Below are 56,710 nucleotides of genomic sequence, written 5' to 3' on the forward strand. Positions count from 1 at the left end.
CTCGGCCCCTCGGTCGCGCTCCGCGGTCCCGTCGGCGGGGGTGGGGCACGCGGCCGGAGGAGCCCGGCGGCGGTTTCCGGTCAGGTGGCCGGGGAAAGGCCTCGTCGGGGTGGGGGCGGGGGCGGCAGAATCGGCCGCCGGTACGGTTTCGAGGGGGCGGTCATGGCAGTGGGAACAGGGCACGGAACGGACGCGGGTACGGAGGTCCCCGCCCTGGAGGGCGTCCCGTTGCTCGGGTCGCTCCTCGACCTGAAGGCGGACTCCCTGGGCACCTATCTGCGCGCCCGCCGGCACCACGGGGACGTCGTGCGGATCTCGGCAGGTCCGCCCGGGCTGCGCGCCGAGCTGTACTGCGTCTTCTCCGCGGAGGGCGCCCAGCGGGTGCTGGCCACCGAGTCCGCCAACTTCCGCAAGGACAACCCCTTCTACCAGGAGATCCGGGAGTCCTTCGGCAACGGTCTGCTGACCAGCCAGGACGAGGACTACCTGCGCCAGCGCCGGCTCGTGCAGCCGCTGTTCACCCGCAAGCGGGTGGACGGCTACGCCGACGCCGTCGCCGCCGAGACCGCGAGCACCCTCGCCGGCTGGGAGGACGGCGGGGACGGGGTCGTCGACGTCGGCGAGGAGATGACGCACCTGGCCCTGCGCGCCGTGGCCCGGATCCTCTTCGGCACCGACGTGGACGCCACGGTGGACGTCGTGGACCGGTGCTTCCCCGTCATCACGGAGTACGTGCTGCGCCGCGGCTACTCCCCCGCCAACGTGCCGCGCGGCTGGCCGACCCCGGGCAACCGGCGGGCGGCGGCGGCGATGCGGGAGCTGTACGCCGTCTGCGACGGGATCGTGGCGGCGCGCCGGGACGCCCCGGAGGGGCGGGGGGCGGGCGGCGAGGACCTGCTGACCCTGCTCGCCGCCGCGCAGAGCACGGGAGACGACGGCTTCGACGCGGCCGAACTGCGCGACCAGGTACTGGTCTTCCTGCTGGCCGGCCACGAGACGACCGCCACCTCGCTGTCCTTCGCCCTGCACCTGCTCGGCCGCCACCCCGAGGAGCAGGCGCGGGCCCGCGAGGAGGTCCTCCGCGTGCTGGGCGACCGTACGCCGCAGGCCGCCGACCTGGACCGGCTCCCGTACCTCACCCAGGTACTCAAGGAGGCGATGAGGCTCTACCCGGCCGCCCCCGTCATCGGCCGCGAGGCCGTGGCCGCCACCGTGATCGACGGCCACACGGTCCCGGCGGGCGCGACCGTGATCCTGGCGCCCTGGGTGACGCACCGCCACCCCCGGTACTGGAGCGACCCGGACCGTTTCGACCCCGGCCGCTTCGCCCCGGAGGCGGAAGCGGCCCGTCCCCGCTACGCCTGGTTCCCCTTCGGCGGCGGCCCGCGCGCCTGCATCGGGCAGCACTTCTCGATGCTGGAGTCGGTGATCGCGCTGGCGATGGTCCTGCGCGCCTACGAGTTCGAGGCGGTGGACACCGAGGTGCCGGTGAGCGCCGGGATCACCCTGCGCACGACGGGCCCGGCCCGCTGCCGGATCCGCCGCGTCCGGCCCTGAGCCGGGATCAGCGGTAGTCGTCGGGGTGGTCCTGCATCCAGGTGTTGATCTCGTCGCGGGTGCCGATGAGGGTGCTCTGGTGCTTCTTCAGGTTCTCGAAGGTGCGGTCGCCGCCGAGCTCCAGGTCGAGCTTCGCCACGGCGGCGATCGGCTCGGGGAAGTGGCCGGGGCCCTTCGGATCGGCCTTCATCGCGCGGTCCATCCGGTGGAGTTCGTCGTGGACCCGGCCGAGGAAGTAGGCGCAGTTCCCCGGGGTGCAGGATTCGCCCAGGGTGGCCTGGAGCCCAGCGAAGGCGTCCCGGACCTTCTCCGGCCCGGGGGTGGCGGGCACACCGCCGTCGGCCGGGGACGCCATGGGCGGGGTGCCGCCCGGAACGCGGGGCGAGGGCGCCGCGCTCGCGGCGCCGGACGGGCCGGAGGCGGTGGACACCGGTGACGGGTCGGACGGCGCGGACGCGGAGGGCGCCTGCGACGGGGCAGAAGAGGCCTTGGGCGTGGCGTCGTTGCCGCAGGCCGCGGTGAGGACGGCCAGGGACAGCGCCAGTGCGGCGGTGGTCGCCCGGCGGGCGGTGGTGGTTGTGGTGGACCTGAACATCGGATTCCCCCCGAAGTGCGATGATCAACGACCCTACCCGCCCGTTTCCCCCTGGACTGCCGCCGGGGTGTGGTTGCCCTGGAGCCGCGCGAGGTCCGAGGGCCGGACCTGGATCACGAACAGGGCGATGGCCGCGCCGACCAGGGTGAAGGCCGCGGCCGCCACGAAGGCCGTGCTCACGCCGGAGGTGAGCACCTGGTCGGCCCAGGGCTTGGGGAGCTGGTGGGTGTGTGCGAAGAGGAGCTTCTGCGCGGGGGTGGAGGAGCTCAGGAAGTCCGGGACCTGCTCCTTGGCCTCGTTGCGGCTGGCCGTGCCGAACACGGTCACCAGGATGGAGAGGCCGAGCGAGCCGCCTATCTGCTGCATCGTGTTGAGCAGGCCGGACGCGGCACCCGACTCCCGGTCGGGCACGTTGGACAGGGCCATCAGGGTCAGCGAGACGAACTGCAGGCCCATGCCGGTGGCGAAGACCAGCATCGGGCCGAGGATGCTGCCCGGGTACGTCGAGTCGACGTCGATCCGGGTCAGCCAGGCCAGCCCGGCCGCGCAGCACAGGGCTCCGGTGACCATGAAGGGTTTGGGCCCGAACCTGGGGAGCAGCTGCGAGGTGACGCCGGCGGCCATCGCGATCATCACGCTGACCGGGAGGAAGGCGAGCCCCGCCTGCAGCGGGCTGAAGCCGAGGACGTTCTGCACGAAGAGCGTGAGGAAGAAGAACATGCCGAAGATCGCGCAGGCGAGGAAGAGCATGATCCCGTAGGTGCCGGCCCGGTTGCGGTCGGCGAACATGTGCAGCGGGGTGATCGGCTGCGGCGAGTGCCGCTCGTTGAGGACGAAGAGGGAGAGCAGGACCACGGCGGCGACGAAGGAGCCGATCGTGTAGGGGTCGTCCCAGCCCTCCTGGGACGCGCGGATGAACCCGTAGACGAGGGCGACCATGCCGGTGGTCGACAGCAGCGCGCCGGCGAGGTCGAAGTGTCCGGGGTGGCGTTCGGATTCGTGCAGGACCCGTGTCGCGAGCACGGCGATCAGCACGGCGATGGGGACGTTGACGAAGAACACCCAGCGCCAGTTGAGCCATTCGACGAGGACCCCGCCCGCGAGGAGGCCGATCGCGCCGCCGCCCGCCGAGACGGCGGAGAAGACGCCGAAGGCCCGGTTGCGGGCCGGGCCTTCGCGGAAGGTGGTGGTGATCAGGGCGAGCGCGGTGGGTGAGGCGATGGCGCCGCCGACGCCCTGGAGGGCCCGGGAGGCCATCAGCTGGCCCTCGTTCTGGGCGAAGCCGCCGAGCAGGGAGGCGAGGCCGAAGAGCAGGACACCGAAGATGAAGACGCGCTTCCTGCCGAGGATGTCGCCGGTCCGCCCGCCGAGCAGGAGCAGTCCGCCGAACGTGAGGGTGTACGCGTTGACCACCCAGGACAGGCTCTCCGTCGAGAAGTCGAGCGCGGTCTGGATGTGTGGTAGCGCGATGTTCACGATGGTGATGTCGAGAACGACCATGAGCTGGCAGGAGGCGATCACGAACAGGGCCAGCCCTTTTCCGCCCCCTCGGACCGTGCCGTCGGTCCCCTTGTTGGTCGGCAGAGCGTTCGGGTCCACTAGTCGACGCTATGCCCGCACCCCGGGGGTCACCACTCGAACGGCCCAGTCCTCCGCCACTGTCTATGCTATGTGATATTGCACATGTCAGACTGAGATCATGGACGACTTCCTCAGGCTCTCCGCCGACACGGCCCGGTTCACCCACGGAGCGCCCCGCGCCCTCGCGTTCGGCGACGACGGCCGCCTCCTGTGGTTCCTGCGCTCCACGGGACTCGCCGACGCCCTCGAATCCCTCTGGGTGCTCGACACCGCAACCGGCACCGAAACCCTGCTCGCCGACCCCCGTGCGCTCTCCCCCGAGCCCGGAGAACTCCCCGTCACCGAAAGGCGCCTGCGCGAGCGCACCCGGCTCGTCGCCGCCGGGATCGGCTCGTACGCCCTCTCCGGCGACGGCCGCAGCGCCGCCTTCCCCCTGTACGGGCGGCTCTACCGGGTCACCTGGGACGGCTCCGGCGGCCCCGCGGAGATACCCGCCGCCGGCCCCGCCCTCGACCCGCGCCCCAACGCCGACGGCTCGCGCACCGCGTACGTCGCCGACGACGCCCTCCACGTCGCCCCGGGCGGCCGGATCAGCCCCGACGACGGGGCACGCTGGGGCGTCGCCGAGTTCGCCGCCGCCGAGGAGCTCGGGCGCGCCCGCGGCCACTGGTGGTCCCCGGACGGGGTCACCCTGCTCGCCGCCCGGGTCGACGAGAGCGCCCTTCAGCGGCGCTGGTTCGCCGACCCGGCCCACCCCGAGCTGCCCGCCGAGGACTTCGCCTACCCCGAGGCGGGCGGCCCCAACGCCGACGTCCAGCTGTGGGTGCTGGGCCCGGACGGCAGCCGCGTGCGCCTCGACTGGGACGCGACGACCCACCCCTACGTCTCGGACGCCGGCTGGGAGTCGCCGACGGAGATCCTGCTGACCGTCCAGGACCGGCTCCAGCGCAGCGTCCTGCTGCTCAGCGCCGACCCGGCCACCGGCCGCACGCGGGAGCTGTCGGCCACCACGCACCCCCAGTGGGTGGACCCGCTGGTGCCCGGCACCCCGGCCCGGCTGCCCGACGGGCGGATGCTCACCGCCGCCGACACCCCCGGCGGGGCCGCGCGCGGCCTGGCCCTCGACGGGAAGCCGCTCACCGGTGACGGGATCCAGGTCCGCCGCGTGGCCGGGATCCACGAGGGCCGGCTGCTGATCGAGGCCGGACTGCGCGACCCCGCCGAGCAGCAGGTGCTGCTGCTGGACCCGGACACCGGAGCGCTGACCCCGCTCGCCGACGGGCCCGGGGTGCACTCCGCAGAGGCCTCCTCCGGGACGCTGCTGCTGACCTCGGCCGACGCCGACGGCTTCCGGCGCACCGTGCGCACCGCCGACGGCCGTGCGTTCGTCCCCCGCGACCTGTCGGCGCCGCTGCCGTACCGCGTGGTCCCCGTCCTGGAGCGGGTCACCGAGCACGGCGTGCCCACCGCCCTCGTCCTGCCGCGCGACCACGTCCCGGGGCGGCGGCTGCCCGTACTGATGGACAGCTACGGCGGCCCCGGCTTCCAGGACGTGTCCGCCGAGCCGCGCCGCTGGCAGGCCCGGCAGTGGTGGGCCGACCAGGGCTTCGCCGTGGTCACCGTCGACAACCGGGGCACCCCCTACGTCTCCCCCGCCTTCACCCACGCGATGTACCGGGGCTTCTCCGAGGTCACCCTGGAGGACCAGGTCGCGGCCCTGCGGGCGCTGGGCGCCCGGCACGGCGACCTGGACCTCGGCCGGGTCGGCGTACGCGGCTGGTCCTACGGCGGCTACCTCGCGGCCATGGCCGTACTGCGCCGCCCCGACGTCTTCCACGCGGCGGCCGCGGGGGCCGCTCCGACCGACTTCCGGCACTACGACACGGCGTACACCGAGCGGTACCTGGGGCTTCCGCAGGAACACCCCGAGGTGTACGAGCGGGACTGCCTGCTCCCCGACGCGCCGAAGCTGACCCGGCCGCTGCTGCTGGTCACGGGCCTGGCCGACGACAACGTCCACCCCTCCCACACCCTGCGCCTGTCCCGCGCCCTGACCGACGCGGGCCGCCCGCACCGGCTGCTGGCCCTGCCGGGCGTCACCCACATGACCCCGGGCGGGACGCGCGAGAAGGTGATGGCACAGGAACTGGCCTTCTTCCGCCGCGAACTGGCCGTCTCCTAGCGGTACGCGGTACGCGAAGGGCCCCGCGGACGGCTTCGTCCGCGGGGCCCTCCTTCTTCCCCTGGATCCCCGTCAGTCACCGGGGAAGTGGCAGGCCACCTCTCGGGAGGCGGCGATCCGCAGGAGCGGGCGCTCCGTTCGGCAGATGTCCTGGGCCTTGGGGCACCTGGGGTGGAAGGTGCAGCCCGGGGGCGGGGCCGCCGGGCTCGGCGGGTCGCCGAGCAGGACGATCCGCTCGCGCCGCCGTTCCGCCGCCGGGTCGGGCAGCGGGACGGCCGACAGCAACGCCCTGGTGTAGGGGTGCTGCGGGTCCTCGTAGAGGGACTTCTTGTCCCCGATCTCGACGATCCGGCCGAGGTACATGACGGCGACGCGGTCGCTGACCCGTTTGACGACCGAGAGGTCGTGCGCGATGAACACGTAGGCGAGGCCCAGCTCCCCGCGCAGCCGCTCCATCAGGTTGACGATCTGCGCCTGGACGGAGACGTCGAGGGCGGAGACCGGCTCGTCCGCGACGATGAGCCGGGGGTTGGTGGCCAGGGAGCGGGCGATGCCGATGCGCTGGGCCTGGCCGCCGGAGAACTCGTGCGGGTAGCGGTCGATGTGCTCCGGGATCAGTCCGGTCAGCTCCATCAGCTCGGCGGCCCGGCGGCGGGCGTCCGCCGCGCTCCAGCCCTGCACCAGCAGCGGGTCGGAGATGATCCGGGCCACGGTCTGGCGGGGGTTGAGGGAGGAGTGCGGGTCCTGGAAGACCATCTGGATGTTCCTACGCAGGGGCCGCAGGGCGCCCTGGGAGAGCCGGCTGATGTCCTTGCCGTCAAAGGTGACGCTGCCGGAGGTGGGTTCCAGCAGCCGCACCAGCATCCGGCCGGTGGTGGACTTGCCGCAGCCCGATTCCCCGACCAGGCCCAGGGTCCGGCCCGCGGCCAGGTCGAAGGAGATCCCGTCGACGGCCCGCACGGGCGCGCCGCGGCGGCCGGTCAGGGTGCGCCGGCCGGGGAAGGTCATGGTCAGGTCCCGGACGGAGAGCAGCGGCCGCTCGGGGGTCTCGGTGCCGGTCATCGGGCCGCCTCCTCGGGGGTGCGCACGCCCGCGAAGTGGCAGGCCACGGTGTGCCGCGGGCCGTCCCCGTACGGGACGAACAGCGGCCGTTCCCCGGTGCAGCGGGCGGCGGCCCGGTTGCAGCGGGGGGCGAAGGCGCAGCCCGGGGCGGGGGCCAGCAGGGACGGCGGGGAGCCTGGGATGGAGGGCAGGGGGGCGTCGTCGGGGGTGTCGAGGCGGGGCAGGGAGTCGAGCAGGCCCCGGGTGTAAGGGTGGGCGGGCGCGGCGAACAGTTCGTCGGCGGAGGCCTGTTCGGCGGCGCGGCCGCCGTACATGACGAGCACCTCGTGGGCGACGCGGGCGACCACCCCGAGGTCGTGGGTGATCATCACGACGCCGAGGCCGCGCTCCTGCTGGAGGCGGGCGATCAGGTCCAGGATCTGTGCCTGCACGGTGACGTCGAGGGCGGTGGTGGGCTCGTCGGCGATCAGCAGGTCGGGCTCGCAGGCCAGGGCCATGGCGATCATGGCGCGCTGGCGCATGCCGCCGGAGAACTGGTGCGGGTACTCCCCCGCGCGGCGGGCCGGTTCGGGGATGCCGACCTCGCCGAGCATGTCGACCGCCCGTTTGCGGGCGGCGGCCCGCCCGGCCCGGAAGTGGACCCGGAAGTGCTCGGCGATCTGCTCGCCGACGGTGTAGTAGGGGTGCAGGCTGGACAGCGGGTCCTGGAAGATCATGGCCATCCGGCGGCCGCGCACCGCGGACAGCTCCTTCTCGGAGAGTCCGGTGAGTTCCCGTCCGGCGAGGCTGACGGAGCCGGTGACCTCGGCGCCGGCCCGGTGCAGGCCCATGACGGCGAGCGAGGTGACGGACTTGCCGGAGCCGGATTCGCCGACGATGCCCAGGGTGCGTCCGGCCTCGACGGTGAAGCCGAGGGAGTCGACGGCCCGGACGGTGCCGCGCGGGGTGGTGAACGTGACGCGCAGGTCGCGCACTTCGAGCAGGGGGGGTGCGGTGGTCATCAGTACCTGACCCTCGGGTCGACGACGGCGTACAGGAGGTCGACGACGAGGTTCGCGACGACGATGAAGAAGGCGGCGAGCAGGGTGACCCCGAGGACCACGGGCTGGTCGGAGCTGACGAGCGCCCCGTAGAACAGCCGGCCGATGCCGGGGAGTCCGAAGATGGACTCGGTGATCACGGCTCCGGCGAGGAGCCCGCCGAGGTCGATGCCGAAGATGGTGAGGATCGGGGTCATCCCGGAGCGCAGTCCGTGTTTGACCACGACGGTGCGCTCGGGCATGCCCTTGGCGCGGGCGGTGCGGATGTACGGCTCGGCCATCGCCTCGATCATCGAACCGCGGCTCTGGCGCGCGTACATGGCGGCGTAGAGCAGGGCGAGGGCGGTCCAGGGCAGCAGCAGGTTAGAGGCCCAGGCGAGCGGGTCGTCGGTGAGGGCCTGGTAGCTGGGGTACGGGAGCAGGTCGGCGACGCGGATGACCCCGTAGATCAGCATGACGGAGGTGAAGTAGACGGGCAGGGAGGCGGCGGCGACGGCGCCGACCATCAGGGTCTTGTCGGTGGCGGTGTCCTTGCGCAGGGCGGCGGTGACCCCGGCGCCGAGGCCGAGCAGCAGCCACAGGACGGCGGCGCCGACGGCGAGGGAGGCGGAGACGGGGAGCCGGTCCATGAGGAGGTCCCAGACGGGCAGGGAGTTCTCGTAGGAGTAGCCCAGGCACGGGAAGTCGCAGTGGACGGCGAACTGTCCGGTGCCGAGGGTACGGCCGGTGAAGATGCCGGTGAGGAAGTCGCCGAACTGCTTCCAGACGGGCTGGTCGAGGCCGAGGTACTGCCTGACGTCGGCGAGCCGTTCGGCGCTGCACGTCTTGCCGCAGGCGGCGGCGGCCGGGTCGGCGGGCAGGACGTAGAAGATGAGGAAGGTGACGGCGGCGATCGCGAGGAGCACGCCGGCGAGGGCGAGCAGGCGGCGGGCGAGGTAGAGGATCACGTGCGGCCGCCCCTCGGGTCGAGGATGTCGCGCAGGGCGTCGCCGAGGAGGGTGAAGGCGAGCACGGCGAGGAAGAGGAAGACGCTCGGGATGACGAAGTACATGGGGTCGGTCTCGTAGAAGGCCACGGACTCGGCGATCATCTGGCCCCAGGAGGGGGTGGGCGGGCGCACGCCCACGCCGAGGTAGCTGAGGGCGGCCTCGGTGCTGATCATGCCGGGGATGAGCAGGGTGGTGTAGGCGATGACCGGGCCCGAGACGCCGGGGAGGATGTCGCGGGTCAGGATCCGCCAGGAGCTCGCGCCGCCGACACGGGCGGCGTCGACGTACTCGCGGTGCTTGAGCGACAGGGTCTGGCCGCGGACGACGCGGGCGACGCCGGGCCAGCCGAAGAGGCCGATGACGCTGGTCATCAGGACGATCCGGTTGACGTCCTTGGCCACCGACAGCATCGCGATCATGAAGATCAGCGAGGGGAAGGACATGGTGAGGTCCATGAGCCGGGACAGGACGGCGTCGGTGCGGCCGCCGAAGTAGCCGGCGGCGATCCCGGCGGCGGTGCCCGCGAGGACGACGATGGCGGTGGCGGCGAAGGCGATCAGGAGGGAGACCTGGGCGCCGTGGACGACGCGGGCGAACAGGTCGCGTCCGGTGACGGGTTCCACGCCGAGCCAGTGCTCGGGGCTGATCCCGCCGAGGGAGCCGAGGGGCTGTCCGCCGAGGTAGGGGTCGACGGCGGCCTTGTCGTACTCGTCCGGGGACCAGCCGCCGAGGGCGCTCAGCCAGGGGGCGGCCAGGGCCATCAGAACGAAGAGGAGGACGACGCCGAGGCTGACGCGGACGGCGGGACGGCGGCGCAGTTCCCGGCGGGCGAGCTGCCAGGGGCTGCTGCCCGGGGGTACGTCCTTGGCAGGCGTCCCGGCCGGGGCCGCCTCGGGGGCGGCGCCGGATGCGGTGGTGGTCATGGTGTCTTCAGGCCCCGGCTTCTCAGCCCTGGCTCTTCGACGGGTCCTTGAGGCCGATGCTCCCGTAGTCGACGGTGCCGGTCCACACGGGGTGGCCGTAGGCGCCGGCGATGTTGGGGCCGACGAGCAGCGGCTTGCGCTCCAGGAGGACCGGGATGGACGGGGCCTTCTTCATGATCTCGGCGTCGAGGTCGATCCAGGCCTGGTTGGCCTGCTTGGCGTCGGCCATGGCGTTGATCTCGTCGATCCGCTTCATGGTGGCCTCGTCGCGGAACTGGGCGTAGTTGCCCTGGTTGCCCTTGTCCTTGATGGTGCGTCCGTCGAAGACGAAGGGGAGCCAGGTGGAGCCGGAGGGGTAGTCGGGGCACCAGCCGGTGTAGGTCATGTCGGGGGTGGTGGAGAGGTCGCCGATGACGTCGTAGTAGGCGCCGGGGTCGACGGTGTCGATGACGACCTCGACGCCGGCCCGGGCCAGGCCCTGCTGGAGGGCCTCCGCCTTGCCCTTGTCCCCGGTGGAGACGGCGAGGGAGACCTTCAGGTGCTCCTTGCCTGCGGCCTTGAGCAGTTCCTTGGCCTTGGCGGGGTCGCCGGAGGCGGGGATCTTCAGGGTGTCGGCCTGCTTGCCGCCGGTGAGGGCCGGGGGCAGGTAGGCGGTGGCGGCCTCGTTGAGGGCGGGGCCGCCGCCGGCGGTGATGACGGCTTCCTTGTCCACGGCGTACTGCATGGCCTCGCGGACCTTGGGGTCGTTGAAGGGGGCGCGGGAGTTGTTCAGGTGGAGCATGACCGTACAGCCCTGGGACTCGGCGAGCAGGCGGGCCTTGACCTCGGGCTTGGGCAGGACCTTGGCGGCGCTCTCGGGGCGCATGTTGGCGAACTCGACGGTGGAGGCGTCGGCGCCCTCTCCGGCGATGATGCGGTCGTCGATCTGGCCGCCCTTGAGGCCCATGACGACGACGAACCGGTCCGGGTAGGCCTTGCGGACGGTGTCGGTCTTCGGGTCCCAGTGCTCGTTGCGGACGAGGACCAGCTTCTTGTCGCGGTCGTACGTCTCGATCTTGTACGGGCCGGAGGAGAAGGGACGGGCGTCGTACTGGGTGCCCTTCTCCTGGGACTGGGGCACCGGCGCGAAGGTGGGGAGGGTGGCGGTCTGGGAGAACTCGGCGACGGGGCGCTTGAGTTCGAAGACGATCGTGCGGTCGTCGGGGGTCTTGACGGAGTCGAGGTGCTTGCCGTCCAGGGGGCCCTTGTAGCCCTCGGTGCCGGCCAGGTACTGGGCGGCGTAGTCGGGGCCGCCGGTGAGGTCGGGGGCGAAGGAGCGCTCGACGTTGTACTTGATGTCCTGGGCCTTGATCGGCGAGCCGTCCTCGTACTTCACGCCCTCCTTGAGGGTGAAGGTCCAGGTCCTGCCGCCGTTGGAGGGGGTCCCGAGGTCGGTGGCGAGGTCGGGGACCAGTTCGCTGCCGCCCTTGCCGGGCTCGGCCTTGAAGGTGACGAGCGTGCGGTAGAGCAGGCGGGTGCCGAAGTCGATGGTCGGCAGCACCCAGTTGCGGGCGGGGTCGAGGTGGGCGAAGTCCTGGTTGGACAGGACGGTGAGGGTGCCGCCCTTCACGGGGGTGCCGCCGAGGGTCTTGCCGTCGTTGGCGGCGGCCGGGTTGGCCGCGGAGGGGCCGGAGTTCGCGCCCTTCTTGGGGTCGGAGCAACCCGAGGCACCGAGTGCGAGAGCGGCCACCACGGCGGTGGCGAGGGCGAGTTGGGTGCGCTTGGTCATGGGTCACTCCAGTGAAGGGCCGCGCTTTAGGATGTGACCGGTAACATAGTAATGTGAAATTGTACTGACAAGGGGTTGGCGCCGCCGTTATCCAGCCGTGTCCAAGTCCGGCTGTCCGAGCGGGAGTTGGGGCTACCGGGTGACCCCCGCAGCTCGGCTGCGGGGGTGGCCCGACGAGGCGGACCGGCTCAGTGCGGCGAACCGGCCGGTTCCATGTCCTTGTCCTCGTGCTTGTCCCCGTGCTTGTCCCCGTGCTTGCCCGTGACCGGACGGAAGTTGCCGTTCGTCACGCAGCCGAGGTTCCGGTAGATCCGGTCGTTCGTCTGCGGGTCGAGGCCGACGAAGTGGTACTGGCAGGCTCCCTCGATGAACCTGCCTTCGATGCCGCCGGGGAAGTCGATCTCCTTGTTCCACAGGAACGGCGACTGGAGGCCCGTCTGCCGGGCGGTGGCGTTGATGTCGATCCCGCCGGGAGCCTGGATCGCGTAGACCCAGCCGTCGTTCCCGCCTCCCGTGGCGAACTCCTGGGCCACCCACCGCTCACAACTGGTGCTCACGTGCGCGGCGTTCTGCTGCCCGGCTCCCCCGATGATCCACTGCGAGAGCGGGGTGAGGTCCGAGCCCCGGGGGGTGAAGCCGCTGTTGAAGATGGCCTGGGGGTCGGGCCGCGTGTCGCCGCGCCACAGGGTGTTCACGTCGTGCCGCCAGTACCAGGCCTCGCTCACCGCGGCGAGGTCCACCTGCGGCCGGATCCCGGGGTCCGTCGTGGTCTGCAGCCACTCCGACGCCCGGTAGCCGCCGGTCGGGCCGCAGGGGCCGGTATCGCGGATCTGTTGCGGGGTACCCGGGTACGGGTCCGTCGCGGCGCCGGCGGGCGAGCCGAACGCCAGCGACACGGTGACCAGGGCGGTGGCGGAGGCAAGCCGCAATGCAGTCTTCAGCATGACTGGGAACCCATCACTCGGTGCACATGACCTGGTGTTGGTAGACGGATTCCGGGCGGAATCGACCTCCGTTCGCGACGATCACCCTTGGGCGCCACGAGCTCCACCCGCCCGGCGCACCCCCACGCTCACCGCGCCGGCGCCGCCGGTGTCACTGGATGCCCGACCCGAGGCCGCCCGGGGTGCGGCCGACCGGTTCGTCACGGCCCTGCGCCCAGAGGGAACGGACATGACCGAGGTGGCGCTGCATGCAGGCCTCGGCCGCGTCGGAGTCGCCCGTCAGCATCAGGTCGAGGAGCTCGATGTGCTCCTCGGCGGAGGAGACCAGCTTGCCGGCCTCGTCCAGGCCCGTCAGGCCGTAGAGGCGGGAGCGCTTGCGCAGGTCGCCGACGGTCTCCACGAGGCGGTCGTTGCCCGCCAGGGCCAGCAGGGAGAGGTGGAAGCGGCGGTCGGCCTCCAGGTACCCGATGAGGTTGTGCTCGCGGGCGCTGGTGACGATCTCCTCGGCGATGGGGCGCAGGGCCTCCAGCTGTTCGGCCGTGGCGATCTTCGTGATCCGCCCGACGGTCGGGACCTCGATCATCGTCCGCAGTTCCGTGTACTGGTCGAGGTCGCGCTCGCTGACCTCGGTGATCCGGAAACCCTTGTTGCGGACCGGCTCGACCAGGCCCTCCCGGGCCAGGTCGAGCATGGCTTCGCGCACGGGCGTGGCCGAGACGCCCAGTTCGGCCGCGAGGCCGGGGGCCGAGTACACGCTTCCGGGGCGCAGTTCCCCGGCGATCAGGGCCGCTCGGAGGGCGTGGCCGACCTGGTCGCGGAGCCGTTCCTGGGCCTTGATGAGACTGTGCTGCTTCAGGTCACCCATGTGCTTTTCCTCCGAGACCCCCGACACCACGACGAGAAGAGGAACAGCGTACAATGTCACGTTGCGCTACTCGTCCCGGCGGCCTCGAACACCGCGACCGCCACGGCAAGATCCTCCCAGGCCATGCCCACGCTCTTGAAGAGCTGTGGACAACCCGTCCGCCCTCCCGACGGAATCCGCCCGGTGACCAGGTCGGCGAGCGTTCCGCTGATATGACCGGGCCCGATCGCCCCCTCCGCCTCCGGGACCAGCAGGTCCCCCGCCTCGCGCAGGGCCGCCGCGCGCGACTCCACGTACACGGCCGCACGCCGCACCAGGGCCGTGTCCGTCTCGCGGGCGCCCGGTTCGTGCGAGCCCACGGCCACCACCAGCGCCCCCGGGACCACCAGGCGCCCGTCGAAGAGCGGCTCGCGGGCCGTGGTGCAGCAGACGACCAGGTCCGCACCGGCCACGTCCCCCGGGGTGCCGGTGCGCGCCGCGACACCCCGCTCGCGGGCGTACGCGACGAGCGCTCCCGCCCGTCCGGGGTCACGGGCGACGACCACCGCCTCCGCGGGCTCCCGCTCCGCGAGCACCGCGTCGAGGTGCCCGTACGCCTGGGGCCCCGAGCCGAAGAGGACCAGCCGCCCCGCCGGCCCGGCCGGGGCCAGGTGGCGCAACGCCAGCGCGGACACCGCCGGGGTACGCAGGGCCGTCAGGGCCGCGCCGTCGAACAGGGCCACCGGGCACAGGGTCACCCCGTCGAGGAGCAGGTAGCTCCCGGTGATCCGGGGCAGGCCCCGCACCGGGTTGCCCGGCGCCACCCCGGCGATCTTCACCCCCGCGTAGCGCTCCGACGCGGCGGGCATCAGCAGCAGTTCGCCGCCCGGCGCGGCCAGGGAGCCGCGCTGCGGGCAGGCCTCCGGGTCGAGCCCGGCGCGCAGGGCCCCGGCGAGGGCGTCGGCCGCCCCGGCGGGGGTGAGCAGGCCCGCGATCCGCCCGGCGTCGAACTGCGGCAGCGCGGGCGCCGGGTGGGCGGGCGCCGGGTGGGCCGTCACAGGGGGAACCCCGTACCGAGGGCGTCGTGCGGATCGACGGTGAAGGTGTGCTCGCCGGTGCGGTAGGCCGTGCCGGTCACCTCCGTGACCCCGTCCTCCAGCATCCGGCCGGTGAACACCGTGCCCACCACCGACTCGTGCAGCAGGTCCTCCCCCGGCCCGAGCCGCCCGTCCTCCGCGAGCAGGGCGAGCCGGGCGGAGGTGCCGGAACCGCACGGGGAGCGGTCGATCTGTCCGTCCGCGAAGACGGTGACGTTGCGCTGGTACGGCCCGAAGGGGGTGTCGGGCAGCTCCTCGTACAGGACCACCCCGTACACCCCGGACAGCAGCGGCCCGTCCGGGTGCCAGGTGGCGGGGTGGGTGGCCAGCGCGGCCCGGATCTCCTGCCCGGCGCGCACCAGCTCGGGCAGCCCGGCGCGCGAGACCTCCAGGCCGAGGTCCCGGGCGGCGACGGAGGCGTAACAGGCCCCGGCGTGCGCGACGTCCACCTCCGCGATCCCCAGCGTGGTGGCCACCGGGACCTTGCGGGCGCCCACCCGGGCGGCGACGTTGCGGAAGGTGACCCCCGTGGTGCGGCCCCCGTCGCGGTGGACGGTGGCCCCGACCCGACCCGACGGGACGTCGATGCGCACCTGGACGTCCCCGTCGTGCGGAGCCGGGACCCGCCCGGTCTCCACCGCCCAGACGCCGAGCGCCATGGTGCCGTGGCCGCACGCGGTGGAGTAGCCGTCCTTGTGCCAGAACAGCACCCCGAAGTGCGCCCCGTCGTCGTCCGGGGGGACCACGAACCCGCCGTACATCCCGGCGTGCCCGCGCGGCTCCTGCACCAGCAGGCGCCGTACGTCGTCCAGCTCGCTCCGCCTCGGCGCGGTCCCGGAACCCCCGGGGCCGATGACGTTGGCGCAGCGCTCGGCGACGGTGTCCCCGGGGGCGGGCGCGATGTCGCCCGCCGTGAGGTCGACGATCCGGAAGGGCTCCCCCGCCGTGTGGTAGTCGGTGGTGCGGACGCTGATCACAGCAGGAACCCTCCGGGGAAGGGGTCGGTCGGGTCGAGGAAGTACTGGGCGGTGCCGGTGATCCAGGCCCGGCCGGTGACGGTGGGGACCACCGCCGGGAGACCGCCGACGGTGGTCCGCCCGGTGAGGCGGCCGGTGAACTCGGTGCCGATGAAGGACTCGTTGACGAAGTCGGTGTCGAGTGCGAGCAGGCCGCGGGCGTGCAGCTGGGCCATGCGCGCACTGGTCCCCGTACCGCAGGGCGAACGGTCGAACCAGCCCGGGTGGATGGCCATGGCGTGCCGGGAGCGGCGGGCGTCGGAGCCGGGGGCGGCGAGGTACACGTGCTTGACTCCGGCGATCGCCGGGTCCTCGGGGTGGACGGGACGGTCCGCGCCCGCGTTGACGGCGTCCATGATCGCCAGGCCGGCGGCGATCAGGTCCTCCTTGCGGGAGCGGTCGAAGGGGAGGCCGAGGTCGTCCAGTTCGACGAAGGCGTAGAAGTTCCCGCCGTAGGCGAGGTCGTAGGTGACCGTGCCGTATCCGGGGACCTCGGCCTTCAGGTCCAGGCCGACGCTGAAGGCCGGGACGTTGGTGAGGGTGACGGCGGTGGCCGCGCCGTCCTCGACCCGTACGTCCACGCTGACCAGACCGGCCGGGGTGTCGAGCCGGACCGTGGTGACCGGCTCGACGACCGGGACCATGCCGGTCTCGACCAGGACGGTGGCCACCCCGATCGTGCCGTGCCCGCACATCGGCAGCAGGCCCGACACCTCGATGTAGAGCACGCCGAAATCGGCGTCGGGCCGGGTGGGCGGCTGGAGGATGGCGCCGCTCATCGCCGCGTGGCCGCGCGGCTCGTACATGAGCAGGGTGCGGACGTGGTCCGTGTGCTCCATGAAGTGGAGCCGCTTCTCGGCCATGGTGGAGCCCGGGATCACCCCGACTCCCCCGGTGATCACCCGGGTGGGCATGCCCTCGGTGTGCGAGTCCACCGCGTGGTAGATGTGGCGCGTGCGCATGGGTTCCTCCTGGTCGAAGCCCGGTTCGGGGCCCGGTCCGAGCCTGGTTGACGCTAGTTGAGGCCTTCGGCGAGGGCCTTCTCGGTCGCGGCGCGCACCGAGGCCTCGACCTCGCCCGTGAGCGGGAAGCGCGGCGGACGGGTGGCGCCGCCGGGACGGCCGGCCAGGTCCATGGAGAGCTTGATGGCCTGGACGAACTCGGTCTTGGAGTCCCAGCGCAGCAGCGAGTGCAGGGACTTGTAGAGCGGCAGGGCCGTGGTGAGGTCTCCGGCGACGGCGGCCCGGTAGAGGGTGGCGCAGGAGCGCGGCAGGGCGTTGGGGTAGCCGGCGATCCAGCCGACGGCGCCCGCGAGGGCGAGTTCGAGCAGGACGTCGTCGGCGCCGATGAGCAGGTCCAGGCCCGGGGCGAGCTCGGCGATCTCGTAGCCGCGGCGGACGTCCCCGCTGAACTCCTTGACGGCGACGATGCTGCCGTCGCCGTGCAGGCGGGCGAGCAGTGCCGGGGTCAGGTCCACCTTGGTGTCGATGGGGTTGTTGTACGCGACCACGGGCAGCCCGGCGCCGGCGACCTCCGCGTAGTGGGCGCGGACGGTGGCCTCGTCGGCGCGGAAGGCGTTGGGTGGCAGGAGCAGGACGGATCCCGCACCGGCCTCGGCGGCCTGCTCCGCCCAGCGGCGGGCCTCGGCGCTGCCGTACGCGGCGACGCCGGGCATGACGCGGGCGCCGTCGCCCGCGGCCTCGACGGCGGTGCGCACGACGCGGGCCCGCTCCTCGTCGGTGAGGGTCTGGTACTCGCCGAGGGAGCCGTTGGGCACGACGCCGTCGCAGCCCTCGGCGATCAGCCAGGCCACGTGCTCGGCGTAGGCGTCGTAGTCGACACTCAGGTCCTCGCGCAGCGGGAGGGCGGTGGCGACCATGATGCCGTGCCAGGGGCGGGTGCGGGTGTCGGGACGGGGCGCGGGGGTGGGCGCGTGGTTCATGAGCAGACTCCCTAGTGTGGTGTGTGACATTTTACTAGTGGGTGTGAGGCGGCCACAAGGGCCGGGAGGGCCCGATCAGCGGGCGCAGGGGGGAAGTTCGGTCCCGGGCGGCGCGGGCAGCGCGGCCAGATGGCGCAGCGGAACGGGGCAGGACAGCGGACGCCGGTCGGGCGCGGGGTCCTCCCCGGCCAGCGCGGCGACGGCCGGACCGCACATCCGGCCCTGGCACCAGCCCATCCCGGCCCGGGTGAGCAGTTTGACGGTACGGGCGTCCCGCGCGCCGAGCTCGTCGACGGCCTCGCGGATCGGGCCAGCCGGGACCTCCTCGCAGCGGCAGACGGTGGCCGCGTCGGGCAGCCAGTCCGTCCACCCCGCGCCGGGCCGGTGGGCGGCGGCCATCGCCCCGGCGAAGGCCCGCAGCCTGGCCCGGGTCCGGGTGAGGGAGGGCGCGACGGGCACCCTCGCGATCGCGTGCGCGGCGATCTCCCCCTCGGTCAGGGCCAGCTGGGCACCGCCGATGCCGCCGGTCTCGCCGGCCGACCAGATGCCGGGCACCGAGGTGCGCTGCGCCGCGTCCAGGTCCAGGGCGACCGTGCCGTCGGGGGCCCGGAGGGTGGCGCAGCCGAGGGCGGTGGCCAGTTCCAGCTGGGGCACGAGCCCGTGGCCCACGGCCAGGGCGTCGCAGGGGATCCGGCGGGCGGTGCCGGGCATCGGGCGCCAGTCCCGGTCGAGGCGGGCGACCGTGACGGCCTCCACCCGGCCCCGGCCGTGCGCCTCGGTCACCGCGTGCCGGGTCAGCAGGCGGATGCCGTGGCGCGCCAGGGCGCCCCCGTACACGGCGCCTTCGGCGAGCTTGGCCGGATTGCGCAGCAGGGCGCGGGCCTGCGGGGCGTACGCCGTGTACGAGGCCGCCTCGACGACGGCGGGCACGGTGGCCCCGGCGGCGGCGAGGGAGCCGGCCACCGCGAGCAGCAGCGGGCCGCTCCCGGCGACGACGACCCGGCGGCCCGGCAGCACGAGGCCTCCCTTGAGCATGGCCTGCGCCCCGCCCGCGCCGACGACCCCGGGCAGGGTCCAGCCGGGGAACGGCAGTTGCCGCTCGTAGGCGCCGGTGGCGAGCAGGACGGCACGGGCGCCGATGGTCGCCGCCCGCTCCTCGGGGCCGGCGACGGCGTGCAGCGTCCAGCCGTCGGCGCCGTCCGGGACCACCGTCCAGACGTGGTGGAAGGGGAGGTGGGCGATCCGGCCCGCCGCCACGTGGGCGCGCAGGGCGGCTTCGCGCGCGGTGAAGGACCGCCAGTCGTGGTGCAGGGCCTGGGGGCGGAGGGCGCCGAGGCCCGGGGCGGGGTGGCGGTAGAACTGGCCGCCGGGGCGCTCCCCCGCGTCGAGGAGGGTGACGCGCAGACCGAGCCGGGCTGCGGTGACGGCGGCGGCGAGTCCGGCGGGGCCGGCGCCGACGACGGCGAGGTCGGCGGGGGCCGCGGGGGCCGCGGGGGCGGTGGCGGGGGCCGTGGCGTGGGCGGCCGGGTCAGACGGCGAGGTCGGCATGTCCGGTGCCCTCCTGGGTGGTGACGGAGTCTCCGGGGCGGGCCGGGACGAGGCAGGCGCGCTGGTTCGGGCGGCCGTTGACGGTGACGAGGCAGTCGTAGCAGGCGCCGATGCCGCAGAACGCCCCGCGCGGGACACCGCCTTCGCGGGTGGTGCGCCAGGCGAGGATCCCGGCGCCCCACAGGACGGCGGCGACGCTCTGACCTTCCTCGGCGGTCAGTTCACGGCCGTCGAAGGTGACGGGATACGTGGCCGCCGGGGTGCCGCCTACCAGTGTGCGGGGGGTGCGCATCCGGGGTGCTCTCCTGGGGTCTTGCCCTGGCGGGCGGGGTCGGGGGTGACGGGGTCGGGGGTGGGCCGGGGCCGGGGCGGGGTGCCGTCCGGGACTGCATGATTTATGGCGCCCTGTCCGGGGCTGCGTGGGTGCTGGGTACCTCGCGCCAACACATCACGTTTTACGTCCCGGACGGCACCCCACCCCGACCCCGACCCTCGCGGCCCCCGCCCTCGGACTCCGGGTCCGGGTCTTCGTCCGGGCCCTCGAAGCGGGCCGGGTTGAAGGGGGTCGGGTCCACTGCCGGGGCGGTTCCGGTGAGGGCGGCGGCGATGAGGGCGCCCGTGGCCGGGGCCAGGCCGATGCCGGCGCCCTCGTGGCCGCAGGCGTGGAAGAGGCCCGGTACGCGGGGGTCGGGGCCGATCGCCGGGAGGTGGTCGGGGAGGTAGGGGCGGAAGCCGTGGTAGGTGCGCAGGACGCGGGTGTCCGCCAGGACCGGGAAGAGCGCCGCCGCCTGGCCGGCGAGCCGGCGCAGGGCCTCGGTGGACAGGGTCCGGTCGAAGCCGACCCGTTCGCGGGTCGCGCCGATCAGGACGGGGCCCGACGGGGTGCCCTCCACCACCGCCGAGGACTGCAGGGCCGCGGAGTCGCTGGCGACGTCGGCGATGTAGTCGGCGGCGTAGACCTTGTGGCGGACCACCCGGGGCAGGGGTTCGGTGACCAGGACGAAGCCGCGGCGCGGCATCACCGGCAGGGTGGTTCCGGCGAGGGAGGCGATGTGGCCGCCCCAGGTGCCCGCCGCGTTGAGCACCGCCGGGGCCAGGATCGTGCGGCGGGGCGTGCGGACGCCGACGGCGCGGCCGCCCCGCAGGAGCACTCCGGTGACCTCCTCGCCGAGGTACCGCTCGGCGCCGGACGCGGCCAGCAGGCGGGCCGCGGCCTGGGCCGGGTGGACCTGGGCGTCCTGGGGGTAGTGGAAGGCTCCGGCCTGCCCCGGGGCCAGGTGCGGCTCCAGGTCGCGCAGGGCGTCCGGCCCCACCTCGGTGGAGGTCACCCCGGCGGCGCGCTGCCCGTCCGCGAAGGTGCGGAGCGCCTTGAGGGTGGTCTCGTCGGGGGCGACGACCAGGCCGCCCTTGGCCTCGTACTCGGTCTCCCGCGGAAGGACCGCCGCCAGGTCCCGCCAGAGCCGGGCCGACAGGAGCGCGAGGTCGAGCTCCGGGCCGGCCTCCTTGTCGGAGACGAGCAGGTTGCCCTCGCCGGCACCGGTCGTGCCGCCCGCGACGGGGCCGCGGTCGACGACGGCCACGGACAGTCCGGAGCGGCTCGCGTAGTACGCGCACGCGGCGCCGACGACGCCGGCGCCGATGATCACGACGTCCGGGGAGTGGTTCTGGGACACGACAGTAATATGTCACATTCTTTAGGGGCTGCCTAGGCATGCCGGAGGGGTGCCCCGGGCCGGTCCCGCCCCCCGCGGGAATCGGGACCGGCCCGGTGACGGTCAGCTGCGCAGGGGGCCCTCACAGCTGTACGAGGAGGTGCCCGCGACCTTGTTCGTCCAGATCTCCAGCGGACCGAAGGAGCAGTTCATGTCGGCCAGGTTGTTGGAGGCCGCGCCCGCCCGGTCGAGGATGAAGTAGTCCACCGTCTCGGACATGTCCTTGAAGTTCTGGTCGTCGCTGCGCCAGTTCGACAGGTTCGCGGTGATCCGGCCGGTACAGGTGAAGCGGCGCTTTCCGGGGTCGCCGTTCTCCACGCAGTCCGGGGTGTTGTACGTCGCCGTCGCGAAGGCGGACTTGACCGAGGAGAGCGCGGAATCGCGCAGCTGGTCGTTGGCGGTGAAGGTGGTGTTCGGGACGTAGAGCTGGTCCACCTTGGCGATCTGCGCGTCCAGGAAGCGGTTGTAGTCGCGCTGGAGGTAGGTGTCCGACCCCATGCGGTTGCGCCAGGCGTCGTAGCCCGCGACGTCGTTGGCGCGCAGGTAGCCGTACATCTCGCGCAGCAGGGAGGGCTTCTCGGTCCACAGAAACTCGAAGAACGTGCCCGCGTAGTTGTAGAAGCGGAACCCGTCGCCGGCGTAGGTGGCGTTGAGCAGTTGCTGGACGCTCATGCGGGGGCCGCCGCCGGAGGTGTCGTTGATGACGCCCCGGACCAGCGACTTGCGGACGGCGATGCCGTTGTCGCGGGTGGAGCCGTCGAAGAACTCGGCGGTGCCCTCGTCCATGGCGGTGGTGCGGTCGCCCTCGTACCAGGGGCCCTGGCCGAAGGAACCGGGGACGGCGAAGCGGCCGTTGAGGTAGTGCGTGTACTCGTGGCGGAAGAGCTCTTCGAGGGTGAGGGAGGAGTCCTGCGGGACGCGGCGCTGGTAGGTGTAGAAGGTGGCGCCGTTCTCGATGTAGATGCCGCCGTTGTTGGTGCCGTAGCCGGTGAGGAGGGGGTGGTAGTTCTCGTAGTCGGCGCGGGAGGCGTAGAGCACGATGTTCAGGGTGGTGTTCGGGTCGCCGGCCAGGGGCTGGTCGGTGCCGAGGACGCGGTGGAACTGCGTCTTGACCTGCTTGCTCGCGTAGTAGAGCTGGTCGACGGTGGCCCGGTCGAGGGCCGTGCGGACCTTGATGCCGCCGTTGTCGTAGGTGTAGGTGTTCGGGAAGAGCTGCTTCTCGATGTCCTCCTTGCACACCCCGTACGGCTTGCACGCCTGGTAGAGGTTCAGCCAGGAGACGGCCTTGGCCCAGGGGTCGACGCCGAAGGTGGACTTGAGCGGCTCCAGCATGGCGCCGAGGTCGGCGACCACCTGGTCCTTGAGGCCGTCGACCTGGCCGAAGCGGCCGTACTCGCTGATCGCGTCGCGCACCACCCAGGCATTGGCCGTGCCCTTGAGGTGGGTGTAGCCGGCGAAGGCCTTGAAGGTGGCGCGGTAGGCGGCGTCGCCCGCGACCGCGGAGTGGAAGGCGGCGTCCTGGTTGCCCGGGTAGACGCCCAGGTAGTTGACGGACAGTGCGGAGAGCGCCGCGCCCGCCCAGCCGGCGTCGAGGTTGGTGGCCGGGTGGGACGGGTCCATGGTGGCCAGGACCCGCTTGATCAGGCCGAGCTGGTACTGGCGCAGCCCCGGGGCGCTGCCCGCGTAGAGGGCCTCGCGCAGGGTGCGGGCGTTGGTGGCCGTCACGTCGAAGGTGCGGGCGGCGTCGCCGAAGTCGGCGATGGCCCGGCGCATCGCGTCGACGGTGGGGGCGTCGGTGACGTCGATCTCGGAGCGCGAGTAGTCGTGGTACACGACGGCGTGCAGGTAGGTGAACATCTCCTCCAGGTGGGAGGAGTTACGGCCGTCGTGGGCGGCGGCCAGGCCGGATACCCGGCGGGAGACGGCCTGGACATGGGCGTCGGACATGACGGGCGCCAGGCGCGCGTCCCAGGTCCAGATGAGGTTGCGCAGGCAGCCGTCGGCGGTGACGGCCGGGTCGGCGAGGAAGTCGGCGAACTGCTCCGGCGAGAGGCCGGTGATCCCGTCAAGGGTGCAGGGGACGCCCGCCGCGACGCTGAGCGCGGTGGGAGCGGCCTGGGCGGAGGCCGCCTTGCGGCTCTTCTCCGCGCGCTCGGCGGAGGCGGAGGAGCCCGGGGCCGAAACGGCCGGGGCGGCGCCGGGCACCTTGCCGTCGGTGACGCCCTTGCCGCCGGGGGCCGGGGCGGGCGCCGCGACGAGCTCCTGTGCGTCGGCCCGGTGGTCGACCTCGTCGAAGGGGTTCGGCGTCGTGGTGCCGGTGGCGCCGGGGGCGCCGGAGGTGAAGGCGGCGGGTGCGGAGGCGCCGGTCGGGGCGACGGGGGTGCCCCGCTCCGCGGCCTGGGTCACGGCCTGGCCGGCGGTGGCGAGGAGGGTGACCGCCACGGCGGCGGAGAGGAGGGACGTACGCACAACTCTGTGCTGGGACACCGAGAGCTCCTGTGGGGAGGGAGGTGGGGGAAATGGTGCGTGAACTGCCCTGCTTCACACGGCGTTTGACGGGGATTAACGTGCCGCGATGTGAGCTGTAACATAGTAATGTGAAATTGCACTGGCAAGACCTGTGCGCCCATCAGTTCGGTACTTCTTGAGGGAGCCTCCATGAGCGACGCCTCCGCCCGCCTCAACACCGGCAGTCACGACCTGCCCGTATCAGCAGAGTTGTCCCGGTTCATGGCCGGGAACTGGGCGGCCACTCCCCTTCCCGCGGCCGCCCGCGTCCCCTCGCACGCCGTCACCCCGGCGCGCCGCGCCAGGCTCTCGGCGCGCTTCCCCGGCGAGCGGCTGCTCATCCCGGCCGGCGAGCTGATGGTCCGTTCCAACGACGCCGACTTCCGCTTCCGGCCGCACAGCGCGTACGCCTGGCTGACCGGACTGACGGGCGAGGACCAGGCCGGGCACGTCCTGGCCCTGGAGCCGTCCGGCCCGCACGGGCACGAGGCCGTGCTGTACCTCAGGCCGCGCTCTCCCCGGGCCGACGGGAACGAGGAGTTCTTCCGCGACCGCCGCTACGGCGAGTTCTGGGTGGGCCGCCGCCCGGACCTCGCGGAGGCCGAGCGGCTGACCGGCATCCGCTGCGCGCACCTGGACACCCTCGGCGAACCGCCGGCCCGCAACGCCGCCACGGACGGCGAACTGGCCGCCGCACTGTCCGAGTTGCGACTGGTCAAGGACGCGTGGGAGGTCGACCAGCTGCAGCTGGCCGTGGACCACACGACGGCCGGTTTCGAGGACGTCGTACGGGCCCTGCCGCAGGCGTTCGCGCACCCGCGCGGGGAGCGCTGGATCGAGGGCGTGTTCGGACTGCGCGCCCGCGCGGAGGGCAACGGGACCGGCTACAGCACGATCGCGGCCTCGGGCGCCCACGCGGGCGTCCTGCACTGGATCCACAACGACGGCCGGCTCAACCGCGACGAACTGCTGCTCCTGGACGCGGGCGTGGAGACCGACACCCTCTACACGGCGGACATCACCCGCACCCTCCCGCTGTCCGGGCGCTTCTCCTCCGTCCAGCGGCAGGTCTACGAACTGGTGCTGGCCGCACAGGAGGCGGGCATCGCGGCGCTGCGACCGGGGGCGAGGTTCGGGGACTTCCACCGGGCCGGCATGAAGGTCATCGCGGAGGGGCTCGCGGAGTGGGGCGTCCTCAAGAACGCCGAGGGCGACCTGCACCGGCGGTACACGCTGTGCAGCAGCGGGCACATGCTGGGACTGGACGTCCACGACTGCGCGAAGGCGCGGGCCGAGACGTACCTGGAGGGCGTCCTGGAGGAGGGCCAGGTGCTGACCGTCGAACCCGGCCTCTACCTCCAGCCGGACGACGAGACGCTGCCGGCCGAGCTCCGCGGGGTGAGCGTGCGCATCGAGGACGACCTGGTCATCACCGCCGAAGGGGCGCGGCTCATGTCGGGGGCCCTGCCGCGCACGGTCGCGGGCGTGGAGGAATGGATGGGCACCCTCCTGGACTCCGCGGGCTCCTGACCTCCCCGCCCGTCCGGGCCCCGCTCCGGCCGAAGCGGGGCGGGGCGGGGCCCGAGCCCGGGCGCTACGGGAGGACCGCGAAGCCGTCCAGTTCGAGTTGGGCCTGCGTGTCCCAGAGGCGGACCACGCCGACCACCGCCATCGCGGGGTACTCGCGCCCCGCGAGCCGGCGCCAGATCCGGCCCAGCTCGGCGGCGTGTTCGCGGTAGGCCGCCACGTCCACCGCGTACACCGTCACCCGCGCCAGGTCCCCCGGGGTGCCGCCGGCCGCCGCGAGGGCCGTCAGCAGGTTGGCGAGGGCCCGCTCGAACTGCTCCGGCAGGGTCTCCCCCACGACCTTGCCGGAGCCGTCCAGTGCGGTCTGGCCGGCCAGGAACACCAGCCGGCCCCCGGTGGCGGTGACGGCGTGCGAGAAGCCGGTCGCCGGGGACAGCTCCTCCGGATTGATCCGCTCCAGGCTCATCCCGCCGACGCCTTCCGGTAGAGCTCCTTGGCGATGAGGGTGCGCTGCACCTCGCTCGCGCCCTCGTAGATCCTGGGCGCCCGCACCTCCCGGTACAGGTGCTCCAGCAGGTGGCCGCGGCGCAGCGCGACCGCCCCGTGCAGCTGGACGGCGTGGTCCACGACGTACTGGGCCGTCTCCGTGGCCAGCAGCTTCGCCATGGCCGCCCGCCGGGGGACGTCCGGGGAGCCCCCGTCGTAGGCGCCGGCCGCCGCGTACACCAGCAGCCGGGCGGCCTCGGTGCGGGTGGCCATCTCCGCGACCCGGTGCGCGACGGCCTGGAGGTCCGCCAGCACCCCGCCGAAGGCGGTGCGGCCGGCCGTGTGGGCGAGCGTCGCGTCCAGGGCGGCCCGCGCCATGCCGACCGCGAAGGCGCCCACGCTCGGCCGGAACAGGTTCAGGGTCTCCATCGCCACCCGGAACCCCTGCCCCGGCTCCCCCAGGACATCTGCGCGGCCGACCGGCACCCCGTCGAAGGCGAGCGAGCCGATGGGGTGCGGCGACAGCATGTCGAGGGCCTCACCGCCCAGTCCCGGCCGGTCCGCCGGGACCAGGAACGCGGTGACCCCCCGCGAACCCGGCGCCTCACCCGTCCGGGCGAACACGGTGTAGAAATCTGCTTCGGGGGCGTTGGAGATCCAGCACTTCTGCCCGTGCAGCCGCCATCCCGCCCCGTCCGGGACGGCCTCCAGCGCCAGGGCCGCCGCGTCCGAGCCCGCGCCCGGCTCGCTGAGCGCGAACGCCGCCACCAGCCGGCCCTCCCGCACCCCCGGCAGCCACCGCTCGCGCTGCTCCGCGCTGCCCGACCTCAGCACCGGGTGCGCCCCCAGGCCCTGCAGGGCCAGGGCCGTCTCCGCCTCGGTGCATCCGTAGGCGAGCGATTCCCGCAGCAGGCACAGCTCCAGCGCGCCGGAGTCGAACACCTTGTCCAGCAGTCCCAGCTCCCCGAGCGCCGCCAGCAGCGGCCGGTTCACCCGGCCGGGCTCACCCTTCTGGGCGAGCGGCCGCAGCCGCCCCGCCGACAGGGCACGCAACTGCCCGCACCATTCCTCTTCGTCCACCCCGAGCGCGAATCCGGCCATCCGAATGCCCCAGTCCTATCGCGTCCTGTTGACTGTCGTCACCATCACGATACGCTCTAGAGGCAGCTCCCCGGGGTCAACGGAGAGAGGCACCGCACGGCCGGCTCCATCCCGTCCGGACGTCGCAAGGGGGCGAACCCGCCTTGGAGCTCAAGCCTTCCGCTCATACCGACACCTTCGCGCGCGAACACCTGCCGCCCGCCGACGCCTGGCCGGAGCTCCTCTTCGAGCTGCCCGAACTGGCCTATCCGGACCGGTTGAACTGCGGCGCGGAACTGCTCGACGCCACCGTCGACCGCTTCGGCCCCGACCGCCCCGCCTTCCGCTCGGGCTCGGGCGAGGTGTGGTCGTACGGGGAGCTGCGCGAGCGCGTCGACTCGCTGGCCCACGCCCTCACCAGCGACCTCGGCGTGGTCCCCGGCAACCGGGTGCTGCTGCGCGGACCCACCGGGCCGTGGCTCGCCGCCTGCTGGCTGGCGGTGATGAAGGCGGGCGGGGTGGCCGTCACCGTGCTGGCCCAGCAGCGGGCCCAGGAGCTGGCGACGGTGTGCTCCATGGCCCGGGTGGGCCACGCCGTCTGTCACGCCGACGTCCTCGACGACCTGGTCAAGGCCGAGGTGACCGGCCTGCGGATCGCCACCTACGGCGGGGAGGCCCCCGACGACCTGCTGCGGCTGGCCGAGACCCACCGGGAGCCCTATCCCGCCGTCGAGACCTCCGCCGACGACGTGGCGCTGATCGCCTTCACCTCCGGCACCACCGGCCGCCCCAAGGGCTGCATGCACTTCCACCGCGACCTCCTCGCCATCGCCGACACCTTCTCCCGCCACCTGCTGCGGCCCCGCCCCGACGACGTGTTCGCCGGCAGCCCCCCGCTCGGGTTCACCTTCGGACTCGGCGGACTGGTCGTCTTCCCCCTGCGCGCGGGGGCCTGCGCGCTGCTGCTGGAACAGGCCGCACCCCGCGCCCTGCTCCCCGCGCTCGCCGAACACCGGGTCACGGTCCTGTTCACCGCTCCCACCGCCTACCGGTCGATGCTGGACACCCTGGGCCCCTACGACACGGGCGCCTACGACCTGTCGGCGCTGCGCCGCTGCGTCTCCGCCGGCGAGAACCTGCCCGCCGCCACCTGGCAGGCCTGGTACGAGCGCACCGGACTGCGGATCATCAACGGCATCGGGGCCACCGAACTGCTGCACATCTTCATCTCCGCGGCCGACGAGGACACCCGCCCCGGCGCCACCGGCCGGGTGGTGCCCGGCTGGGAGGCCCGGGTCGTGGACCCGGCAGGCCTGCCCGTGGCGGACGGCGAGCCCGGGCTCCTGGCCGTGCGCGGGCCCGTCGGCTGCCGCTACCTGGCCGACCCTCGCCAGCGCGAGTACGTCCGCGACGGCTGGAACCTGACCGGTGACACCTACGTCCGCGACGCCGACGGCTACTTCCGCTACGTCGCCCGCGCCGACGACATGATCATCTCGTCCGGGTACAACATCGCGGGCCCGGAGGTTGAGGAGGCCCTGCTGCGCCACCCCGACGTCGTGGAGGCGGCGGTGGTCGGGCTCCCCGACGAGCGCAGGGGCCAGATCGTGGTCGCCCACATCGTCCCGCGCGACGGATCGGTGCTGACCGAGGACGTCCTGCGCACCCACATGCGCTCCGAGCTGGCCCCGCACAAGTGCCCGCGCTCCTTCGTCTTCCTGCCCGCGCTGCCCCGGACGGCGACCGGCAAACTTCAGCGCTTCCGGCTGCGCGATCTAGAGTGAACCCGTGGTCGAGCAGCACACTCCGCGATCTCTGATCGTCACGTTCTACGGCGCCTACGGGCGGACCTTCGAGGGGCCCGTCCCGGTGTCCGCACTGGTCCGCCTGCTGGGCGCGGCCGACGTCGACGCGCCCTCCGTCCGCTCCTCGGTGTCCCGACTGAAGCGGCGCGGCTTCCTGGTGCCCGCGAAGAGCGCCGACGGCGCGGCCGCCTACGATCTCTCCGAGGAGGCCCGGCTGCTGCTGGAGGACGGGGACCGGCGGATCTACGGCCCCCCTCAGGTGTCGGAGGAATGGCTCGTCGCGGTCTTCTCCGTCCCGGAGCAGGAGCGCAACAAGCGGCACCTGCTGCGCTCCCGCCTCGCCCGGCTCGGCTTCGGAGCGGTGGCCCCGGGCGTGTGGATCGCCCCGGCCCAGCTGGCCCGCGAGACGGAGCACACGCTGGAGCGGTTGCACCTGACGGCCTACGTCGAGCTCTTCCGCGGCTCCCACCTCGGTTTCGCGCCCACCTCCGAGGCGGTGGCCCGCTGGTGGGACCTGGCGGCGCTGGCCAAGCAGCACGAGGAGTTCCTCGATCTGCACGAGCCGGCGCTGCGCGCCCTCCAGTCGGGCCCGGAGCCCACGCCGGAGGCCGCGTACCGCACCTACCTGGCCGCCCTGGACTCCTGGCGGCGGCTGCCCTACGCGGATCCCGGACTGCCCCGAGAGCTCCTCCCCGCGGACTGGCCGGGCGACCGGGCTGCGGCGGTCTTCTCCGAGCTCCACAGCCGGCTGCGGGACGCGGGCGCCCGCTTCGTGCGGCCGTAGCCGCGGGCTGCGGCGGGCCTCCGCGGCGGGACGGTGGTACTGCTTCGCGCACGGGGTTCGGGTCTTCATGGGTTCCTCCTCCTGCCGGGCCCGGGTGGGGCCGTCGGGCGGCCTGGCCTCCTGCCGCATTCCCAAGATCCCAGCGGCCCGGCACCGCCGCTTCCCCCGCGTGGGGGAGCCCTCTCCCCCACCCGGGGGAGCGCCCCACGACCACGCCACGAGCGCCCCCGCTCCACCCCCGGAGCGCCCCTCCGCGCGGCCCGCCTCCCCCGCGAGCGGCCCGGAGAACGGCCCGGAAAATCGCGTGCGCCGGGCTCCGGGCACCCGACACGATGAGCCATGACATGGACCTTCAGCAATGATCTGGCGGCCTATCTGAAGGCCGCGCGCCCCGCACTGACGGCACGGCCGGTGGTCAACACCAGCCTGCTCACCGTCACCGACTCCCTGGAACGGCGCGGCCCGCACGCCCACGGCGCCGCCGACCCCGTCTTCGGCTGGTGGACCGGCGCCGACGGGACCGTCACGGGCGCCCTGCTCCGCACGCCGCCCTACCCCGTGCTGCTCGGCGCCCTTCCGCCGGAAGCCGTCCGCGCCCTCGGCCCGGAGCTCACGGCCGCCCCGCTGCTCTCCGGGATCCAGGGGATCAACGCCCGCCGGGTGGACGCCCTGACCCTGGCCGCCGCATGGGGGCGGCCGACCCGGATCGTGGAGGAGCTGCGGCTCTACCGGCTCGCCGCCCTGACGGCCCCGGAGCGCGCCCCGGCCGGACGGCCCCGGCTCGCGGCCGAGGCGGACCTGCCCCTCCTGCTGGAATGGACCCGCGAGTTCGACCGGGAGACGGACCAGCCCGGCCGTGCCTCGGAGGCCGCCCTGCGCGAGCGGCTCTCCTACGGCGGCGCCCTGCTCTGGGAGCACGACGGCCGCCCGGTGTCCCTGGCGGCGTTCTCCCGCCCGATCGCCGGCGCCTCCCGCGTCGGCCCCGTCTACACCCCGCCCGCAGACCGGGGCCGCGGCTACGCCGCCGGGATCACCCACGCCGCGACCGGCGCCGCCCACGCGGCCGGCGCCCGCGAGGTCCTGCTCTTCACCGACCTCGCCAACCCCACCAGCAACGGCATCTACCAGCGCCTCGGCTACACCCCGGTCGAGGACCGCGTCCACCTGGAGGCGCTCTGACCGCCCCTCCCCGCTGCCGCCGCTACCGCACTACCCCTTCCCGGTCGGCGGCTTGCGGCTGCCGGCCCGGTAGGGGGCGGGCCAGGGCGCGCCCGGTCCCTCGTACCCCTGGTCGGCCGCCGCGTGCAGGGTCCAGTGCGGGTCGTACAGGTGCGGGCGGCCCACGGCGCACAGGTCGGCGCGCCCGGCCAGCAGCAGGGAGTTGACGTCGTCCCAGGAGGAGATGGCGCCGACGGCGATGACGGGGACGCCGAGCGCGTTGCGAATCCGGTCGGCGTAGGGGGTCTGGTAGGAGCGCCCGTACTCCGGGGTCTCGTCGGCCACGACCTGGCCGGTGGACACGTCGACGGCGTCCGCGCCGTGGGCGGCGAAGGCGGCGGCGATCCGCTCCGCCTCGTCCGGCGCGGTGCCGCCGGGCGCCCAGTCGGTCGCCGAGATCCTGACCGTCATCGGGCGGTCCGCCGGCCACACGGCGCGGACCGCGTCGAAGACCTCCAACGGGAAGCGCAGCCGGTTCTCCAGGGGGCCGCCGTAGGCGTCGTCGCGGTGGTTGGTGAGCGGCGACAGGAACCCGGACAGCAGGTAGCCGTGCGCGCAGTGCAGTTCCAGCAGGTCGAAGCCGCATTCCGCGGCGCGCACGGCCGCCGCCGCGAAGTCCGAGCGCAGCGCGGCGAGGTCGGCGGTGTCCAGGGCGCGCGGGACCGCGGACACGCCGGGCCGGTAGGGCAGTGCGGAGGCGGCGACGAGCGGCCAGTTGCCCTCGGGCAGCGGCTCGTCCATGCCCTCCCACATGACCCTCGTCGAGCCCTTGCGGCCCGAGTGCCCGAGCTGGACGCCGAGGGCGGTGCCCGGCGCGGAGGTGTGGACGAAGTCGACGATCCGCTTCCAGGCGGCCGCCTGCCCCGAGGTCCACAGGCCCGTGCAGCCGGGGGTGATCCGGCCCTCGGCGCTGACGCACACCATCTCCGTCATGACGAGCCCGGCCCCGCCCAGGGCCCGCTCGCCGAGGTGCACCAGGTGGAAGTCACCCGGCACCCCGTCCCGCGCCGAGTACATGTCCATGGGCGCGACGACGACCCGGTTGCGCAGGGTCAGGCCCCGCAGGGTGAACGGGGTGAACATCGGCGGGGTTCCCGACGCACCCCCGGCGCCCCCGGCGCCCACCGCACCCCCCGCGCCCGCCACGCCTGCCGCACTCGCCGCGCCTGCCGCACCCGCCGGGCAGCCGAACTCCTCTTCCACCGCCCGCGTGAAGCGGGCGTCGCGCAGCCGCAGGTTCTCGTGCGTCACCCGTCGGCTGCGGGTCAGCAGGTTGAAGGCGAACTGCCGGGCGGGCTGGCCGACGTAGCCCTGGATCTCCTCGAACCACCGCATGCTGGCGGCCGCCGCCCGCTGGGTGCTGGCCACGGCGGGCCGCCGCGCGGCCTCGTACGCCGCCAGGGCCTGGGCCACACCCGCCGGGGGGACCTCCTGCGGGCCCGGGCGCCCAGGGCCCGCTTCCTCCCCGGTGGCCTCCGCCAGTGCCTCGGCGAGCGCCAGAGCGTCCTCGACGGCGAGCTTGGTGCCGGAGCCGATGGAGAAGTGGGCCGTGTGCGCGGCGTCCCCGAGCAGGACCACGTTCCCGTGCGACCAGCGCGCGTTCTCAACGGTGCGGAAGCGGGTCCAGGCGGAGCGGTTGCCCCTCAGCGGCCTGCCGCGCAGGGCCTCGCTGAAGGTCTTGGCGCACCGGGAGGCGGACTCCTGCTCGTCGCACAGGTCGAAGCCCGCGGCGCGCCATACCTCCTCCCGCATCTCCACGATCACGGTCGAGGAGTCGTCGGAGTACGGGTAGGCGTGGAGCTGCATCACCCCGTGCGCGGTCTCCGCGATCTCGAAGCGGAAGGCTTCGAAGGCGAAGTCGGCGGCCAGCCAGATGTAGCGGCAGCGCCCTTCGGTGACGGTGGGACGGAAGTGCGCCGCGCCCTTCTCCCGGATCGCGCTGTGCACCCCGTCCGCCGCGACGACCAGGTCGTGCGTACGGGCCAGCTCGTCCGCGTCGGGGGCCGGGGTGCGGAAGCGGAGCCGGACGCCGAGACCCGCGCAGCGCTCGTGCAGGATCTCCAGCAGCCGGCGCCGGCCGAGCGCGGCGAAGCCGTGGCCGCCGGAGGTGAGGAGCCGGCCCCGGTGGACGACCTCGACGTCGTCCCAGCGCACGAACTCGGCGCCGAGGGCGGCGTGCACGACCGTGTCTGCGCGTTCGATCCCGCCGAGGGTCTCGTCGGAGAGCACGACGCCGAAGCCGAAGGTGTCCTCGGGGGCGCCCCGCTCCCAGACCTCCACGTGGTGCCCCTGCCGTGCCAGCAGCGCGGCGGCGTACAGTCCCCCCGGTCCCCCGCCCACGACGGCGACCCGCATGGCGTTACCTGCCCTTCCAGCGCGGCGGCCGCTTCCCGGTGAAGGCCGCGTGGAACTCCGCGTAGTCCTCGCCGTGCATCAGCAGCGCCTGGGTGTTGGCGTCGAGTTCGACCGAGGCGGCCAGCGGCATGTCCAGTTCCGCCGTCAGCAGGGCCTTGGTCTGCGCGTACGCGAGGGCGGGTCCGGCGGCGAGGTGGGCGGCCAGTTCGGCGGCCCGGACGTCGGCCTTGCCCTCGTCGACCAGCTCGCTGAGCAGGCCGATCCGCTCCGCCTCGGGGGCGCGTACGGGTTCTCCGAGCATCAGCAGCCGGGTGGCGTGGCCGAGGCCGACGACCCGGGGCAGCAGATAGGCGGCGCCCATGTCCCCGCCGGAGAGGCCGACGCGGGTGAAGAGGAAGGCGAACCGGGCGGTGGGGTCCGCGATCCGGAAGTCGGCGGCGAGGGCGAGGACGGCTCCGGCTCCGGCGGCCACTCCGTGCACGGCGGCGATCACCGGGAAGGGGCATTCGCGGACGGCCCGGACCACCTGGCCGGTCATCCGGTTGAAGTCGAGCAGCTGGGCGGTGTCCATGGCGAGGGTGGCACCGATGATCTCGTCCACGTCCCCGCCGGAGCAGAAGCCACGGCCCTCGCCGGCGAGGACGAGGGCGCGTACGGAACGTTCGCGGGACAGTTCGGCGAGCAGATCGCGCAGGTCGGCGTAGGCGCCGAAGGTGAGCGCGTTCAGCTTCTCGGGGCGGTCGAGGGTCACGGTGGCGACACCGTCCTGCCGGGTCACCCGCAGGTTGCGCCACCGTTCGGTCGATGGGGTGGAACCGGTGAAGGGGCTCACGGGACCGACGGTATCACCGACTCGTGACTACCGTCACGGAAACGCGACACGAGAGGGGCCGACGGCCGGGCCCGGCCCGCAAGCGTGCCGAAGGTCCCCGGTGCCACCGACCTCGGCCCCTTGCGCTTCGGCCGGGGTGCCCTACGAAGCCGGAATTCCACTTCGTATCGTTGAAAGCGGGAATTCACCCGGGCGCCACCGGAGTGACTCCCGCCGCACCGCCCCTCCACGCCCCTCCACGCCCCCGCGACGATTCCGGAACGGACGGATCAGCCTTGCCCGACGCCTCCGCCTGGCGGATCGCCCTCCCGCACTCCACCGCGGCCGTGCCCCTCGCGCGCGCCCTGGTCCGCACCGCCCTCACGGACGGCGGCCCCTCGGCCGACCGGGACACCGCGGAGCTGCTGACCGCCGAGCTGGTCGCGAACGCCGTGGAGCACACCTCCGGCGGAGCCCCGATCGAGCTGGTCGTGGAGCTGCGGGCGAACGGCTGCCAGGTGGAGGTGCACGACGGCGACCCGCGCCCGCCGGGCGACCTCGCCGCCCGCCCCGACGACACCCCTCCCGACCCCTGGCAGGAGCACGGCCGGGGCCTGCTGCTGATCCGGACCCTCAGCTCCGCCTGCGGCCACCGGCGCACCGCGCGCGGGAAGGCCGTGTGGTTCACCCTGCCGACCCGCGCCGCGACCGCCTGACGGCACGGGCGGGACGCGGGACGGGCGGGACGGACGGCCGCTACGCCCCGGTACCGGGGGCGGCGAGCAGCGCCACGAGGACGGCCTTGATGGTGTGCAGCCGGTTTTCAGCCTCGTCGAAGACGACCGAGTGCGCCGACTCGAACACCTCGTCCGTGACCTCCAGCGAGTCCAGCCCGTGCCGCTCGTGGACCTCGCGGGCCACCTTGGTGCCCAGGTCGTGGTAGGCGGGCAGGCAGTGCAGGAACTTCACGTCCGGATTCCCGGTCGCGCGCAGCACGTCCATGGTGACGGCGTACGGGGCCAGGGCCGCGATCCGCTCGTCCCAGACCTCCTTGGGCTCGCCCATCGACACCCAGACGTCCGTGGCCACGAAGTCGGCCTGGGCCACGCCCTCCGCGACCTCCTCGGTGAGGGTGATCCTGGCCCCGCTGGCCGCGGCCAGCTCCCGGGCCCGCGCCACGACGGCCTCGGCCGGCCAGTACGCCTTCGGCGCGACGATCCGGACGTCCATGCCCAGCAGCGCACCGGTGACCAGGTAGGAGTTGCCCATGTTGAAGCGGGCGTCGCCGAGATAGGCGAAGGCGATGCGCTCCAGCGGCTTGCCGACGTGCTCGGTCATCGTGAGCACGTCGGCGAGCATCTGGGTGGGGTGCCAGTCGTCGGTGAGGCCGTTGAAGACCGGGACGCCCGAGTGCGCGGCGAGCTCCTCGACCGCGTCCTGGCTGTCGCCCCGGTACTCGATCCCGTCGAACATCCGGCCGAGCACCCGGGCCGTGTCCCGGACGGACTCCTTGTGACCCATCTGGGAGCCGGTGGGGTCGAGGTAGACCGTGTGGGCGCCCTGGTCGGCGGCGGCGACCTCGAAGGCACAGCGGGTGCGCGTCGAGGTCTTCTCGAAGATCAGCGCGATGTTCTTGCCCTGGAGCCGGCGCTGCTCGGTCCCGGCCTTCTTGGCGGCCTTGAGTTCGGCGGCGAGCTCGACCAGACCGCGGAACTCGGCGGCGGTGAAGTCGAGCTCCTTGAGGAAACTGCGGCCGAAGAGGTCGGTGGCCATGGGGGACACTCCAGGGTGGCGCTGACAGGGGATGTTGGAAGTCTATACGATCCTCTGCATTGATATACAGTCCCATCCGGCCGTGCGCCCCGGATCACACGGCGCCCCCCGATCACACGGCGTCCCGCTCCACCGGGCAGCTCATGCACCGCGGCCCGCCCCGGCCCCGTCCCAGCTCGCTCCCCGGGATCTCGATCACCTCGATGCCCTCCTTGCGCAGGTGCGTGTTGGTGGTGACGTTCCGCTCGTAGGCGACCACCACCCCCGGTTCCACCGCCAGCACGTTGCAGCCGTCGTCCCACTGCTCACGCTCCGCCGAGTGCACGTCCTGGGTGGCCGTCAGCACCCTGATCCGCTCCAGGCCGAGGGCGGCCGCGATCGCCCGGTGCATGTGCTCGGCCGGGTGGTCGCTCACCCGCAGTTGCCCGGGCCGCTCGCCCGGCCGGATCGTGTAGGAGCGCAGCATGCCCAGCCCCGCGTACTGAGTGAACGTATCTGCGTCGACCATCGTCATCACCGTGTCCAGGTGCATGAAGGCCCGCCGCTTCGGCATGTCGAGCGCCACGATGGCCGTCGCCGAGCCGGCCGCGAACAGGCCGCGTGCGAGCATCTCCACCGCCTGCGGGGTGGTCCGCTCGCTCATGCCGATCAGCACGGCGCCGTTGCCGATGACCAGGACGTCCCCGCCCTCGATGGTCGAGGGGTAGTCCACCTGACCCTGCGACCAGAAGTGGAAGGCTCCCGAGCCGGTGAACAGCGGGTGGTGCCGGTAGATCGCCTCGAAGTGCACGGTCTCGCGCTGCCGGGCCGGCCAGCGCATGGCGTTGATCGACACCCCGTCGTAGATCCAGGCGGAGGTGTCCCGCGTGAAGAGGTGGTTGGGCAGGGGGCCCAGCAGGAAACCGTCCGTCTCCAGCGCGTGGAAGCGCACCGACACCGGCTCGGCGTGCCGCTCCAGGAACTCCCGCTTGGTCATGCCGCCGACCAGGGCGTCGGCGAGGTCGGCCGAGGAGAGTCCGTCGAAGACGGCACGCAGGTGGTCGGTGGCGAGGGGGCCGTACTCCTTCTCGTCGAAGACCCGGTCCAGTACGAGGTGTCTCGCCTCGGGGATGTCGAGGGACTCGCGGAGCAGGTCGCCGAAGAGGTGGACGGCGACGCCCCGGTCGCGGAGCACGTCCGCGAAACCGTCGTGTTCCTGGCGGGCCCGGCGCACCCACAGCACGTCGTCGAAGAGCAGGGCGTCCTTGTTGCTTGGTGTGAGCCGCTTCAGCTCCAGGTCGGGCCGGTGGAGGATGACGCGGCGGAGCCGCCCGGTCTCGGAGTCGACATGGAATCCCATGCCGTACACGTACCCAGACCGGACGGCTTTTTGACCTGGCGTCGGCTGCGCGGACTCAGCGCAGGCCGAGAAGTGCCGTCGGGGCGCCGATCACTTCCGGAGCGATCACGCCGAGCTTGGGGGCGGTCAGGTTCGGGATGCCGCTGTTGCCGCCGTCCGGCATCGTCAGGGGCGAGCCGACGACGGCTCCGGGACTCCGGGTGAGCAGGGTGGTGCCCGGGGACTCCAGCGAACCCTCCCCGTCCGTCGCGGGGTCGCCCAGCAGGTTGGGCACCGGCGAGGTGATCCGGGTGACACCGAGGTCGGTGCCGATCGGCACCACCGGGAGCAGCGGTGTCGGGAGCATGTCGCCCTTGTGCTGGCGGGGCGCCTCGGGGGCTCCGACGACCGGCATCGGGACGGCGGTGGCGACGTGCGGGGTGGGTACGCCCAGCGTGGTCTCCACCGCCTCCAGCGGCACTCCCACGGGAACCGAGTCGGCCACGGCCGGGGTGGCCGCGCCGGCCGCGGCCATACAGGTCATGAGCGCCGCAATGCTTCCGCGCGCGGTCATCTTCATAGGTGACGTTCCGTCCTTCCGGGGTCGCGGACATTCCGCTGCCCTGGATGAACGATCCGGCCGCTGTTTTCCCCGGGCTTCATCGCGGAAGTTCCCCCATACGACCTAATTCCAGGCCGTACGGGGGCCTCCGCTTTACGGCGCGCATCCCTCGGTCGGGGTCACGTCCAGGGTCACGGCCGGCTCACAACCGGGGGTCCACCGGCTCCGATTCGAGGGCGAGCACGGCGAACACCGCCTCGTGGACCCGCCACAGCGGCTCCCCCGCGGCCAGCCGGTCCAGCGCCTCCAGCCCGAGCGCGTACTCGCGCAGGGCGAGCGAGCGCTTGTGCCCGAGGAACCGCGGGCGCAGTCGCTCCAGCTGCTCCGGGCGCGTGTACTCCGGGCCGTAGACGATCCGCAGGTACTCGCGTCCGCGGACCTTCACCCCCGGCTGGACCAGCCGGCCCTTGCCGTCGCGGACGCACGCCGCGAGCGGCTTGACGACCATGCCCTCACCGCCGCCGGCGGTCAGCTCCAGCCACCAGTCGGTGGCGGCCCGCACGGACGCCTCGTCCCCGGTGTCCACGAGGATCCGGCCGGTGCGCCGCAACAGCGGGGCACCGGACCGGTCGGCGGCGGCCCGTCCGTCGGCGTCGGCCAGCCGGTCCAGCCACGCCAGCTGCTCGTCGTGCGGTACGGCGGCCAGCGAACGGCCTGCCGCCGCGAGCAGCTGGAACGGCGCGAACCGTACGTCGTCCAGCCCGTCGGTGGTCCAGCAGTAGCGCCGGTACGCCTCGGTGAAGGCGGCCGCGTCGGCGGCCCGGCCGCGCTGGCGCTCCAGCAGGACGCCGGTGTCCACGCCCCGGGCCGCGGCCGCCTCCAGGGCGGCGAGGGCGTCCGGGAAGACGGCGCGGGAGGCCGCGCCGACGGCGGCGTACTGGTTGCGGAGCAGGCCGGTGGACTTCAGGGACCAGGGCAGCAGCTCGCCGTCGAACAGCAGCCAGTCCGTGTCGAGTTCCGCCCACAGGCCCGCGCCGTCGACCGCCGCGCGCAGGCGGGCGAGGAAGGCCTCCGTCACCTCGGGGTCCTGGAAGAAGGGGCGTCCGGTGCGGGTGTAGAGGGAGCCGGTGACGCCGCCCTCGACCCCGAACCGCGCGCGGGCCGCGTCGGCGTCGCGGCAGAGCAGGACGGTGGCGCGGGAGCCCATGTGCTTCTCCTGGCACACCACCCGCTCGACGCCGTCGGCGCGGTACTGGGCGAAGGCCTCGGCCGGGTGCTCCAGCCAGCCCTCCTGCGCGGCGGTGGCGGTCGGCGCCATGGTCGGCGGGAGGTAGGGCACCAGCCGGGGGTCCACCGCGAAGCGGCTCATGACCTCCAGGGCGGCGGCCGCGTTCTCCTCGCGGACGGCCACGTTGCCCAGGTGACGGGTCTCCACCACGCGGCGGCCCTGTACGTCGGCCAGGTCCAGCGGACGGCCGTCGTGCCCGCCCGGAACCTCGGCGACGAGCGGTTTGACCGGCTCGTACCAGACCTTCTCGGCCGGTACGTCGACCAGTTCGCGCTCGGGCCAGCGCAGGGCGGTCATCCGGCCGCCGAAGACGGCGCCGGTGTCGAGGCAGATGGTGTTGTTGATCCAGGTGGTGTCCGGGACCGGGGTGTGGCCGTAGACGACGACGGCCTTGCCCCGGTAGTCCTCGGCCCAGGGGTAGCGCACGGGCAGGCCGAACTCGTCGGTCTCGCCCGTGGTCTCCCCGTAGAGGGCGTGCGAGCGGACCCGGCCGGAGGTGCGGCCGTGGTACTTCTCCGGCAGGCCCGCGTGACACACCACCAGCCGGCCGCCGTCGAGGACGTAGTGGCTGACCAGGCCGGCGATGAACGTCCGCACCTCCTTCACGAACTCCTCGGACTCGCGCCCGAGCTGCTCGACGGTCTCCGCGAGGCCGTGGGTCAGCTGGACCTTGGAGCCCTTGAGGTAACGGCCGAGCTTGTTCTCGTGGTTCCCGGGGACGCACAGGGCGTTGCCGGACCCGACCATGCCCATCACCCGGCGCAGGACGCCGGGGCTGTCGGGGCCGCGGTCCACGAGGTCGCCGACGAAGACGGCGGTGCGGCCGTCGGGGTGGGCGCCGTCCTCGTAGCCCAGCTTGCCGAGCAGGGTCTCCAGTTCGGACGCGCAGCCGTGGATGTCACCGATGATGTCGAAGGGTCCGGTGAGGTGGGTCAGGTCGTTGAACCGCTTCTCCAGGACGACTTCGGCGGACTCGGCCTCCTCCACCGTGCGCAGCACGTGCACCTTGCGGAAGCCCTCGCGCTCCAGACCGCGCAGCGAGCGGCGCAGTTCGGAGCGGTGGCGCTGGATGACCCGGCGGGGCAGCCCGGCTCGGTCCGGGCGGGCCGCGTTGCGCTCGGCGCAGACGGACTCCGGCATGTCGAGGACGATGGCGATGGGCAGCACGTCGTGCTCGCGCGCGAGCCTGACGAGCTGACGGCGCGATTCCGGCTGGACGCTGGTGGCGTCTACGACCGTCAGGCGTCCGGCGGCGAGGCGCTTGCCCGCGATGTGGTGCAGGACGTCGAAGGCGTCCTTGCTGGCGCTCTGGTCGTTCTCGTCGTCGGCGACCAGGCCCCGGCAGAAGTCGGAGGACAGCACCTCGGTGGCTTTGAAGTGCTTGCGGGCGAAGGTGGACTTCCCCGATCCGGTGGCTCCGATCAGGACGACGAGGGACAGGTCGGTGACGGGGAGGACGCGGTGGGTGGCGGGAGTGCTCATGCTGCCTCGCCCTCCTTCGGGGTGTCGGTGGTGGCGGCGGTGGTGCTGGTGGTGGTGGTTGCAGTGGTGCCGGTGGCGGCCGTGAAGACGGCCATCTGGGTCGGCGGACCCACCTCGGGGTCGTCCTCGCCGACCGGTACGTACGCCACGGTGTAGCCGTACCGGGCGGCGACCCGGCCGGCCCAGGCGCGGAACTCCTCGCGGGTCCATTCGAAGCGGTGGTCGCGGTGGCGGACGTGCCCGGCGGGCAGCGACTCCCAGCGGACGTTGTACTCGACGTTCGGCGTGGTCACGAGCACCGTGCGGGGGCGGGCCGCGCCGAAGACGGCGTACTCCAGCGCGGGCAGCCGCGGCAGGTCGAGGTGCTCGACGACCTCGCTGAGCACGGCCGCGTCGTAGCCGGCCAGCCGCTTGTCGGTGTAGGAGAGCGAGCCCTGGAGGAGGGTGACGCGGGAGCTCTGGCGCTCCCCCATCCGCTCCAGCCGCAGCCGCCGGGCGGCGGTGGCCAGCGCCCGCACCGACACGTCGACGCCGACGACCTCCGTGAAGGACACGTCCTTCAGCAGGGCCTGGACGAGCTGCCCCTGTCCGCAGCCCAGGTCGAGGACCCGGGCGGCCCCCGCGGAGCGCAGGGCGGCGAGGATCGCCTCGCGCCGGCGCACCGCGAGCGGGACCGATCGCTCCGCGCCGTCCCGGTGCTCCTCCGCGGCGTCGTCGAGTTCTCCCGCCTCGCTGCCGTCGGCCTCGGCGAGGCGAGCCAGCTCCAGGCGCTCCATCGCGTCCTGGGTGAGCCGCTTGTGCCGGGCCAGGTAGCGGGCGGCGATCAGGGCGTGCTCGGGGTGCGTCGCCAGCCAGCCGTCTCCGGCGCGCAGCAGCTTGTCGACCTCGTCGGGGGCGACCCAGTAGTGCTTGGCGTCGTCGAGCACGGGCAGCAGGACGTATAGCTGGCGCAGGGCGTCGTCGAGCTTCAGTTCGCCTTCGAGGACGAGCCGTACGTAGCGGCTGTCGCCCCACTCGGGGAAACGTTCGTCCAGCGCGACGGGCTCGGTGCGCACGGAGGTCCAGCCCAGCGGGCCGAACAGCCGCCGCACCAGGTCCGCGCCGCCCCGGGCGGGCAGCGCCGGGAGCTCGACGCGCAGCGGGCGCGGCTGCCCGGCCAGTTCGGGCCGGGCCGCGCACGTGCCGGCCAGGGCGCTGCGGAAGACCTTGCCGAGCGCGACGGCGAACAGGGAGGAGGCCGCGTAGGGGCGGTCGTTGACGTACTGCGCGAGCGCCGCGTCGGGGGCCGCGCCCCGGCCCTTGCCCTGGGAGCGCCGCACGAGCGCGACGGGATCCACCTCCATCAGCAAGGCCGCCGTGCACCGCTCGGCCGTGGCCTCGGGGTAGAACACGTGGGCGGTGCCGTGCGAGGTGGTGAACCCCTGGGCCCTGCCGGGGTGCTTGTGCAGCAGAAAGCCCAGGTCAGTGGCCGGATTCTCGGCGGTGCCCGTGGTGCTGATCGTGAGGAACATGCACTTCAGCATGACCGTGGCGGCGCCCTCGGGCCAACGGTTTTACCCTCCCCCGCGCCGGTGGCCCGCGGGTCGGGGGCTCACCCGCGGCCCGGGGCGCTGATCAGGACGGTCGGGTGCGCAGGGAGGCGATGGTGTCCGGTCCGACGCGGCAGCAGCCGCCGATGAGGCGGGCGCCGGCCGCACGCCAGGCCGCCACGTTCCAGGGGGCGGGGGCGGACGGGGGGTGCCAGGTGTGGGTGGCGGCGTCCCATGCGGAGCCGTCGTTGGGGTAGGCCACCAGGGGTTTGCCGGTGACGGAGGCGGCCGCCTCCAGGGCGGGGAGCACGTCGGCGGGGTCGCAGCAGTTGACGCCGACGGCGATGACCTCGGGGGCGGCGGCCGCGAGGGCGAAGGCCTCGTCGAGGGGCTGGCCGGCCCGGGTGCGGCCGGCCTCGACGGTGTAGGAGAGCCAGGCGCGGGCCCCGCTGCCGGCCAGGACGCGCAGCAGGGCCTCGGCCTCCACGGTGTCGGGGACGGTTTCCAGGGCCAGTACGTCCGCCCCGCCCAGGGCCTCGATCCGGGGCCGGTGGAAGGCGGCCAGCCGGGCCACGCCCAGGCCGTACCGGCCCCGGTACTCGGAGCCGTCGGCGAGGACCGCCCCGTACGGGCCCACGGAGGCGGCCACCCACACCTCGTGGCCGGCGGCCCGCGCGGCCCGGTCGGCCACCCGGACGCCTCGCCGCAGCAGGGCCGGGTCGTCCCCGACCTGGTAGCTCGCGGTGATCAGCACCTCGGCGCCGGCCCGGACGTACGCCGTGTGGGCGCGCTCCACCTGGTCCGGGTGCTCGGCGAGCACCCGGCCGGTCCACAGGCCCCCGGACAGGTCGCAGCCCTGGGCGGCGAGCTGGTTGCTGAGCCCGCCGTCCAGGAGGACGTTCCGGACGTCCAGGGCGTCGGCGAGCGGGCCGGTCGCGCGGGGCATGGCCGGTTGCCTCCTAACCGAGCTCGGAGAGCACCCGGGCGGAGATGAGCTCCAGGTGATCGAGGTCGTCGAGGTCGAGGAGCTGCAGGTAGACGCGGGAGGAGCCGATGGCGGCGTAGGCGCCGATCTTGTCGACGACCTCGGCCGGGGAGCCGGCGAGACCGTTGGCCTTCAGCTCGTCCACCTCGCGGCCGATGGCGGCGGCCCGGCGGGCCACCTCGGCGTCGTCCTTGCCCACGCACACCACCAGGGCGTTGGAGTAGACGAGGTCGTCCGCCGCGCGGCCCGCCTGCTCGGCGGCCTCCCGGACCCGGCCGAACTGCCGCTCGCTGTCCGCGATCGACGCGAACGGCATGTTGAACTCGTCGGCGTACCGGGCGGCGAGGCGCGGGGTGCGCCGGGCGCCGTGGCCACCGATCAGGACGGGCACCTTTGCCTGGGCGGGCTTGGGCAGGGCCGGGGAGTTCTCCAGCCGGTAGTGGTCGCCCCGGTAGTCGAAGGTGGCGCCCGGCTCTGTGGCCCACAGGCCGGTGATGACGGCCAGCTGCTCCTCCAGCCGGGCCATCCGCTCCGCGGGGAAGGGGATCCCGTACGCCTTGTGTTCCTCCTCGAACCAGCCCGCGCCCAGGCCGAGTTCGATCCGGCCGCCGGACATCCGGTCGACCTGGGCGACCTGGATCGCGAGGACTCCGGGCAGCCGGAAGGTACCGGCCGTCATCAGCGTGCCCAGCCGGATCCGCCGGGTCTCGCGGGCCAGACCCGCGAGCGTGATCCAGGCGTCGGTCGGGCCGGGCAGCCCGTCGGCCGATCCCATCCGGAGGTAGTGATCAGAGCGAAAGAACGCGTCGAACCCGAGGTCTTCGGTGGCCTTGGCGACGGTCAGGAGGGTGTCGTAGTCGGCGCCCTGCTGCGGCTCGGTGAAAATGCGGAGGTCCATGCCTTCCATCCTGCCCTTCCGACCCCTGCCGGGTGAATCTGCGTCAACGGCAGGTTCACCCCCCGCCCGGCCAGTGACCAGCACGGATGGGGCTCGTTGGCTCGGACGGAGCCGGACCGCCCGGCCCGCGCGCCGGCGGCCACTCGCCGGTGCGTCCACCGCCCCCTTCCACTCGGAGGGGCCAGGGCCGAGGAGGCCGCCATGTCCCACGAGGCCGTGCCGCAGACCCGCCGGGAAGACGGACAGACCGGGCAGGAAATCGAGCAGAGCGGGCAGGCTGCACACGACCGAGCGAGCCAGGAGCCCGCGGTACCCGCCCAGGACGGTGGCGCGCCGAAGGGCCTGCTGCAGCAGATGGAAGAGCTGATGGCCGCGCTGAACGCCGACCTGTCCCGGCTCGACGCCGACCTCCAGCACTCCGCGGACCGCGCCCCCTCCGGCACGCCGGTCTCCCCGGGCGGCCACACGCACGAGAGCGAGCGCAGCTCCGACCGCTCCGGCTGACCGTGCGCGGGTCCCGTCGCCCACGGCGGGACCACCCGGCCCCCGGTCTCAGACCACCCCCGAGGCCGACCCCCGTTCCCGTACGGTCATCCGGCGCAGCAGTGCGCGGACCCGGTCGCTCGACTCGTCGGCCGCGTCGATCGACTCTATGCACTGCCAGTACAGGCCCTCGTCGTCCGTGCCGCAGGCCACGCCGACGAGTGCTATCCCCACCTCGCCGAGCAGTGCCTGCAGTCCCAGCAGTGCCTGTCGCGCGTCGGTCACCTCCGTCAGCCGCGCGGCGCGCGGCGGCTGTTCGGGCGCGCTGCCCTCACCGCGCAGCGCCGCCCGGTCGATGACCCCGCAGCCTCTGCCTCCCGCTTCCCCCAGTCCCCGTGCCTCCGCTCTCAGCTCCGGCGGTCCCGTGACCGCCAGCCAGCTCCCTATCCCCTGCGCCAGCGCCTGGGCCTGCCAGGCCTCGCCGACGATGTCCCACGCAGCTCCGCTCTGTGCCAGCGCGTGCCGGCCGGCCGCGATGAGCCGTACCGCATCCATATGCCGTCCCCCGTCCGCACGACATCCCGCCGTCCTTCACTACCCAGAGTGAAGGCAAGGAGCCAGTAAAGCCAGGGGTATTCGGAAATCTGTGGACACAAACATGGTTGTGGATGACGCTATCACTCCGAAGAGTGACGATCAGAGGTCGAACTGCCGGTCTCCGGGAAGCGGAGCTCGTTCCTCTCGATCTTCGCGGCGAGCGCATCCAGCACATCCACCCCGAGAACCTCACAGAATTGCAGCAGATACGCGAGCACATCGGCCACCTCATCGGTCACCCGATGGGCGCTTTCGGGCTTCTCCATGATCGCGGCCGACTGTTCCGGTGTCAGCCACTGGAAGATCTCGACCAGTTCGGACGCCTCGACGCTCAGGGCCACGGCGAGGTTCTTGGGCGTGTGGTACGGGCCCCAGTCCCGGGCGGCCGCGAAGTCGGCCAGCCGTCGCTGGAGCCGGTAGAGCCGTTCGCCGTGCGGGGGCTCGGGCTCGGGGTTCTCGGGGACAGCACTCATGGGACCAGGTCTACCACCGAGACGCCGGGGAGCCCACGCCCGGTTCCCGCGGTCTCCTCACCCACCGCGGCGGCCAGCCGGACATGGCCGCGCCCGCCGGACAACAGGGCCAGGCGCAGCAGTTCGGCGCTCTGCCCCCGGTCCAGACCGCGATCGAGGTCGTCGGCGAGGACGGTGAGCGCCTGCCGGGCGGCCAGCACGTCGGCGACCGGCTCCACCTGGAGCACCCCGGGCCCGGTGAGCAGGACGAGGGCCAGCGCGAGGAAGCGGAGTTCGCCCGCGCCGAGCCGGCCGAGGGCGGTCGCGGGCAGGCCGGGACCCCGGTCCAGCACCGCCGCCACCAGCCCCCCACCCGGACCGCCCGGACCACCCAGACCACCCGGACCGCCGACCACACCGCCGACCGCGCCGCCACCCGGACCGGCGGCCGCGCCCCGTACGTCCAGCCCGGTGACCGGCCCGGCGCAGCCGGTGCGGGCCGCCGCCGCCAGCAGGGCGTGCCGGGTGGCGCACTCGTGGCGGGTCCGGCGCAGTACGTCGGCCAGGTTCCGGCAGTCGCTCCGCAGCCGGCCGTCGCCCTGTGCGACGGGCGCGCGCATCCGCTCGGGCCGGGGGTCGCAGGGGAACACCGAGCGCAGGGCGACCACGACCTGCTCGGCGGCGGCGAGCACCCGGCGCTGCCCGGCGGTGGAGCCGGCCACCCGCAGCGGCAACAGGGCCGTGGCGAGCCGGTCGTCGGGGAGCGGGGCGCGGGTCACGCCGATGGCGCCGCCGGTGAACCAGGCGGCCTGGACGGAGGGGCGGCGCGGGTCGCGCAGGGCGGTGGTGAGCAGGATCTGGCCGTCCTGGGCGAGGCGTTCGCCGACGACCCGCAGCGTGGGTTCGGCCTGGACGGCGAGGTCGAGGCGGACGGGCCCGGCCGGGCCGTCGACGGTGCAGCCGATGCGGAAGCCCCGCCGCCCGTCCGGGTCGGGGACGGCCCGTTCGGGCACGTGGGCCACCGGGTCGGGGAACACCTCGTCCAGGGCGGCCCCGGAGGCGAGCCGGGACAGGGCCGCGTAGGCGGCCAGGGCCTGGGACTTGCCGCTGCCGCTGGCCCCGGCGAACAGGGTCACGGGGCCGAGCGGGAAGGCCGCCGCCCGGTGCCGGCCGAAGGCGGCCAGCCGCAGTTCGGTGACCGCGGGCCGCCTCGGCCCCGCGATCGCCCCTAAAGAGGCGGCGGGAGGGGTGGCGGGGGAAGCGGGAGAAGAAGCGGAACCGGGAGGAGAGGGGCGGGAATCCGCGGAGGTACGGGATTCGGAAGGGAGGTCGGCGGCGGGCCGTGCCGCGTCCAGGGTGGCGTCCATGGCCGGACGGTACGGTCCGGCGGCCCGCCTCCGGGTACGGCGAACCGTTCCACCGCCCCGACCTTCCTACGATCGGGGGACGGCCGCCGCCGCGATCCCCTCGACCTCGGTCCCGACCGGCGCCAGCAGGAAGACGTTCCGGTCGACCCGGTGCATCCCGCTGCCGAGTCCGAAGACGACACCGCTGCTGAAGTCGAGGATCCGCTTGGCCACTTCACCGTCCGCGCCCGTGAGGTCGAGGAGCACCGGGATCTGCGCGATCAGGTACTCCGCCACCTCCCGGGCGTCGGCGAAGATCTGGACCCGGATCACCACGAAGCGCCGCTGCTCCGCCGCGGACGCCCCGGGCGCCGTGGGGATCGTGCGGTGGTCCACCCGGGAGGGCCATTCGTTGCGACTGCGCAGGGGTACCACCTGCGCGAGTCCCTCCCACTGTTCGTCAGTGACGTCGTACCTGCTCACCGGGCCGCCTCGGCCGTGCGCTTCATGTGCATCCCCCCATCCTCTCGCGTTTCACCCGTTCAGCCCAACACCGACACGAAGGACGTAGGGTCGCCGCCATGACCAATGGCGACGAGGTCCGCACGGTACGCGACATCACAGGCGGCGGCCCCGTCCGGCGCGCCGCGCCGGGTACCGGTGGCCTGATTCCGTCCCCCCGGGGCCGGCAGCGGGCGGACGCGGTCCGCAACCGGGCCCAGATCCTGGGCGCCGCCGAGCAGTTGTTCACCGAACGGGACCCCCGGACGGTGACGATGGACCAGATCGCCAAGGCCGCCGGGGTCGGCCGGGCCACCCTGTACCGCCGGTTCCCCGACCCGGCGTCCGTCGCCGCCGCCCTCCTCGACGAACACGAGCGCGTCCTGCAAGGCCGCCTGGCCTTCGGCCCGCCGCCGCTGGGACCCGGAGCACCGCCGGCGGAGCGGCTCGCGGCGTTCTACGCCGCCGCGCTGGCGCACCTGGAGCGACACCTGCCACTGGCCCTGGGCATCCGCCCGGGGCCCGACCGTTTCGGCCGCGCCACCTACCGGCACTGGCGGGCGCACGTGCGGAGCCTGCTGGTGGACGCCGGCGCGGTCGACCCCGACGCCGACGTGGACGTACTGCTCAGCCCGCTCGCGCCGGAGGTCTACCAGTTCCAGCGGCACTCCCTCGGCCTGCCCCCCGAACGGATCGCCGAGACCCTCGGCCGGCTGGCCCGCGGGGTACTCCCCGATCGACGAATAGGTTAGGTTAGGCATACCTAACCCGCTTGCTCGGATGATGGAGACCTCCGCATGCGCCTGTCCGGTGATCCCGCCACTCCCGCCACGGCCCGGCCCAGCGACGCCGAGCGCGTCCGGTCCGTGCTGGCCGCGGCCCACTCCATGACCGTGGTCGTCGACGGCGTCCAGCACGAGGTGCGCCACCTCGACGGCTCCGACGTCCTCGGACGGCTGCACCTGCACCCGGCCGCGCCCGCCGCCGGGGAGACGGGCCTCCCGCTGCCCGACGAGCGCCCCGCGATCCGGCTGGAGTTCACCGACGTCGCCCCGACCCCGGTGCGCGACCGGGTGCGCGCCCGCGTCACCGTCCTGGGCCGCCTCCTCACCCCCTACTCCGGTGACGGCCACGCCGACGAGGGGGCCGCTCCCGGCGGCAGCACCTGCGTCGAGTACGGCCAGGCGGTTCTGGAGACCGCGGACGGGACCGCGTACATCGGGCTGGAGGAACTGGACCGGGCCTGGCCCGACCCGCTCGCCCCGTACGAGGCCGGCATGCTCACGCACATGCTCGACGACCACCCCGAGCTCGTCACCCTGCTGCTGCGGCTGGTGCGGCCGGCGCCCACGGCCGCCGTGGTCCGCGCGCTGCCGCTCGCCCTGGACCGGTACGGGATCACCCTGCGCCTGGAGGAGCGCCGCGGGCACCGCGACGTACGGCTGCCGTTCCCCTCCCCGCTGGACGACGTAGAGCAGTCGGGTGCCCAGATCCAGGCCCTGCTGAGCGCGGCCCGGCGGCGTTCGCACCGCAACACCCTGCCGGCCTGAGGACCGCCGGAGTCCTGCTGGAGCCCTTCTGGAGTCCGGGAACCGGGCGCCCGTCTTCCGGAACAGTCTCCGGAACAGGACCGTTGGGTCGTACATGAAGGCAATCACCTACAGCACCTACGGAACCCCGACCGCGTTAGAGCTCGTCGAGGTACCGGAGCCCAAGGTCGGGCCGGGCGAGGTCCTCGTCCGCGTCAAGGCCGCGGGCGTCAACCCCGTCGACTGGAAGCTCGCCGCCGGCTTCCTCGGTCACGTCCTGGAAGTCCGCCACCCCGTCATCCCCGGCTGGGACGTGGCGGGAACGGTCGAGGCCGTCGGCCCCGACACCTACGACTACGCCGTCGGCGACGAGGTCTACGGCTACGTCCGCAAGGAGTGGGTGCAGCTGGGCACGTACGCCGAGCTGGTCGCCGCCCCCGTGCGCACCCTCGCCCCCAAGCCGCGCGGGCTGACCTTCGAACAGGCCGCCGGCCTCCCCCTGGCCGGACTCACGTCCTACCAGGCCGTCACCCGGGCGGGCGTCACTGCCGGTCAGACCGTCGTCATCCACTCGGCCGCCGGCGGCGTCGGCTCGCTGGGCGTACAGATCGCGGTCCACCTCGGCGCCCGCGTCATCGGCACGGCGAGCGCCCGCAACCACGACTACCTGCGGTCCCTGGGCGCCGAGCCGGTGCTGTACGGGGACGGGGTGGCCGAGCGGGTCCGGGAGCTGGCGCCCGGGGGCGTCGACGCCGGCCTCGACTTCTACGGCGAGGGCGGCGTCGAACTGCTGCAGTCGATCGTCCGGCCGGGCGGCCCGGTGATCTCCGTCGCCGACAACGACGCCGATTCCAAGGGCGCCAAGCACATCTGGGCGCGCGCCTCCACGGCCGACCTCACCGCGCTCGCGGAGCTCGCCGACGCGGGCACGATCACCGTCAAGGTGGGACACGTCCTGCCGCTCTCCGACGCCTCCGCCGCGTGGGAACTGAGCGCGACGGGCCAGGCCCGCGGCAAGATCGTCCTCACCGTCTGAGTACGGGGAACGCCCGCGGGGCGGCCGGAGTTCCGCCCTCCGGCCGCCCGCACGCCACCTCCCGGCGCCGGCCGGGAGGTCCGCTCACCCGGTCGGCCGGGCGTACCGGTTGGCGGGACGCGGCAGGCCGTAGTTCTCCCGGAGCGTGGCGCCGGTGTACTCGGTCCGGAAGAGGCCGCGGCGCTGGAGGACCGGCACGACGTGGTCGACGAAGTCGGTGAGGCCGGTGGGCAGGACGGGCGCCATGATGTTGAAGCCGTCGGCGGCGCCGTGCGTGAACCATTCCTCCAGCTGGTCGGCGATCTGCTCGGGGGTGCCGGCGTACACGCGGTGGCCGCGCCCGGCTCCGAGGCGGGCGATCAGCTCGCGCAGGGTGAGCCCGTCCCGGCGGGCCAGTTCGGCGACGAGCGTGAAGCGGCTCTTGTTGCCGTTGATGTCCCGCTCCTCGGGGAGGGCGGGCAGCGGGCCGTCGAGGTCGGCCCCGGTGAGGTCGACGCCGAGCATGCCGGAGAGCTGCGCGAGACCGTACTCGGGCACCTGGAGTTCGGTGAGCTCCCGCTCCAGGGCCTTCGCCTCGGCCTCGGTGGAGCCGATGACGGGGGCGATGCCGGGCAGCACGAGGAGGTCGTCCTCGGCGCGGCCGTAGCGGGCCAGGCGGGACTTGAGGTCCTTGTAGAAGGTCTGGCCGTCGGCGAGGGTCTGCTGGGCGGTGAAGACGGCCTCCGCGTACCGGGCGGCGAACTCCTTGCCGTCCTCGGAGGAGCCCGCCTGGACGAGGAGCGGGTAACCCTGGGGCGAGCGGGGGACGTTGAGCGGGCCGGCGACACCGAAGTACTCGCCCCGGTGGGCGGCGGGGTGCAGCTTGCCGGTGTCGGCGTAGACGCCGCCCTCCTTGTCGAGGACGATCGCGTCGTCCTCCCAGCTGTCCCAGAGTTTGGTGGCGACGTCGAGGAACTCGCGGGCCCGGTCGTAGCGGAGGCCGTGCTCCAGGTGTTCGTCGCGGTTGAAGTTGCGGGCCTCGTCGACCGTGCCGGAGGTGACGATGTTCCAGCCGGCGCGGCCGTTGCTGATGTGGTCGAGGGAGGCGAACTTCCGGGCGGTGTGGAAGGGCTCGTTGAAGGTGGTGGAGACGGTCGCGATGAGCCCGATGTGCTCGGTCACGGCGGCGATGGCGGAGAGCAGGGTCAGCGGTTCGAAACCGCCCAGGGCGTTGTGGCGGGCCTTGCCCCAGAGGGCGAGGCCGTCGGCGAAGAAGATCGAGTCGAGGCGGCCGCGTTCGGCGGTGCGGGCCAGTTCCTGGAAGTAGCGCAGGTCGGTGACGCGCTCGGGGCTGGCGTCCGGGTGGCGCCAGGCGGCGTCGTGGTGGCCGGCGTTCATCAGGAAGGCGTTGAGGTGGAGGGTGCGGCGGGGTGCGGGCATGTCTGTTCCCTGTCGGTGGGCGCGGAGGGCGCTCCGCGGGTGGTGGGTGTCGCGGGCCCGGGTGGCGGGGGGCCGGGAGGCGAGGGGCCGGGGAAGCGGGGCCGGGGAGGTCAGGCGGCGGGGACGCGCCAGAGGCTGAGGCGGCGTTCGATCGCGACCAGGACCTGGTTGAAGGCGACGCCGATCGCGGAGATCGTCACGATCCCCGCGTACATCTGCGGGATCGCGAAGTTGAACTGCGAGGCGTTGATCAGGTAGCCGAGCCCCGCCTTCGCGCCGATCATCTCGGCGGCCACGAGGACGAGGATCGAGACCGCGCCCGCCAGCCGGATGCCGGTGAAGATCACCGGGACGGCGGACGGCAGGATCACCTTCTGGAAGAGCCGGGGCGTGGACAGGTCCATCGAGCGGGCCAGCCGGACCAGGGTGGGGTCGGCGTTGCCGACGGCGCTGATGGTGTTCAGCAGGATCGGCCACACGCAGGCGTAGACGACGATCGACACCTTCGAGGTCTCCCCGATGCCGAGGAGCAGGACGAAGACGGGCAGCAGCGCGAGGGCGGCCGTGTTGCGGAAGAGCTCCAGCAGGGGGCCGAGGAAGGCGGCGACCGGCCGGTACCAGCCGATCAGCAGGCCCAGCGGGACGGCGATCGCCACCGCGATGGCGAAGCCGCCGAAGGAGCGGGTGAGGCTGGCCCGGGTGTGCTCGCCGAGTTGCCCGTCGCCGAGCAGGTCCCACCAGGCGCGGGCCACCTCGCTGGCCGGCGGCAGGAAGGTGGCGTCGACCAGTCCGGCCCGGGGCGCCGTCTCCCACACGGCGAGCAGGAGCAGGACCGCGGCCGAGCGCAGCAGGCCGGCCCGCAGCCACCGGAGCACCACCCCGGCCCGGAGCGAAGCCCGGCGCGGGGCGCGGGCGGGTACCGGCGGGCGCGGAATCCCGGGGCTCGGTGCGGGTCCGCCGACGGGGTCGGGGGCCGGTGCGGGTCCGCCGACGGGCGCCGGGGCCGGGGTAGGCGTTCCCGGGGCGGCCTCCACGGCGGACGCGGGGGCCGAGGTGGCCTCCGCGGCGGGTGCCGCAGGCGAGGTGGCCTGCGCGGCGCGCGCCGGGGCCGGGGCGGGACCCACGGCAGGGGCCGGGGCCGAAAGGGCCTGCGCTGCGGGTGCCGGGGCCGGGGCGGGAGCCACGGCAGGTGCCGGGGCTGGGGCGGGAGCCACGGTAGGGGTCGGGGCCGGGAGGGCCTGTGCGGTGGGTGTCGGGGGTGGGGTGGGAGTCAGCGTGGTGGTGGCTTGTTCCCGGCGGGTGTCGGTGCTCATGCGGCGGCCTCTTCCTTCTCCAGTCGCTGGGCGCGGGCCACCTCGTCGTGGAGCAGGGTCCAGATCTCGTGGCGGTAGCGGGCGAACTCCGGGCTGGAGCGCAGGTCCTCGCCCGTGGCACCGGCGGCCCGGTCGCCGAAGGAGACCGGGACGACCTCCTTGACCCTGCCCGGCCGGGAGGTGATGACGGCCACCTTCTGGCCCAGGTACACGGCCTCCTCGATGCCGTGCGTGATGAAGACGACGGTCTTGCCGGTGCGCTGCCAGATGCGGCGCAGCTCGTCCTGGAGGGACTCGCGGGTCTGCGCGTCGAGTGCGGCGAACGGCTCGTCCATCAGCAGCACGTCCGGGTCGTAGGCCAGCGAGCGGGCGATCGCGACCCGCTGGCGCATGCCGCCGGAGAGCTCGTGCGGGTGCCGGTCCTCGAATCCGGTGAGGCCGACCAGGTCCAGGAACTCCCGTGCTCTGGAGGCCCGTTGGCGTCGCGGGACACCCGTGGCCTCCAGGCCGAACTCGACGTTGCCCAGCGCGGTGCGCCAGGGCAGCAGGGCGTACTGCTGGAAGACGATGCCCCGGTCCAGCCCCGGGCCGGTGACCGGTTCGCCGTCGAGCAGGATCCGTCCCGAGGTGGGGCGGGTGAGGCCGCCGAGGAGGTCCAGGAGGGTGGACTTGCCGCAGCCGCTGGGGCCCACGACGACCATGAACTCCCCCGTGCCGATCTCCAGGTCGATCCCGTCGAGCGCCGTGAACTCCTCTCTGCGTTTCTTGTCCTTGGTGGGGAAGGTCTTGGTGACGGACTCGAACACGATCTTCGCCATGGTGTCCGTCAGCCCTTCCCGTTGCCGTTGAACTCGTTGGTGAACAGGTCCGCGGCGCGCAGCCGGCCCTTCTTGATCTCGCCGCGCTCGGCGAGCCAGTCGATCCAGAGCTGGAACTCCTTCTCCTCGATCCGGCCCGCGGGCGCGGCGACCCCGTAGGAGCGCCAGTACTTCAGGGTCGAGGCGTCCTCGTTGCGGCCGCGCTTGCGGACGATCTCCGTCATCCGGGCGATGACCTCCTCGCGCGGTGTGGTGCGGGACCAGTCGATGGCCTTGCCCACGCCCGTCACGAAGGTCCGTACGGTGTCCGGGTTCTCCTTGATGAAGCGCTCGGTCATCACGTACGTGCCGCCGCTGAAGGCGCCCAGCAGGTCGAAGTCGCTGAACAGCGGGCGGACGCCGCCGGCCGCGACGGCCTTGTCGCGCAGCACCCCGCTGAGGACGCCGACCTCGATCTGCTTCTGTCTCAGGGACTGTTCGGTGTTGACGGGCGGGACGACCAGGGCCTCGACCTTGTCGGACTCGGCCCGCGAGAGGCCGCCCCGGCTCAGGTAGATGTCGAGGAGGGCCTGCGCGTGGGCGCCCAGGGTGTTCATCCCGACCTTCTTGCCGATCAGGTCGCGGGGGCCGCGCAGGGGGCTGTCCTCCAGGACGTAGTAGCCCAGGTTCGTCTCCTTGTCGGAGCCGTAGTACGAGATCACGGCCTTCACCGGGGCCTTGCCCGCGACGAGTTTGACGACCGCGCCGTTGAACGCGCCGCCGAAGTGGGTCTGGCCGGTCGCGGCGGACTGGATGTCCTGCGGGCCGCTGATGGTGTTGCCCACCCAGTCCAGGGTGAGGTTGCCGAGGAAGCCGAGGTCGGCGGCGAGTTCGGGAAGGGTGACGGCGCCGACGGCGCCCTGGTACTTCAGGGTGGTGATCTGCTTGCCGGGTGCGGCGGCGGGTCCGGAGGCGGACCCGCCGGTCGCGGTGGCCGTGCCGCAGCTCACCGCGGCCGCCGAGATGCCGAGCAGGGTGAGGAACTGGCGCCGGGAGCGGGTGATCGGGGTGGGGACTGCGGGCATGGCGGATCCTTGTCGCTGGCTGCGGGGTGGTCGGGGGCTCGGGGTCAGGGGGCCGGGCTGAGGGCGGCGGCCCCGGAGGCGCGCAGGGCGTCGGAGAACTCGTCGACGGCCTGGAAGAGGTCCAGTTCCGCCTCGGGGCGCAGCCGGTCGGGTCCGGCCCCGCGCTCGACGGAGGAGTCCAGGACGAACCGGCCTGCGGTCACGTGCCGGGCGCCGAGGGCGGCGAGGACCGGGCGCAGGGCGTAGTCGATGGTCAGGACGTGGGCGAGGCTGCCGCCGGTGGCGAGCGGGAGAACCGTTTTGCCGGCCAGGCCGTCCTGCGGGAGCAGGTCGAGGAAGGCCTTGAGCAGGCCGGTGTACGAGGCCTTGTAGACCGGGGTCGCGATGACCAGGCCGTCCGCTTCGGCGACGGCTTCGAGCGCCCGGCGGATCTCCGGCTCGGCGCGGCGGGCGGCGAGGAGGTCGGCGGCGGGCAGGTCGCGTACGGCGAGGTGGGCGGTCTCGAACCCGGAGTGGGAGAGCCGGCGCAGCACGTGGTCGGCGACGACGGCGGTGCGGGAGTGGGTGGAGGGGCTGCCGGTGAGGGCGAGCAGCTTGGGCACGGTGGCTCCTCGGGCGGAGGGCGGGCCGGGCGGCGGCCCGGAGGGAACGGGGATCAGACGGAGGCCTGTGCCTCGGAGGTGCCGGCGTCGCCGGACGCGCCGGAGGGGATGCCGAAGGAGGGGGCCGGGACGGTCTCGGGGCTGATCAGGCGCGAAGGCACCCCGTCGGGGCCGACCGGGACGTCACCGTCGACGGTGACGCGGCGCAGGGTGCGCTCGTGGTCGTCGGAGTCGTCCACGCCGTAGTGCTGGGTGGCGCGGTTGTCCCAGATCGCGACGTCGCCTGCCCGCCACTGCCAGCGGACGGTGTTCTCGGGGCTCTCGATGTGGGCCTGGAAGAGGTCCAGGAGGGTACGGGAGTCACGGCCGGTGAGGCCGTTGACGCGCTGGACGAAGTTGCCGAGGAGCAGGGTGCGTTCGCCGGTCTCGGGGTGGACGCGCACCACCGGGTGCTCGGTGAGGAACTTCGTGGAGGTGAAGACCTCGCGGTACTGGGCGAGCGCCTCGGGAAGGGCGTCGGGCTTGAGGGCCGCGTAGTCGTACTCGTTGGAGTGGACGGCCCGCAGGCCGTCGGCCAGGGCGCGGAGCGGCTCGGGGAGGTGGGTGTAGGCGGTGGCGGTGTTGGCCCAGAGGGTGTTGCCGCCGTACGGGGGGATGGTGACGGCGCGGAGGATGGAGAAGGCGGGGTAGGCGGGGACGAAGGTGACGTCGGTGTGCCACTGGTTCGCGCGGGCGCCGTGGTGGGAGTCGATGCCGAGGGCGTAACGGCCGTCGGCGGAAGGGACGGTGGGGTGGGCGACCGGCGTGCCGAGCAGCCCGGCGAAGGCTTCGTGGCCTGCCTCGTCGAGGTGGCCCTGGCCGCGGAAGAAGACGACCTTGTGGGCGAGGAGGGCGGTGCGGATCTCGGCGACGGCCTCGGGGGCGAGGTCCCCGCCGAGCCGTACGCCGCCGATCTCGGCTCCGATGCGGCCGCCGAGCTTCGTGACGGTGGTGGCGGTGGCGGTGGTGAGCGTGGTCACGGGAACTCCCTGGGTGCGGGTGGTGGATTTACTTCCGCTGCGGAAGAAATGAGTCGAGGCGTGCGGGTGCGACGGATCGGAACTGGTTTCAGGGGGCCCGGGACAGCGGGCCCCACTCCTCCCCCGCGACGGACGGCCGCCCGGCCGGAGGCCCCGCCCACGAGGCCGGAGCCCGGAGCCGGAGCCCAGGGCCGGCAGAGCGAGCCCGTGGAACCGGGGCTCCGGACCGTGGGCCCGGTCCGGCTCCGTCAGGGGAACCGGGAGCGGAGGTCCGAAGTGCACGGGCCGAAGGGCCGATCGGGAGGGCGGTTCCGCCGAGCCCGATGCGGTCCGAGCCCCTCGGGGGAACCCGGTCCGACGGGCCCTCCGGACCCGGGTTCCCCCGAGGGAACGGCCCTTGGCGGACGGGTCAGGACGGCCGGTCCGGGGTCCCGGACGCTACCGGCACGAGGGCCGGCTCCGGCGAGGCGACGGCCCCGCCGCGTACGGGCCGGGGCCGGGCCCGCCGGAGCGGGCTCCGGGGCCCGGGGCGCGGGTCAGGAGCAACAGGGGCCCGGACACCGGTCCGGCGCGGGACAGGGGCCGGGGGTGCAGAGCCGCGGGGCGAGGTGGACGTTCGCGGTCATGACCCGGAGCCTGTCAGCGCCCCCGTCACGGGTCAACCCCCGCCCCACACCCGGCCCCGAACCCTCCGCACCGGCGCTGACCTGCCCTTTCCTCACCAACCGGCGGCCGAAAACCATGGCTGGATTTCACGGCCCCGCAATGCCACCGCCACGCACCGCGCGCCCCGCACGCTCCGGGGCCGCCGCCCGGCCGGGCGGGCGGGCGACAACCCGACGCCCGCGCCGGCGCCGGCGCCCCGCAGGGTCCGGCATGATCGGGGGATGACGCGAATGGCCGGGGACCGGCGGGGGGTCGCCAATGCCGCCTCCGTGTTGCGGACGGTGCTCGACCACGGGCCCGTGGCCCGCAGCGGGATCCCCCCGCTGTGCGGGCTGAGCCCCGCCGCGGTGTCGCGGCAGACCACCGGCCTGCTCCGCGCCGGGCTGCTGCGCGAGCTGCCCGACCCCGTCTGCCGGGCCGCCTCCGGCCGGCCCCGGATCCCGCTGGACCTGCACACCGGGGCCGTCGGCGGGCCGGTCGCCGCCGGGCTGCACATCGGGGTGCCCGCCTCCACCTTCAGCCTCGTCGACCTGCGCGGGCAGGTCCTGGCCCGCCGCGCCTTCCCCCACCGGGACCCGCTCGACCCGGCCCTTTCCGGCCGCATCGCGGCGGAACTCGGCCATTTCCTGCGGGAGCGCGCCCCCGGCGGCCGGCCC

The 56,710-nt window shown here is 73.7% G+C and carries 50 protein-coding genes (1 of these 50 running past the window's edge); 12 read left to right on the top strand and 38 right to left on the bottom strand.

The window, feature by feature from the left end; translation table 11 throughout:
- Positions 1–162: 162 nt before the first annotated feature.
- Positions 163–1,557 carry a cytochrome P450 gene (locus ABZW32_RS00220; RefSeq protein WP_356209122.1) on the top strand — a complete coding sequence of 465 codons (1,395 nt, stop codon included), beginning with the start codon at positions 163–165 and terminating at the stop codon, positions 1,555–1,557.
- Between the two features lie 7 nt (positions 1,558–1,564).
- Here ABZW32_RS00220 and ABZW32_RS00225 read toward each other — a convergent pair whose 3' ends face one another.
- Together ABZW32_RS00225 and ABZW32_RS00230 are read right to left on the bottom strand one after the other, a co-directional pair.
- A complete protein-coding gene (locus ABZW32_RS00225; RefSeq protein WP_356209125.1) occupies positions 1,565–2,152 on the bottom strand; it encodes a hypothetical protein in 588 nt (195 codons plus the stop codon).
- A gap of 33 nt (positions 2,153–2,185) precedes the next feature.
- Complete coding sequence (locus ABZW32_RS00230) at positions 2,186–3,751, bottom strand: MFS transporter (RefSeq protein WP_356209128.1); 1,566 nt, start codon at positions 3,749–3,751, stop codon at positions 2,186–2,188.
- Positions 3,752–3,851: 100 nt separating this feature from the next.
- Between ABZW32_RS00230 and ABZW32_RS00235 the strand changes: the two genes are divergently transcribed.
- Positions 3,852–5,915, top strand: a complete 2,064-nt coding sequence (locus ABZW32_RS00235) for a prolyl oligopeptidase family serine peptidase (protein WP_356209130.1) — start codon at positions 3,852–3,854, stop codon at positions 5,913–5,915.
- 72 nt (positions 5,916–5,987) lie between these two features.
- Here the strand turns inward: ABZW32_RS00235 and ABZW32_RS00240 are convergent, their stop codons facing one another.
- The 15 genes from ABZW32_RS00240 to ABZW32_RS00310 all read right to left on the bottom strand — a co-directional run bounded on the left by ABZW32_RS00240 (position 5,988) and on the right by ABZW32_RS00310 (position 23,287).
- Positions 5,988–6,977, bottom strand: a complete 990-nt coding sequence (locus tag ABZW32_RS00240) for an oligopeptide/dipeptide ABC transporter ATP-binding protein (protein ID WP_356209132.1) — start codon at positions 6,975–6,977, stop codon at positions 5,988–5,990.
- The gene (locus tag ABZW32_RS00245) at positions 6,974–7,978 is read right to left on the bottom strand and encodes an ABC transporter ATP-binding protein (RefSeq protein ID WP_356209135.1); all 1,005 of its coding nucleotides are present in this window, start codon (positions 7,976–7,978) and stop codon (positions 6,974–6,976) included. Before ABZW32_RS00245 ends, ABZW32_RS00240 begins: the two co-directional genes overlap by 4 nt.
- Positions 7,978–8,964 carry an ABC transporter permease gene (locus ABZW32_RS00250; protein ID WP_356209137.1) on the bottom strand — a complete coding sequence of 329 codons (987 nt, stop codon included), beginning with the start codon at positions 8,962–8,964 and terminating at the stop codon, positions 7,978–7,980. The genes ABZW32_RS00245 and ABZW32_RS00250 overlap by 1 nt, the downstream gene beginning before the upstream one ends.
- Positions 8,961–9,929: an ABC transporter permease gene (locus ABZW32_RS00255; protein ID WP_356209139.1), complete on the bottom strand. Its 969-nt coding sequence runs from the start codon at positions 9,927–9,929 to the stop codon at positions 8,961–8,963. The genes ABZW32_RS00250 and ABZW32_RS00255 overlap by 4 nt, the downstream gene beginning before the upstream one ends.
- Before the next feature lie 22 nt (positions 9,930–9,951).
- Positions 9,952–11,697, bottom strand: coding sequence for an ABC transporter substrate-binding protein (locus ABZW32_RS00260; protein WP_356209140.1), 1,746 nt, complete (start codon positions 11,695–11,697; stop codon positions 9,952–9,954).
- Between the two features lie 188 nt (positions 11,698–11,885).
- Positions 11,886–12,641: a hypothetical protein gene (locus ABZW32_RS00265; RefSeq protein ID WP_356209142.1), complete on the bottom strand. Its 756-nt coding sequence runs from the start codon at positions 12,639–12,641 to the stop codon at positions 11,886–11,888.
- A gap of 151 nt (positions 12,642–12,792) precedes the next feature.
- Positions 12,793–13,506 carry a GntR family transcriptional regulator gene (locus tag ABZW32_RS00270; RefSeq protein WP_356209145.1) on the bottom strand — a complete coding sequence of 238 codons (714 nt, stop codon included), beginning with the start codon at positions 13,504–13,506 and terminating at the stop codon, positions 12,793–12,795.
- A 56-nt stretch (positions 13,507–13,562) separates the two neighbouring features.
- On the bottom strand, positions 13,563–14,543 hold the full coding sequence (locus tag ABZW32_RS00275) for an ornithine cyclodeaminase family protein (protein WP_356209148.1): 981 nt from the start codon (positions 14,541–14,543) through the stop codon (positions 13,563–13,565).
- On the bottom strand, positions 14,540–15,559 hold the full coding sequence (locus tag ABZW32_RS00280; protein WP_356209150.1) for a proline racemase family protein: 1,020 nt from the start codon (positions 15,557–15,559) through the stop codon (positions 14,540–14,542). Before ABZW32_RS00280 ends, ABZW32_RS00275 begins: the two co-directional genes overlap by 4 nt.
- Positions 15,556–16,560: a proline racemase family protein gene (locus ABZW32_RS00285; protein WP_356209152.1), complete on the bottom strand. Its 1,005-nt coding sequence runs from the start codon at positions 16,558–16,560 to the stop codon at positions 15,556–15,558. The genes ABZW32_RS00280 and ABZW32_RS00285 overlap by 4 nt, the downstream gene beginning before the upstream one ends.
- A 53-nt stretch (positions 16,561–16,613) precedes the next feature.
- Positions 16,614–17,540, bottom strand: coding sequence for a dihydrodipicolinate synthase family protein (locus ABZW32_RS00290; RefSeq protein ID WP_030238319.1), 927 nt, complete (start codon positions 17,538–17,540; stop codon positions 16,614–16,616).
- Between the two features lie 75 nt (positions 17,541–17,615).
- On the bottom strand, positions 17,616–19,088 hold the full coding sequence (locus tag ABZW32_RS00295) for an FAD-dependent oxidoreductase (protein WP_356209155.1): 1,473 nt from the start codon (positions 19,086–19,088) through the stop codon (positions 17,616–17,618).
- Positions 19,069–19,380 carry a (2Fe-2S)-binding protein gene (locus ABZW32_RS00300; protein ID WP_356209157.1) on the bottom strand — a complete coding sequence of 104 codons (312 nt, stop codon included), beginning with the start codon at positions 19,378–19,380 and terminating at the stop codon, positions 19,069–19,071. The genes ABZW32_RS00295 and ABZW32_RS00300 overlap by 20 nt, the downstream gene beginning before the upstream one ends.
- A 163-nt stretch (positions 19,381–19,543) precedes the next feature.
- Entirely contained in the window at positions 19,544–20,761 is a 1,218-nt protein-coding gene (locus ABZW32_RS00305; RefSeq protein ID WP_356209159.1) for an FAD-binding oxidoreductase, read from the bottom strand.
- Between the two features lie 102 nt (positions 20,762–20,863).
- Positions 20,864–23,287: a collagenase gene (locus tag ABZW32_RS00310; protein ID WP_356209161.1), complete on the bottom strand. Its 2,424-nt coding sequence runs from the start codon at positions 23,285–23,287 to the stop codon at positions 20,864–20,866.
- A 171-nt stretch (positions 23,288–23,458) separates the two neighbouring features.
- Here ABZW32_RS00310 and ABZW32_RS00315 point away from each other — a divergent pair, with 171 nt between their 5' ends.
- Positions 23,459–24,838 (top strand): aminopeptidase P family protein, encoded by a 1,380-nt coding sequence (locus ABZW32_RS00315; protein ID WP_356209163.1) that lies wholly within the window; start codon positions 23,459–23,461, stop codon positions 24,836–24,838.
- 64 nt (positions 24,839–24,902) lie between these two features.
- Here the strand turns inward: ABZW32_RS00315 and ABZW32_RS00320 are convergent, their stop codons facing one another.
- Together ABZW32_RS00320 and ABZW32_RS00325 are read right to left on the bottom strand one after the other, a co-directional pair.
- Entirely contained in the window at positions 24,903–25,301 is a 399-nt protein-coding gene (locus ABZW32_RS00320; RefSeq protein WP_356209166.1) for a RidA family protein, read from the bottom strand.
- Positions 25,298–26,422, bottom strand: coding sequence for an acyl-CoA dehydrogenase family protein (locus ABZW32_RS00325; protein ID WP_356209169.1), 1,125 nt, complete (start codon positions 26,420–26,422; stop codon positions 25,298–25,300). Before ABZW32_RS00325 ends, ABZW32_RS00320 begins: the two co-directional genes overlap by 4 nt.
- A 143-nt stretch (positions 26,423–26,565) precedes the next feature.
- Here ABZW32_RS00325 and ABZW32_RS00330 point away from each other — a divergent pair, with 143 nt between their 5' ends.
- The 3 genes from ABZW32_RS00330 (at position 26,566) to ABZW32_RS00340 (ending at position 30,169) form a co-directional block, all read left to right on the top strand.
- Complete coding sequence (locus ABZW32_RS00330) at positions 26,566–28,185, top strand: AMP-binding protein (RefSeq protein ID WP_356209172.1); 1,620 nt, start codon at positions 26,566–26,568, stop codon at positions 28,183–28,185.
- A 4-nt stretch (positions 28,186–28,189) separates the two neighbouring features.
- Positions 28,190–28,990 (top strand): PaaX family transcriptional regulator C-terminal domain-containing protein, encoded by an 801-nt coding sequence (locus ABZW32_RS00335; protein ID WP_356209174.1) that lies wholly within the window; start codon positions 28,190–28,192, stop codon positions 28,988–28,990.
- 339 nt (positions 28,991–29,329) lie between these two features.
- The gene (locus tag ABZW32_RS00340; protein ID WP_356209176.1) at positions 29,330–30,169 is read left to right on the top strand and encodes a GNAT family N-acetyltransferase; all 840 of its coding nucleotides are present in this window, start codon (positions 29,330–29,332) and stop codon (positions 30,167–30,169) included.
- Positions 30,170–30,199: 30 nt separating this feature from the next.
- Here ABZW32_RS00340 and ABZW32_RS00345 read toward each other — a convergent pair whose 3' ends face one another.
- Both ABZW32_RS00345 and ABZW32_RS00350 read right to left on the bottom strand, forming a co-directional pair.
- A complete protein-coding gene (locus ABZW32_RS00345) occupies positions 30,200–32,563 on the bottom strand; it encodes a bifunctional salicylyl-CoA 5-hydroxylase/oxidoreductase (RefSeq protein ID WP_356209179.1) in 2,364 nt (787 codons plus the stop codon).
- A gap of 4 nt (positions 32,564–32,567) precedes the next feature.
- Complete coding sequence (locus ABZW32_RS00350; RefSeq protein ID WP_280914197.1) at positions 32,568–33,395, bottom strand: enoyl-CoA hydratase family protein; 828 nt, start codon at positions 33,393–33,395, stop codon at positions 32,568–32,570.
- Between the two features lie 275 nt (positions 33,396–33,670).
- Here ABZW32_RS00350 and ABZW32_RS00355 point away from each other — a divergent pair, with 275 nt between their 5' ends.
- Positions 33,671–34,090, top strand: coding sequence for an ATP-binding protein (locus ABZW32_RS00355; protein ID WP_356209182.1), 420 nt, complete (start codon positions 33,671–33,673; stop codon positions 34,088–34,090).
- A 40-nt stretch (positions 34,091–34,130) separates the two neighbouring features.
- Here ABZW32_RS00355 and argF read toward each other — a convergent pair whose 3' ends face one another.
- The 7 genes from argF to ABZW32_RS00390 form a co-directional block, all read right to left on the bottom strand.
- Positions 34,131–35,147: an ornithine carbamoyltransferase gene (gene argF, locus ABZW32_RS00360; RefSeq protein ID WP_356209184.1), complete on the bottom strand. Its 1,017-nt coding sequence runs from the start codon at positions 35,145–35,147 to the stop codon at positions 34,131–34,133.
- A 112-nt stretch (positions 35,148–35,259) separates the two neighbouring features.
- Entirely contained in the window at positions 35,260–36,486 is a 1,227-nt protein-coding gene (locus ABZW32_RS00365) for an arginine deiminase (RefSeq protein WP_356209187.1), read from the bottom strand.
- Between the two features lie 55 nt (positions 36,487–36,541).
- Positions 36,542–37,039: a hypothetical protein gene (locus tag ABZW32_RS00370; protein ID WP_356209189.1), complete on the bottom strand. Its 498-nt coding sequence runs from the start codon at positions 37,037–37,039 to the stop codon at positions 36,542–36,544.
- Between the two features lie 190 nt (positions 37,040–37,229).
- Positions 37,230–39,797 (bottom strand): polynucleotide kinase-phosphatase, encoded by a 2,568-nt coding sequence (locus ABZW32_RS00375; protein WP_356209192.1) that lies wholly within the window; start codon positions 39,795–39,797, stop codon positions 37,230–37,232.
- Positions 39,794–41,308: a 3' terminal RNA ribose 2'-O-methyltransferase Hen1 gene (locus tag ABZW32_RS00380; RefSeq protein WP_356209195.1), complete on the bottom strand. Its 1,515-nt coding sequence runs from the start codon at positions 41,306–41,308 to the stop codon at positions 39,794–39,796. The genes ABZW32_RS00375 and ABZW32_RS00380 overlap by 4 nt, the downstream gene beginning before the upstream one ends.
- 103 nt (positions 41,309–41,411) lie before the next feature.
- Positions 41,412–42,272, bottom strand: coding sequence for a homocysteine S-methyltransferase (mmuM, locus tag ABZW32_RS00385; protein WP_356209197.1), 861 nt, complete (start codon positions 42,270–42,272; stop codon positions 41,412–41,414).
- A gap of 13 nt (positions 42,273–42,285) precedes the next feature.
- Positions 42,286–43,209, bottom strand: coding sequence for an LLM class F420-dependent oxidoreductase (locus tag ABZW32_RS00390; RefSeq protein ID WP_356209200.1), 924 nt, complete (start codon positions 43,207–43,209; stop codon positions 42,286–42,288).
- Between the two features lie 258 nt (positions 43,210–43,467).
- Here ABZW32_RS00390 and ABZW32_RS00395 point away from each other — a divergent pair, with 258 nt between their 5' ends.
- On the top strand, positions 43,468–43,713 hold the full coding sequence (locus ABZW32_RS00395) for a hypothetical protein (protein WP_356209533.1): 246 nt from the start codon (positions 43,468–43,470) through the stop codon (positions 43,711–43,713).
- Positions 43,714–43,761: 48 nt separating this feature from the next.
- On the opposite strand, the gene ABZW32_RS00400 is transcribed toward ABZW32_RS00395, so the two are convergent.
- The 4 genes from ABZW32_RS00400 to ABZW32_RS00415 all read right to left on the bottom strand — a co-directional run bounded on the left by ABZW32_RS00400 (position 43,762) and on the right by ABZW32_RS00415 (position 46,570).
- A complete protein-coding gene (locus tag ABZW32_RS00400; protein WP_030238259.1) occupies positions 43,762–44,247 on the bottom strand; it encodes a DUF6099 family protein in 486 nt (161 codons plus the stop codon).
- 122 nt (positions 44,248–44,369) lie between these two features.
- Positions 44,370–44,762, bottom strand: a complete 393-nt coding sequence (locus tag ABZW32_RS00405; RefSeq protein WP_356209203.1) for a nucleotide pyrophosphohydrolase — start codon at positions 44,760–44,762, stop codon at positions 44,370–44,372.
- Positions 44,759–46,108, bottom strand: coding sequence for an ATP-binding protein (locus ABZW32_RS00410; protein ID WP_356209206.1), 1,350 nt, complete (start codon positions 46,106–46,108; stop codon positions 44,759–44,761). The genes ABZW32_RS00405 and ABZW32_RS00410 overlap by 4 nt, the downstream gene beginning before the upstream one ends.
- Before the next feature lie 66 nt (positions 46,109–46,174).
- The gene (locus ABZW32_RS00415) at positions 46,175–46,570 is read right to left on the bottom strand and encodes a cell division protein SepF (protein WP_048477630.1); all 396 of its coding nucleotides are present in this window, start codon (positions 46,568–46,570) and stop codon (positions 46,175–46,177) included.
- A gap of 98 nt (positions 46,571–46,668) precedes the next feature.
- Here ABZW32_RS00415 and ABZW32_RS00420 point away from each other — a divergent pair, with 98 nt between their 5' ends.
- From ABZW32_RS00420 to ABZW32_RS00430, 3 genes are all read left to right on the top strand, one after another.
- A complete protein-coding gene (locus ABZW32_RS00420; protein ID WP_356209209.1) occupies positions 46,669–47,340 on the top strand; it encodes a helix-turn-helix domain-containing protein in 672 nt (223 codons plus the stop codon).
- A gap of 45 nt (positions 47,341–47,385) precedes the next feature.
- Positions 47,386–48,138 (top strand): DUF2470 domain-containing protein, encoded by a 753-nt coding sequence (locus tag ABZW32_RS00425; RefSeq protein WP_356209212.1) that lies wholly within the window; start codon positions 47,386–47,388, stop codon positions 48,136–48,138.
- A gap of 94 nt (positions 48,139–48,232) precedes the next feature.
- Positions 48,233–49,153: an NADP-dependent oxidoreductase gene (locus tag ABZW32_RS00430; protein ID WP_356209214.1), complete on the top strand. Its 921-nt coding sequence runs from the start codon at positions 48,233–48,235 to the stop codon at positions 49,151–49,153.
- An 84-nt stretch (positions 49,154–49,237) separates the two neighbouring features.
- On the opposite strand, the gene ABZW32_RS00435 is transcribed toward ABZW32_RS00430, so the two are convergent.
- From ABZW32_RS00435 to ABZW32_RS00460, 6 genes are all read right to left on the bottom strand, one after another.
- A complete protein-coding gene (locus tag ABZW32_RS00435) occupies positions 49,238–50,572 on the bottom strand; it encodes an LLM class flavin-dependent oxidoreductase (RefSeq protein ID WP_356209216.1) in 1,335 nt (444 codons plus the stop codon).
- A gap of 110 nt (positions 50,573–50,682) precedes the next feature.
- Positions 50,683–51,450, bottom strand: coding sequence for an ABC transporter permease (locus ABZW32_RS00440; protein ID WP_356209218.1), 768 nt, complete (start codon positions 51,448–51,450; stop codon positions 50,683–50,685).
- Between the two features lie 431 nt (positions 51,451–51,881).
- Positions 51,882–52,703, bottom strand: coding sequence for an ABC transporter ATP-binding protein (locus tag ABZW32_RS00445; RefSeq protein WP_356209221.1), 822 nt, complete (start codon positions 52,701–52,703; stop codon positions 51,882–51,884).
- An 8-nt stretch (positions 52,704–52,711) separates the two neighbouring features.
- Positions 52,712–53,767 (bottom strand): ABC transporter substrate-binding protein, encoded by a 1,056-nt coding sequence (locus ABZW32_RS00450; RefSeq protein WP_356209224.1) that lies wholly within the window; start codon positions 53,765–53,767, stop codon positions 52,712–52,714.
- 44 nt (positions 53,768–53,811) lie between these two features.
- Entirely contained in the window at positions 53,812–54,369 is a 558-nt protein-coding gene (ssuE, locus tag ABZW32_RS00455; protein ID WP_356209227.1) for an NADPH-dependent FMN reductase, read from the bottom strand.
- Between the two features lie 53 nt (positions 54,370–54,422).
- The gene (locus ABZW32_RS00460; RefSeq protein WP_356209230.1) at positions 54,423–55,388 is read right to left on the bottom strand and encodes a TauD/TfdA family dioxygenase; all 966 of its coding nucleotides are present in this window, start codon (positions 55,386–55,388) and stop codon (positions 54,423–54,425) included.
- 887 nt (positions 55,389–56,275) lie between these two features.
- On the opposite strand from ABZW32_RS00460, the gene ABZW32_RS00465 reads away from it, so the two are divergent.
- Positions 56,276–56,710, top strand: partial view of an ROK family transcriptional regulator gene (locus ABZW32_RS00465; protein ID WP_356209232.1) — the 5' end (the start) only. 786 nt of this gene lie beyond the right edge of the window; the window shows 435 of its 1,221 coding nt (coding positions 1–435); the start codon lies at positions 56,276–56,278; its stop codon lies beyond the right edge, outside the window.

Source organism: Streptomyces sp. NPDC004667, from assembly GCF_040609475.1.
Classification (GTDB): domain Bacteria; phylum Actinomycetota; class Actinomycetes; order Streptomycetales; family Streptomycetaceae; genus Streptomyces.

Bases quoted from the DNA above. Each gene is read 5' to 3' on its own strand.
- ABZW32_RS00225 (WP_356209125.1), bottom strand. From the start codon at position 2,152: ATGTTCAGGTCCACCACAACCACCACCGCCCGCCGGGCGACCACCGCC.
- ABZW32_RS00245 (WP_356209135.1), bottom strand. From the start codon at position 7,978: ATGACCACCGCACCCCCCCTGCTCGAAGTGCGCGACCTGCGCGTCACG.
- ABZW32_RS00410 (WP_356209206.1), bottom strand. From the start codon at position 46,108: ATGGACGCCACCCTGGACGCGGCACGGCCCGCCGCCGACCTCCCTTCC.
- ABZW32_RS00375 (WP_356209192.1), bottom strand. From the start codon at position 39,797: ATGAGCACTCCCGCCACCCACCGCGTCCTCCCCGTCACCGACCTGTCC.
- mmuM (WP_356209197.1), bottom strand. From the start codon at position 42,272: ATGCCCCGCGCGACCGGCCCGCTCGCCGACGCCCTGGACGTCCGGAAC.
- ABZW32_RS00240 (WP_356209132.1), bottom strand. From the start codon at position 6,977: ATGACCGGCACCGAGACCCCCGAGCGGCCGCTGCTCTCCGTCCGGGAC.
- ABZW32_RS00435 (WP_356209216.1), bottom strand. From the start codon at position 50,572: ATGCCCGCACCCCGCCGCACCCTCCACCTCAACGCCTTCCTGATGAAC.
- ABZW32_RS00255 (WP_356209139.1), bottom strand. From the start codon at position 9,929: ATGACCACCACCGCATCCGGCGCCGCCCCCGAGGCGGCCCCGGCCGGG.
- ABZW32_RS00425 (WP_356209212.1), top strand. From the start codon at position 47,386: ATGCGCCTGTCCGGTGATCCCGCCACTCCCGCCACGGCCCGGCCCAGC.
- ABZW32_RS00380 (WP_356209195.1), bottom strand. From the start codon at position 41,308: ATGTTCCTCACGATCAGCACCACGGGCACCGCCGAGAATCCGGCCACT.
- ABZW32_RS00235 (WP_356209130.1), top strand. From the start codon at position 3,852: ATGGACGACTTCCTCAGGCTCTCCGCCGACACGGCCCGGTTCACCCAC.
- ABZW32_RS00260 (WP_356209140.1), bottom strand. From the start codon at position 11,697: ATGACCAAGCGCACCCAACTCGCCCTCGCCACCGCCGTGGTGGCCGCT.
- ABZW32_RS00290 (WP_030238319.1), bottom strand. From the start codon at position 17,540: ATGAACCACGCGCCCACCCCCGCGCCCCGTCCCGACACCCGCACCCGC.
- ABZW32_RS00450 (WP_356209224.1), bottom strand. From the start codon at position 53,767: ATGCCCGCAGTCCCCACCCCGATCACCCGCTCCCGGCGCCAGTTCCTC.
- ABZW32_RS00265 (WP_356209142.1), bottom strand. From the start codon at position 12,641: ATGCTGAAGACTGCATTGCGGCTTGCCTCCGCCACCGCCCTGGTCACC.
- ABZW32_RS00390 (WP_356209200.1), bottom strand. From the start codon at position 43,209: ATGGACCTCCGCATTTTCACCGAGCCGCAGCAGGGCGCCGACTACGAC.
- ABZW32_RS00340 (WP_356209176.1), top strand. From the start codon at position 29,330: ATGACATGGACCTTCAGCAATGATCTGGCGGCCTATCTGAAGGCCGCG.
- ABZW32_RS00430 (WP_356209214.1), top strand. From the start codon at position 48,233: ATGAAGGCAATCACCTACAGCACCTACGGAACCCCGACCGCGTTAGAG.
- ABZW32_RS00315 (WP_356209163.1), top strand. From the start codon at position 23,459: ATGAGCGACGCCTCCGCCCGCCTCAACACCGGCAGTCACGACCTGCCC.
- ABZW32_RS00365 (WP_356209187.1), bottom strand. From the start codon at position 36,486: ATGGGATTCCATGTCGACTCCGAGACCGGGCGGCTCCGCCGCGTCATC.
- ABZW32_RS00400 (WP_030238259.1), bottom strand. From the start codon at position 44,247: ATGGATGCGGTACGGCTCATCGCGGCCGGCCGGCACGCGCTGGCACAG.
- ABZW32_RS00300 (WP_356209157.1), bottom strand. From the start codon at position 19,380: ATGCGCACCCCCCGCACACTGGTAGGCGGCACCCCGGCGGCCACGTAT.
- ABZW32_RS00325 (WP_356209169.1), bottom strand. From the start codon at position 26,422: ATGGCCGGATTCGCGCTCGGGGTGGACGAAGAGGAATGGTGCGGGCAG.
- ABZW32_RS00285 (WP_356209152.1), bottom strand. From the start codon at position 16,560: ATGCGCACGCGCCACATCTACCACGCGGTGGACTCGCACACCGAGGGC.
- ABZW32_RS00295 (WP_356209155.1), bottom strand. From the start codon at position 19,088: ATGCCGACCTCGCCGTCTGACCCGGCCGCCCACGCCACGGCCCCCGCC.
- ABZW32_RS00420 (WP_356209209.1), top strand. From the start codon at position 46,669: ATGACCAATGGCGACGAGGTCCGCACGGTACGCGACATCACAGGCGGC.
- ABZW32_RS00405 (WP_356209203.1), bottom strand. From the start codon at position 44,762: ATGAGTGCTGTCCCCGAGAACCCCGAGCCCGAGCCCCCGCACGGCGAA.
- ABZW32_RS00270 (WP_356209145.1), bottom strand. From the start codon at position 13,506: ATGGGTGACCTGAAGCAGCACAGTCTCATCAAGGCCCAGGAACGGCTC.
- ABZW32_RS00370 (WP_356209189.1), bottom strand. From the start codon at position 37,039: ATGACCGCGCGCGGAAGCATTGCGGCGCTCATGACCTGTATGGCCGCG.
- ABZW32_RS00345 (WP_356209179.1), bottom strand. From the start codon at position 32,563: ATGCGGGTCGCCGTCGTGGGCGGGGGACCGGGGGGACTGTACGCCGCC.
- ABZW32_RS00220 (WP_356209122.1), top strand. From the start codon at position 163: ATGGCAGTGGGAACAGGGCACGGAACGGACGCGGGTACGGAGGTCCCC.
- ABZW32_RS00320 (WP_356209166.1), bottom strand. From the start codon at position 25,301: ATGAGCCTGGAGCGGATCAATCCGGAGGAGCTGTCCCCGGCGACCGGC.
- ABZW32_RS00445 (WP_356209221.1), bottom strand. From the start codon at position 52,703: ATGGCGAAGATCGTGTTCGAGTCCGTCACCAAGACCTTCCCCACCAAG.
- argF (WP_356209184.1), bottom strand. From the start codon at position 35,147: ATGGCCACCGACCTCTTCGGCCGCAGTTTCCTCAAGGAGCTCGACTTC.